The sequence below is a fragment of the uncultured Stenotrophomonas sp. genome, from assembly GCF_913778665.1.
Lineage (GTDB): Bacteria > Pseudomonadota > Gammaproteobacteria > Xanthomonadales > Xanthomonadaceae > Stenotrophomonas.
Window position 1 is genome coordinate 397,494 of sequence record NZ_CAJYVQ010000008.1, and the last position, 56,937, is coordinate 454,430.

Here is a 56,937-nt window from a genome sequence, read left to right on the forward strand (position 1 = left end):
GGACGCATGGCGACGTTGGCCTGGATGCAATGAAGCCGGTTGACGGTCCAAGCCAGACGGCGGTGATCGTCTTCGACGGCGTCTGTGCGTTGTGCAGCCGCTGGGTGCGCTTCCTGCTGCGCTTCGACCGGCAGGGGCGTTACCGCTTCGCGGCGATGCAGGGCGCGCAGGGCAGTGCGTTGCTGCGCGCCCACGGCCTGGACCCCAACGACCCGCTGTCGTTCCTGCTGGTGGATGCGCAGGGCGCGTGGACCGATACCGATGCGATCCTGCGCGTGCTGGCGGGACTGGGCGGTGCCTGGCGCCTGACCGGCGTGCTGCGGTCAGTGCCGCGCGGCTGGCGGGATGCCGCGTATCGCGTGCTGGCGCGCAACCGCTACCGCTGGTTTGGCAGGCATGATGCGTGCCACCTGCCGGCGCCGGAACACCTCGCGCGGTTCCTGGATTGATCACCTGTCTTCTGTAGCGTCGAGCAAGCTCGACGCTACAGGGGCGGCCTCGTCAGCCCTCCAGCACGTCCAGATAGCTGCGCCGCCAGTGGTTGATGTCGTAGGTGCGCAGGTGCTCCATCATTGCGTGCCAGCGTTCCTTGCGCCTGTGCAGCGACATCGTTGCGGCCGTGGCGATGGCGTCGGCCACGCCGTCCAGATCGTGCGGGTTCACCAGCAGCGCCTGCTTCAGTTCGTCGGCGGCGCCGGCCAGCAGCGACAGCACCAGCACGCCGGGATCGTCCGGGTCCTGCGAGGCCACGTATTCCTTGGCCACCAGGTTCATGCCATCGCGCAGCGGGGTGACCAGGCCCACCGCCGCCGCCCGGTAGAAGCCGGTGAGGGTGGCATGGGTGAAGTTCTGGTTGACGTAGCGCAGCGGCGTCCAGTCCGGCTCGGCGTGGCCGCCGTTGATGTGGCCGGCGATCTGCTCCAGCTGGCTGCGCAGCTGACGGTACTCGGTGACATCACCGCGCGAGACCGGGGCAATCTGCAGGTAGGTCAGCGAACCGCGCTGGTCCGGGTGGCGCTCCAGGTAGCGCTCGAAGCCGAGGAATCTTTCGGGCAGGCCCTTTGAATAGTCCAGGCGGTCGACGCCGATCGCCAGTTGGCGGTCGCGCAGGCTGGCGCGCAGGTTCTTCACTGCCGCCTTGGCCGCGGCGGTACCAGCCTGCCGCGCGATCAGCTCGGTGTCGATGCCGATCGGGAAGGCTGCTGCACGGAAGCGACGTCCGCCCGGCGCTTCCAGCTCGCCGTTGTCGAGCACGCGACCACCGCCGAACAGGCGCAGGTAGGTCTGGAAGCGATCAGCATCGCGCTGGGTCTGGAAGCCAACCAGATCGTAGGCATACAGCGCCGAAAACAGCCGCAGGTGATCGGGCATCGCCTGCAGCAGGTCGGCCGAGGGCATCGGGATATGCAGGAAGAAGCCGATGCGGCAGCCGATGCCACGCTCGCGCAGCAGCGCGCCAAGCGGGATCAGGTGGTAGTCGTGGATCCAGACGATGTCGTCTTCGCGCAGCAACGGTGCGAGCTTGTCGGCGAACAGCGCGTTGACCTTGTGGTAGGTCTCGCGGGTACCGCGGTCGTAGTCGACCAGGTCGAGGCGGAAGTGCAGCAGCGGCCACAAGGTGCGGTTGGCGAAGCCATTGTAGTAGCCATCCACCTCGCGCTTGCTCAGGTCCAGGGTGACGAATTCGATGTCGCCGTCCTTCTGCGTGTGCAGCGTGCCACTGCCATCGCGCACGCTCTTGCCGCTCCAGCCGAACCACATCCCGCCGCGTTCCTTCAGCGCGGCAAGCAGGCCGACCGCCAGGCCGCCGGCACGGTTTTCGCCGGGCACGGCTACACGGTTTGAAACCACAACCAGACGGCTCACGACGCCTCCTGCCAGGATCGCGACAGGCGCATCGCGGCGGTGATCAGGCCGACGTGCGAATAGGTCTGCGGGAAATTGCCCCAGGCCTCGCCGCTGTCGAAGGCCAAGTCCTCCGACAGCAGGCCCAGGTGGTTGCGCTGCTTCAGCAACGTCTCGAACATCTCGCGTGCCTCATCCAGACGCCCGATCGCGGCCAGCGCATCGATGTACCAGAACGTGCAGATGGTGAAGCTGGTTTCCGGTTCGCCGAAGTCATCCGGTGCCACATAGCGGTACAGCGAGTTGCCATGCTTGAGGTCGCGTCCGATGGCTTCGACGGTCGCGATGAAACGGGCGTCCAGTGCATCGATGAAGCCGATATCGGCCAGCAGCAGCAGCGAGGCGTCCAGGCGATGGCCACCGAAGGTATCGGTGAAGTGCCCCAGTTCTTCACTCCACGACTCGGCCATGATGCGCGCGTGGATGGTGTCGGCACGCTCGCGCCAGTGGTGGGCACGGTCGTCGCGCTTCAGGCGCACGGCGATCTTGCACAGGCGGTCGCAGGCGGCCCAGCACATTGCGCTGGTATAGGTATGCACCTCGGTACGGCCGCGGAACTCCCACAGGCCGGCATCGGGTACATCGTGCAGCGCGAAGGCCTGCTCGCCGAGGGGTTCAAGGCGGGCGAAGGTGTGTGCGTCACCCGGGTCCTGCAGGCGGCGGTCGAAGAACAGCTGGGTGGAGGCCAACACCACGCTGCCGTACACATCGTGCTGGCGCTGCACCCAGGCCAGGTTGCCACGGCGCACCGGGCCCATGCCGCGGTAGCCGGACAGCGTGGGCACCTCGTCCTCGTCCAGCTTGGCCTCGAAGCCGATGCCATACAACGGCTGCAGCGTGCCGTCGGTGGTAGCCAGGTTGAAGATGTAGCCGAGGAACTGCTCCATCGTGCGCGTGGCGCCAAGACGGTTCAGTGCACGCACCACGAAGGCGGCATCGCGCAGCCAGCAGTACCGGTAATCCCAGTTGCGCACGCTGCCGGGCGCTTCCGGAATGGAAGTGGTCATCGCCGCGATGATCGCGCCGCTGTCTTCGTACTGGCACAGCTTGAGCGTGATCGCGCTGCGGATCACCGCATCCTGCCATTCCAGCGGAATCGACAGGTAGCGCACCCATTCGCGCCAGTAGTCGCGGGTGCGCTGGAAGGCTTCCTGCACGTAGCCGCTGATCGATCGGTTCAGCGATTCATCCACACCCAGGATCAGGTGGATGGGGTGGTTGAGCACGAACGGCAGGCCCTCGCGCACGAAGCGCACGGGGACGTCGGTGGTCAGCCGCAGCACGTGCTCGGGCAGGATCCAGCGTACGTGGTTGCTGCCCCACGTGGACTCGGGAACGCGCGCGCCCCAGTCGGCCAGCGGACGTGCACGCACAGTGATGCGTGGGCTGCCGGCCAAGGGGCGCACCTGCCGGATCAGGCTGACCGGCCGGTAGAAGCGGTCGTTCTGGCGCCAGCGCGGGGCGAAATCGAGGATCTCCAGCGCGCCGCCATGCGTGTCACGCAGCACGGTACGCAGGATCGCGGTGTTGGTGAGGTACTCCTGCTCGCTGTCGGCAAAGTCCTCCAGCTCGATGGCGAAGTCGCCGCCGGTCTGCTGGTTGGGGCCGAGCAGGGCGCAGAAGGTGGGGTCGCCGTCGAAGGTGGGCAGGCAGCTCCAGACAACGCGGGCATGTTTGTCGACCAGGGCGCCGAAGCTGCCGTTGCCGACCACGCCCAGATCAAGATCGGGTTGGGTCATCACGCGGTACATCTCGGTTGCGGCCGTGGGGGTTGGCCGGGTCAATAGGCATTCTCACGCAGCCAGGCGTGCACGCTGCGTATGTCGGGCAGTGCGAACACCGCTGCGCTGGGTTCACGTTCACCGACCAGCACGCTCCAGCCATGCTGGCTGTTGGCAGCATCGAAGCCGAATTCATCGGTGAGATCATCGCCCATGAACACGGGCAGGCGGCCGCGGAACGGCATGTACTGCATCATCCTCCGCACTGCACGGCCCTTGTCGGTGCCGACCGGCACGAACTCGACCACGTGGTCGCCGGGTTGCAGGCGGTAGCCGGCGCGGCCGCGCACGTGGCGGTCGGCGAATGCGCGGACCTCGCTGGCGGCATGCGGTGCGCCGCGCCAGTGCAGGGCCAGGCCAGCGCCCTTGTCTTCGATCAGTACGCCGGGATGGCCGTGGGCAAAGCGCATTGCCTGCTGGTGCAGCGCGTGCAGCCATTCGGCGGTGTCATCGTCGTGCTCATCGCGCAGCACGCGGCCGTCCTGGCCACGCAGCTCGTGGCCATGCAGGCCGGCGGCCGGAAGTTGCAGGGGAGCGAACAGCTGGTCCAGCTGTTCAAGCGGACGACCGCTGACCAGTGCCACGGCACCTTCCAGGCGGTCGCTGATGCGACCGATGGCTTCACGCACATCGGGCAGCAGCTGCACGGCATCCGGGCGTGCAGCGAATTCAATCAGGGTGCCATCGACATCGAGGAACAACGCACAGGCGTCGTCCAGCAAGGGCGGTGGCGGACGCAGGGGGAGCGGTTCAGCCATGGCCCTCACCTTGCCAGCGTGGGCGTGTAGGGCAGGTCGAGGCAGGGCGACAGTTCACTGACCTGCCGGCCCTGGACCCGGCGACGGGGTAGCGTCGACTGCTCTTCGCGCAGATCGCGAAAATCCCGCGCTGCGCGCGATAGTCGACTAACAGACGACTCTACCCCGTCGATTCTGCGAATCAGAACGTATAGCGGACGCGGCCGTAGTAGTACGCGCCGTTGCTGCCGATCGGCGACAACACGTCGTACGGCAGGTTGCCGAAGTAATGGATATCGCTGTTGGATCGATCCGGGTAGTTGTCGGTCAGGTTCTGGCCGCCGATGGCGACGCTCCACTGCGCGGTGATGCGGTATTCAACTTCCGCATCCAGCTGCCATTCGGCCTGGTAGGTCTGGCGCGGGATGTAGCCATCACCGAAGTTGAACACGCGGGTGGCGCTGCCATAGCGGTTCACGCGCGTGCTCAGCGACCAGCGGTCGTTGCTCCATGCCGCCGAGAAGCTGCCACGGGTACGCGGCGTGGCATCCGTGAGCGTGTTGGTTTCTTCGATGCCGAACAGCGCATAGTCCGGATCCAGCGCCTGCAGCTGCGCCGGCGTCGCCAGCACATTCTTCAGCGTGGTCCTGGTGTAGGCATAGGTGCCGGTCAGCAGCAGCTGGCCATCGCCCAGCGACTGGCGCCAGTTGCTCACCAGCTCGGCGCCGCGGGTACGGGTGTCGGCGGCATTGACGAAGAAGCTGGCGCTCTGCAGGCCGGTGACGCCGTAGTTGGCGGCCACGTAGTCGGTCAGCGCATCGCCGGTGATGCTCTCCGAGAGCGCGATGCGGTCGTCGATGTCGATCTGGAAGAAGTCCAGCGACAGGTCGAAGTGCTCGCCGATGCGGCTGGTGAAGCCCAGCGAGGTGTTGAGCGACTTCTCCGGCTTCAGGTCACGTGCGCCGAGGCCGCGCGCGATCGGGTTGTTGACCGAGAGCAGGCGGCCCTGCACCAGCTGGCCGCCGGCGTTGTAGCCGGTAGAGGTGGATTCGTAGCCGATCTGCGCCAACGACGGCGCACGGAAGTTGTTGGAGATGGCACCACGCAGCGCGAACGCCGGGGTGAACGCGTAGCGCAGGCCGAGCTTGCCGGTCAGTTCGCCACCGAAGTCATCGTTATGCTCGTAGCGTGCAGCCAGATCGGTGGAGAACTTGTCGCCGAACTGGCTGGACAGGCTGGCATAGGCACTGGCGACATCGCGCGACAGGCGCGCTGCATCCTGCGGGGTCAGGCCGCCACCGGCCTGCGAGCCGGTCGGGCGATCGATGTACGGGCCGGCGGCGTAGCTGGCCGGGTCACCCGGACGGGTCTGGTAACGCTCGTGGCGCCCTTCCACGCCCAGGCCCAGCGTGTGGCTGATGCTGTCGCTCTGGGTGAACACGCGGCTCAGGTCGAGGTTGCCCACGGCCTGCGCGTACGCGTAGTCGGCGGTCTTGAAACGGGTCGGGCTGGTCGGGCCCAGTGAGGCGTTGAGCGAATCGCGCAGGCGGTAGGTGAAGTCGTTCTGGCCGTAATCCAGGCTGCCGTCATAGCTCCATTCGCCCCACTGGCCGCGCACGCCGGCCACGGCCTGCACGTCGCGGTTTTCGCCTTCGGATACCGGCCGGTAACCGTCCGGATAGACCTGCTTCCAGTTGGCGTCGCTGTCGGGGTAGCGGAAGTAGTTCGCGCCTTCGGTATCACGCTGGTTGAAGGTGCCGAATGCATAGAAGGTGGACGTCTGGCCGACCGGGATTTCGGTATTCAGCCACAGGTTGATGTCCTTGCTCCTGCCATCGCCCAGCACGTAGTTGCGCTTGCCCTGCAACGCCAGGTTGTCCGGAGTCTGGTCCCACGGCGGAATCTGGTCGAAGCCGGCGCGGTTGGTGCCGTTGCGGTGTTTGTACTCCAAACCGACGCGCAGGAAGCCGCCGTCCTCGCCCAGCGAGGTGCCCACCTTGGCGCTGATGTTGCCGGTCTGGCCATCGGTGAGGGTGCGGCCGATGGGTTTCAGGTCGGTGTGGTTGGCGCCGTAGCTGGCCTCGATCTCACCACCGTCGCCGCCGTTGTCGAGGATCACGTTGATCACGCCGGCCACCGCATCGGAGCCGTACAGCGCACCGGCGCCATCGCGCAGCACTTCAATGCGCTTGATCGCGCTGACCGGAATCGAGTTGAAATCGACCGGGGTGGTGCCCTTGCCGATCTTGCTGTCGGTGTTGACCAGCGCGGTGTGGTGGCGGCGCTTGCCGTTGACCAGCACCAGCACCTGGTCCGGCGACAGGCCTCGCAGCTGAGCGGCGCGCACGTGGTCGGCGCCACCGGAGTTGGACTGGCGCGGGAAGTTGAACGACGGCAGCAGCGCCTGCAGTGCGCTGCCCAGCTCACCGTTGACCACGCCGGCCTTGCGGATGTCCTCGGCGGTGAGCACGTCCACCGGCGAGGTGGATTCGAGCACGGTGCGGTCGGCGGCGCGGGTGCCGGTGACGATCACCGTGTCCAGGTTGGTGGCGTCCTGGGCCAGGGCCGGGACGGCGGCGGAGGAAAGCGCGAGGGCGATGGCGACGCCGAGCGGCGACGCGGACGGACGGGTGGACATGGGGGCTCCAGCAACAACGACGACGGGGAAGGGTGAGATAGTTTCACTTACATCCATCCGGATGAAGCGATATATTATCTTCGCGTGATGGCCGGTGCCGATGCAAGCCCCTGCCGGTCCGGCATGAGCTGATGCCCTGTTGGCATCAGCACGCCGGGCCAGTGGCGCTGTACGCTGCCGGCTCGCCCTGTCCCCCTTCCCCGGAGCTGTAACGATGAAACACCTTGGCCTCGTCTTCGCTGTGCTGCTGGCCACCAGCGGCTGCGCCAGCCTGTCCTCGCAGGCGCCCAGCGCCTATGCCTCGGCCACCACCGCCGACCTGAAGGGCGATGCCGCGCGCCCGTCCGATGGCCATGGCTGGGTACGCAGCGAGCTGTACTTCGGCGTGGGCGAGGAACAGGGCGCGGGCAACCGTCCGCAGGCCGACACCATCAGCGAGGCGCAGTGGCGCGCCTTTCTGGACAAGCAGGTGACCCCGCGCTTCCCGGATGGCCTGACCGTGTTCGATGCCTATGGCCAGTGGCTGTTCCGTGGCGATGCCTCGCCCAACCGCCTGCGCACCAAGGTACTGGTGGTGCTGCACGAGGACACTCCGCAACGTCGCGCTGACATCGAAGCGATCCGCCTGGCGTGGAAGCAGCAGACCCAGCATCAGTCGGTGCTGTGGTCGCGGCAGCCGGTCGAGGTATCGTTCTGAGTTGAAGGTGCCGCTGCGGTGCCGCAGGAAGCGATGATGAACTACAGGGAATGCGTGCTGGGCCTGGTGCTGGCAGGACTGCTGGCACCGTCGGCGCAGGCACATGGCGACGACGGCGAAACGCTGCGCTTCCAGGTGGCCGCTCACGTGCAGGCGCACGCTGACCCCCAGCGGGATGGCAGCATCGCCGTGCAGTTGTCGCCGTCGGGCAAGCGCCAGGTGCTGGCTGGCGCGGAAGATGCCGACGGCAATTCGCGGTGGTCGCTCGAAGACGTCGATTTCGATGGCTACCCGGAACTGGTTGCACGCGCTTCGGTGGGGATGGTCAACGAAGCGTTGGCGGTGTACCGGTTCGACCCGGCCAGCCTCTCGTATCGCGCACTGCAGGCCGAAACGCACGGCAACGACAGCTGCGGTGATCTGATGGGGCTGAGCGTCGAGGCAAAGACCCGCACGCTGACCAGCAGCTGCCGCAGCGGCCCGATGTGGTACACCGACCAGTATCGGTTTGCGGGCGCAAAACTCTATCTGTACCGCAGCGAGCGCCTCCTGATGCTGGGCGATACGCTGAACGCGGCCCTGCATTGGGGGCAGACCGACGACCAGGGGCCGTTGGCCGTCTGGCGGACCTATGCTGCCGATGGACGCGTGCTGGAAGCGGCCATCGCCGATGGCCTCGGCGCGCCACCGGAGGGGCCACTGCGTGGCCAGCAGGCCTCCGTTCTGGCGGCCCGCGTGTTCCTGTTCGATCGCCCCGGTGCATCGAGCACGAAGCGTTACCTGGTGCAGGGCGATCGCGTTGAGATGCTCGATGAACAGGACGGTTGGATGAAGCTGCGCTACCGCAACCCGAAGCAGGGCGTGGTGGAGGGCTGGATCAACGTCAATGATTGACGAGACGTCTACCCGCAGTTTGCATATCGAGGCGATGCGCAACTTGCCCACGGAGGCATCACTTCATCGGGTCTAGCCTCGGGCATTCCCCCGTTCGAGGATGTATCCGATGAGCAAGCGCGTGGCCGAAATCGTGGTGGATGCCCTGCAGCAGGCTGGCGTTCGACGTTGCTACGGCATCGTCGGCGATACGCTCAACCACGTGACCGATGCGATGCATGGCAGCGATATCGCGTGGGTGCACGTACGCCACGAGGAAGTGGCCGCCTTCGCTGCCGGCGCCGATTCGCTGGTCAGTGGTGAGCTGACCGCCTGTGCCGGGTCCTGCGGGCCCGGCAGCCTGCACTTCATCAATGGCGTGTTCGAAAGCAACCGCAACCGCGCGCCGATGGTGCTGATCGCCAGTCAGGTGGTGACCAGCGAGCTGGGCATGGAATTCCCCCAGGAAGTGGACTTCAAGGCGGTGTACGCCAGCTGTTCGGTGTTCTGCGAGCAGGTGCACAGTGCCGAGCAGGCGCGGCGTGTGGTGACCCTGGCCTGCCAGGCAGCGATCAGCCGCCGCGGCGTGGCAGTGGTGATCCTGCCGGCCGACATCAGCCAGGCCGAGGTGAAGCACGATGTGCCGTTCTCGGTGCACTACACCCAGCCCGTACTGCGCCCTTCAGACGCAGAACTGCAACGCATCACCGAACTGCTGGGGCAGGGCAAGCGCATCGGCATCTATGCCGGCGCCGGCTGCCAGGGTGCGCACGCGCAGTTGCTGGAGCTGGCACGACGCCTGCAGGCGCCGGTCGCGCACACCTCGCGCGCCAAGGATTTCGTCGAGCCGGACAACCCGTACAACATGGGCATGACCGGTATTTTCGGCATCGAGTCCGGCTTCCACACGCTGATGGAATGCGACACGCTGTTGCTGCTCGGCGCCGACTTCGCGTGGGGCCAGTTCTATCCGGACAAGGCGACGATCATCCAGGTCGACCGCGACGGCAGCCACCTTGGCCGTCGCCACCCGGTGAGTCTGGGCGTGGTCGGTGATATCGCACCGACGCTGGACGCGCTGCTGCCGATGCTGCCGCCGCGCGAGGACAGCACGTTCCTCGATGAGTGCATCGTGCGCCGCGACAAGGCCCTGAAGAAGCGCGAGCAGGAAGAACAGCCGGGCGAGGGTGAGCTGATCCATCCGCAGCACCTGACTGCGCTGCTGTCGAAGTACGCCGCAGACGACGCGCTGTTCACCGCCGACGGCGGCTCGCCGATGGTGTGGGTACTGCGGCATATCCGTGTCAATGGTCGCCGCCGGACGCTGACCAGCCTGCTTCACGGCACGATGGCCAACGCGATGCCGCAGGCACTGGGCCTGCAGAAAGCGTTCCCGGGCCGGCAGGTGATCTCGCTGTCCGGCGATGGTGGCCTGGCGATGCTGCTCGGTGATCTGCTGACCGCGGTGCAGGAAAACCTGCCGATCAAGGTGGTGGTGTTCAACAACGGCTCGCTGAACTTCGTCGAGCTGGAACAGAAGGTGGAAGGCCTGCTGGACAACTACACCGATCTGAAGAACCCGGATTTCGGCCGCCTGGCCGAAGTGATCGGCTTCCACGGCCGCACCGTGACCCGCAGTGAGGATCTGGAGGAAGCGGTGCAGGATTTCCTCGCGCAACGCGGCCCGGCGTTGCTGGACGTGCACACCAGCCGCGCAGAGCTGGTGATGCCGCCGCAGATCGAAGCCAAGCAGGTGGCCGGTACCGCGTTGTATGCCGCCAAGGCGGTGTTGAATGGCCGCTTCGACGACGTGAAGCATCTGCTGGTGGACAACTTCCTGAAGAAGTGAGGGTTGGGGCTGGATGCTGGGCTGCGCCCTGCACCCGCAGAGGCCAAGGCAACAGCCGAAGCAACAGCAACAGCGGGCATTCCGTGGGATGGCGGGGTGGGTCCGGTTGCGGGGGACGCTGCAAGTACGTCCTTGTAAGCTCGATCGCGCCATTCATGGCGCTCACGCCCCCGCAACCGGACCCACCCCGCCCTCGGCAATCTTCCGCTGCTGTTGGTGGGTGTCGATCTTGCTCGACACGGTAGATCCACGCCGTGCGTGGATGAACGAACGAATGATCGGAATGATCTTCTGTAGAGCCGAGCCATGCTCGGCTCAGAAGCCTCGCGTATATCAGCCGAGCATGGGTTCGGCGCAACAACGAGAGCCTGCCTTTGCTTTTGATCTTTTGATTCTCTTCCGTGGCTGGCACACGCAGGGAACTGTCAGAGGCCGGGCGGGTGGGCGTCGCGGGGGTGTCCGCGGCATGGATGCTGCGGCCAAGCCCCGAGGATGGGTTCACGGCGTCCCCCGCGACGCCCACCCGCCCCGGGCCAGCCCGGAAACTTGCGATTCGCGCCCAGGCACGAGGGGCCCCGCCGTTGGCTGGAACCCATCATTCCACCGTGGAATTGGCGCCCGGGCCCCGCTGGGCCTACCATCGGCGGTCCCCACCCCCACCGCCCCTTCCATGTCCGCTCCCGCTTCCGCCGCACCGCGTCGCTGGTTCGTCTCCGGCGACTTCAACGGCTTCTTCGGCCTGGTCGTCGACAACCTGTCCATCCTCGGCTTCATTGCCATGGCCCTGGTCGGGATCTTCCAGTTCCCCGCCGACGTGGTGTTCGGTCGCATGTTCCCCGGCACCGCCTTCGGCGTGCTGGTCGGCAATCTGCTGTACACGCTGATGGCACGGCGCCTGGCCGCGCGCACCGGCCGCGACGATGTCACCGCCATGCCGCTGGGCCTGGACGCGCCGACCAGCATTGGCATGGCCCTGCTGGTGCTTGGCCCGGCCTTCATCGCCTTCAAGCAGCAGGGCCTGGACCCGCACGCGGCAGGCATCGCCACCTGGCAGCTGGGCATGGCCGCGCTGGTCATCATGGGCGTGCTCAAGTTCGTGCTGTCGTTCTTCGGCGAAGCGGTCACCCGCGCGCTGCCACGCGCGGCGCTGCTGGGCTCCATTGCCGGCATCGCGCTGGTGCTGATGGGCCTGCTGCCACTGCTGGAAACGCTGCGCTCGCCGCTGGTCGGCTTCACCACGCTGGGCCTGCTGCTGTATGTGCTGATCGCCAAGGGCAAGCTGCCGGTGCGTGGCCCCGGCGTGCTGCTGGCCTTCGTGTTCGGCACCGTGCTGTATTACGGCCTGGGCGTGGCCGGACTGGGTGCACCGGGCTTCCATGTGCCGGAATGGGTGCCACCGCAGGTGGTGCTGCCGCTGCCGACGCTGGGCTTCCTTGAAGGCCTGCCCACGGCGATGACCTACCTGCCGTTGCTGCTGCCGTTCGGCCTGCTGATGGTGGTCGGTGGCATCAACGTCTCCGAGAGCGCACGTGCGGCCGGCGATGACTATCGCACCCGTGACATCCTGCTGGTGGAAGCGGTGGCGACGCTGGTGGCCGGTGTCTGCGGCGGCGTTGCGCAGACCACACCGTACATCGGCCAGCCGGCGTACAAGCACATGGGCGCACGCAGCGGCTATACGCTGCTCACCGGCCTGTTCGTCGGCATCGGCGGCATGCTCGGCATCATCTCCGGGCTGGTGCAGTGGCTGCCGCTGGCGGTACTGGCGCCGATCATCGTGTACGTGGCGATTGACATCACCACCCAGGCGTTCCAGGCCACGCCGCGCCACCATACCGGTGCGATGGTGTTCGGTTTCCTGCCGTCGGTGGCCTACCTGCTGGCGATCAAGGCGCCGGGCTGGATCGCACCGGACCAACTGCCGCAGCTGCTGACCAAGCTCGACGGCCACGGCCTGCCGGAACTGGCGGTGATCTTCACCCTCGGCAACGGCTTCATCATCACGTCAATGCTGTGGATCTCGGCGGTGGCGGCGATGGTGGATGGCCGCCTGCGCCGCGCCTGCTGCTTCCTGCTGGTGGCGGCGCTGCTGACCCTGTTCGGCCTGATCCATTCGGTGGACCCGCGCGGCGGCATCTACCTGCCGTGGGATCTGGAAGGCCTGGCGCGCATCATCAGCTGGCAGTTCGCGGGCGCCTACGTGGCACTGGCGGTGCTGCTGGGATTGTTGTCGCTGCAGAAGCAACCGGTGAAACCGCTGGGTGACGGCACCGATCATTGACCGGGGACGCCGCGCATGGCCCGGCGATACTGTCCGGAATCCAGCTCCGGGTAATGGCGGAAGATGCCGTTGGTGTTGAACGGCACCCTTCGTTCCGAGGCCAGGTAGGCGGCGATGTTCGGCCGCTTCGCCACCCGCTCCTGCAGCGCACGCAGCAGGGGCAGGGTGGGGCCGAGGGCCTGCATGCGGCGCGGGAACATGTAGTCCAGCCCGCTCAGCAGCTGGAACAGCGACAGATCCACATAGGAATGCTCACGCAGTGCGTGGCGGCCGCCGTTGGCGGCCAGTACCTGTTCGAAGTAACCAAGGAACTTCGGCAGGCGTTCATCGCGTAGCGAGACCGCCCGCGCCTTGGCTTCGGTCTTCTGTTCTTCGTAGTACTTCGAGGCCGCGATGGGGTGGTGGGTGTCGTGCACCTCGGCCACCAGGTCGGCAATGGTCAGCTGCACTTGCAGCGCTTGCATCCGCCGCGAGGCCGCCTGCGGCACCAGGTCCAGCGTTGGGCCGAGGAAATCGAGGATGGCCGCGACCTGAGCGATCACCTGCCGGCCGGCCTTCAGGAACGGCGGCGCGAACGGTTGCATGCCTTCGCTTCCACCATCCAGAAACGGGTGCATTACCGCATCGCCGTGTACCCGCGCCATGTCGATGTAATCGGCCCCCGCGTCTTCCAGTGCCAGGCGCACGAATTCACCGCGGCCCTGGATGCCGGTCCAGTAGTACAGCGCGTACTGCATGGGAGTGCCTCCTCAGGACAGGACGCATAGCGTCGCGCTACCCACGCAAAGCGCGCGTGAGTGCGATGCCTGCCTGGTATTGGGCATTGGACGGCGGAGTGTTCAGTCCGATGGCACGATGGTGATGATGTCGTGCTCATTGACGCTGCCAGCCAGCGTGTAGCGATATCCCTTGGCCAGGACCTCAACGTAGCTGTCATGTGCGGCAAGGATGAAAAGCTGCAGGTCGTGGACATTGCGAGGATCGTAGTGCGCGAGCAGCGCTGCAAGGCCAGGATCGTCGATGACCCGGTAGAGGCCGGGGAACGGGCAAAGACCGGTTCGCCGCCAATATGCGGTTTCATCGGCTGGTGCGGCTCCCTCGACGATCTCGCCGTGGCGCATCTCATGAAGATTGCCGCCCCGGCAGCGCGCTTCATGGACAAGTTCGAAATCCACCTGCAACGAGCGGTAGCGCATCTCCGGTTGCGCTGCATAGTCCTCCAACGTCTGTGCCTCCACGTTCACCTGTGCGCTCGCGTTCTGCTCGCGATACACCAGCGTCAGGTCCAGCGTGCTGATGCGGAAAGGCACGGGTTCCGGGCGAAGCTCCATAGGTCGTTCGTCGAGGGGGCAGGACTGTTCATTGGGCCGTCCGCCGCACGGCGCTGTCAACGCGTTTTCCGAACCGCACCGCAACGGGTGGGGAACCCTCGGAAATCAGCCGGGTCACACCCTGTCCATGCAGGTGAAACGATGAGGTGATGCGTCATGCAGAGCGGAAAGGCGGTATGGCCCTGGGTGTTGGGCGTGGTGGTGATCGGTGGCGCGGGTGGCTGGCTGTTCCGCGATCAACTGAAAAGCCTGGCAGACGGTGTCCCGGTGCCGGTGCAATCGACTCCTGACGCCACCCGCGCACCGCCGCAACCGACGGCCGCTGCGGAACCCGCGCCGGCGTCAGCCCCGATCAAACATCCGCTGGATACCGAGGCCGCCGCCGACCCGGCGCTGCCGAAGCTGGCCGATAGCGATGCCGCAGCCTGGGGCGCGCTCAGCCAGCTGTTCCAGGGCGAGGGGCCGCTGACCCTGCTGCTGCGCGATCACCTGATCCAGCGCCTGGTCACCCAGGTCGACAATCTGGACAAGCCCAGTGTGCCGCCCACCGCGCTGGCCGCACGGCCGCTGCCGGGCAGTCTGCAGGTCGAGTCCGCTGAGGACGGCGAGCGGATCGCTGCCAGCAACGGGGCACGCTACACGCCCTATGTGCAGGCATTCACCGCGATGGATCCGGCGGCGACGGCTACCGCGTACAAGCGCTTCTATCCGCTGATCCAGCAGGCCTATGTGGACCTGGGGCGGCCTGAGGGTTACTTCAACGACCGCCTGGTCGCGGTGATCGATCACCTGCTGGAGACCCCGGACCTGGCGCAGGCGCCGCTGGTGCAGCGCGATGAGCGGGGCCGCTACCGCTTCGTCGATGCGACCCTGCAGTCGCGATCGATCGGCCAGAAGGCGCTGCTGCGCATGGATCCGGCGCAGGCGCGGGCGGTCAAGCAGCAGTTGCAGGCGATCCGCAGTGCGATCACGCGTGGTTGAGCCGGCGGCCGTCAAAGGGCCTGCAGGAAGGCTTCGATGTCCTGCAGATCCTGCCTGCTGAGCCCGCGGGGACGCAGCAACGGGTCGGGTTCCGGGAAGGGTGCGGCGTTGGCCGGCAGGTCGGCCGGCGCACGTGGCCGGGCGCCGCCGACGTTGTAGAACGCCAGTACCCCGGACAACCTCGGGATCATGCCGTTGTGCATGTACGGTGCAGTAGCTGCAACACCGCGCAGCGAGGGGGTACGGAAGCGGCCGCTGTCGGCGGGATCGCCGGTCACCGCGTAACGCCCCAGGTCCTGCCGTGCGCGCCCATGGAAATGCAGGCCCAGGTTGTGGAAGCCGTTGTCGGTGAGCGCCGCCCCGCTATGGCAGTTCATGCAGCCGGCCTGGGTGCGGAACAGGTGCAGGCCACGCAACTGGGCATCGTCCAGCACACGCGCATTGCCACGCAGGAAGCGATCAAAGCGGCTGTTGCGCGGGGACAGGCTGCGCTCGAAGGCGGCGATGGCCTGGCCAAGCTGGGCGGCATCGATGCGTGGCTGCGCAAACACTTCGTTGAACGCGTAGCGGTAGGACGCATCACCGCGCAGGCGGCGCACCGCGCCCTGCGTGGTGAATCCCATCTCGATCGGATCGGCGATGGGGCGCAGGGCCTGCTGCTCCAGCGTGGTGGCGCGGCCATCCCAGAACAGCGGCGCAATGTGCGCACTAGCCGCGACGCTCGGTGCATTGCGGCGACCGGGGCGACGGTCGTGCCCGAATGACACACGGCGGCCATCGGCCCAGCCCAGGTCCGGGTCGTGGCAGCTGGCGCAGGCGAGTTGCCGCGACTTCGACAGGATCGGGTCGAAAAACAGCCGACGACCCAGCGCCACCTTGGCTGGCGTAGCGGGGTTGTCCTCGGGGTCCACCGCCGATGGCAGCGGGGCCAGCTCCTGCCAGACCACGCCGGGCTCCACGTCGGGCGCGGGCCAGCTTGCGCTGGGCCCGCTGTACAGGGCGCGCAGGCAGGCGCCTTCCGGCCGCGCAGGCAGCACGTCGGGGCACGGCATATCACGCGCGGGCGCAGGCATGCCCGCGCCGCCCAGCAAGAGGGCGGCGACGGGCAGGACCAGCCACAAGCGCCGATGGGCGCGCATGCCGAGGGGCGGTACAGCGGTCATCGGCACGACGCGGTCAGTAGCGGTAACCCACTTCCAGCCAGAACTGACGGCCGATGTCATACAGCGGTGCATTGCCAACGGCGGAAGATGCGCCGTGGACGTTGCGGCGGTTCAGCAGGTTGGTGATGTCCACGTTGGCGTAGACCGTTCCCCGCTGTGCAGACAGTTCACGTTGCCAGCCCAGCCGGGCGTTCCAGGTGAGCGATGGGGAGTACTGTCGCTCTTCCCACACGTCGATGCGCTCGCCCTGGTACATCTCGGTCTGCAGTGTCCTGGCGATCCTTCGATAGCCGGCCGAATAGACCAGCATGTTGGTCACGGTCAGTTCCAGCGGCGCGATGCGGGTAATGGTGTTCATGCGCGCCGTCCATGGACGGGTGTAGTTATTGGCCGGTTTCTGCTGGTAGCGCACGTAGCGGCCGTCGTAGCGGATCCATGGGTTCAGGTAGAACAGGTCAGCGCTGTCGTCGTAAAACGGCACCGCCTTGCGCACGTCGGTCCAGTCCAGCGAGAACAGCGCTTGAGTATGCGTGGCCCCGGCAGACCAGCCGTGCAGCGGCTGCGCGGTCAACGAGTAGATGTTGCTCAGGCCGCTGCCGGTGCTGGACCAGGTGCTGTAGTTGCTGGCCAGCGCGGGATCGTCCGGCGTGATGCCGGTGATGCGCCCGCTCACGTTGATGACCTGGTCGCGCAGCCGACGGTTGACCGCCTTCAGGTTGAAGCGCCAGCCCGCCCAGTCCTGCCGCCACGCCAGCATCAGTTCATCTGCGTAACCCACCTTGCCGATGTTGAAGTAGGTGTCATTGCCGGCCCGCGTGCCCGTGGTCCATGGGCTGTTGAGGCTGGTCCGGCGTTCGTTGTTGTAGCGCAGCTGGTTGACGCCGTCGCGAAGCTTCCAGGTGGCCATGTTGCGGCCGTAGTAGCGGTTGGCGCCCAGGGTCAGCAGGGTGCCGTCGCGCGGCTCCCAGCTCAGCGCAAAGCGAGGAGCCACCGTGGTCTGGCCGATGTAACTGTCGCGCTCGATGCGCAGACCCGGTCGGATCGAGACAGCGCCGTAACGCATGTCGTCGTCGATGTGCGCAGCGAAGCTCTCCACGTTGAAGCCGATGTGGCCGGTGGCGTAGCGGGTGCGGCGGGTGAAGTACTGACCGGGCCAGCCCGCCAGCGTGGTCAGGCCCATGTTGCAGGCAGTATCGATCTCGCCTGTGTTCAGCGTGCAGGTCGTGGTACGCGCTGGCGTGGTGTAGGTGCTGTTCTCGGTCAGGCGGCGATAGTCGAACCGTTGCCGGGTCAGCTCCACGCCGGTGGTCAGCTGATGGACGCCATCGCCAAGATCGAAGGCGTGGGTCTGTGCCTGCGCACTGTAGGTGAGGCGTCGCTGCCGTTGTTCGATGTCACCGAACTCGCCTTCCAGTGTGGATGCGTTGGTGCCCCAGTCCTTGCTGGTCGAGCGCAGCCAGGTGAAGTGGTCATCGCTCTGGGCATCACGTGACTGCTCGGTGCTGCTCCAGCTCAGACGTTGGTTGATCGTGCCCCAGTCCGCCTGCCAGGTGCCTCCCAGGTTGATCATCGTGCCGCCGCTGTCGATGCGCACGCCGGCGCCGCGGATGTTCGACCGGAACAGCTGGTTTTCCGATGGCGCGTGCGTGAAGGACGCATCGACGGTCAACCGATCGCTGGCCTCCCAGACCGTTTTCACCATCGCCTGGTCCGAGCGCTGGCGCTGCACTTCGCGCTCCGATCCGTAGCTGTCGACCAGGTGAGCGGAATAGAAGTAGGTGGGAATCGTGGAGCGCTTGCGGGTCAAGTTGGCCAGCACGCCCAGCGTATCGGTCACCTTGCCTTCCAGCGTGGCACGCCAGGTTTCCTTGGTGAACTCGGGTTGGCCATCGCCCCACGAGGACGCATTGGCATAGTCCTCGCGCATGCTTTCATCCAGCAGGTAGCGGGTCCAGGACGAGCGCGTGGTCTGGTAGGAAACGCTGCCGGAGAAGGCGTCCTTAGGCGTGCGGACGTTGGCTTCAATGACGCCACCGCTGAAACCGCCGTAGGCGGCCGGGACGTTGCTGTCCAGCACCGTCAGGTCGGCCAGCAGGTCGGTGTCCAGGGCGAAGGCCTGGCTGTTGCCCGGGGCGGTCGCAAGGCGGTAAGGGGACGGGTCGCCACCGGGATCGATGTCGTTGTTGAAGTTCATGCCATCGACCACGAAGGCATTCTGGTAAAACGGCGCACCGTTGATGCTGACATTGGCCGGAGAGATGTCGCCGGGGGTGAAGCTGCTCGATTGGGCGTTGTCGAACTGGACGGCGGGGTTGATCCGCAGCAGGCGCCCGATGTCACCGTTGCCGGTGGTCTGGGCATGCATGTAGTCCTGGTCCAGGCGCAGGCCTTCGGCATAGCGGAACGGCTGGACCTCACCACTCACGCGCAGCGGCAAGGTCTTCCGTGCTGCTGCCATCGGCACTGCGTTGCCCGCTGCCTGCAGCGTGTAGCTGCCGCCTGCGCCAGGCTGCAGGCGCAGGCCGGTACCCGCCAGCAGCCGAGCAAAGCCCTGTTCGGTGCTGAAGGTGCCCGACAGTGCCGGCGCCATGCGTCCGGCGGCCAGCGCCGGGTCGAAGGACAGGGCGATGCCACGCTGGGCGGCGAAGGTGCTCAGGGCCAGGCCGAGCGGGCTGGCGGCCTGTGCGGTAGCGGCAACGGCCTGCATCGGAGCCTCATGGGCGAACACGGGCGTGGTCGTCAGGGCAATGGCCAGCAGGCTGAGCCGGAAGGGTCGGGTCATCGAGGGCATGGAGGGCACGCAAGGAAAGGATTCACTCCCTTTGCCACCCGAGCGTGGAAAAAGTGTCACTGCTGGCGATGCGGGCCGGTCAGCGTGGCGTTCCGGCGCGCAGCCGGGTCCACAGTCCGGCCGGTCCGCGCTGTATGTCCAAGCCGTAGAGGGCGGCCAGCATGGCTACGCTGCGGGCCGGGTCATCCACCGGAAACGCGCCGGACACCTGCTGGGATGCGATCGCATCGTCACAGCCCAGCCAGCCGGATTGATAGCGCCCCAACTGTTCAAGCACGCGGCGCAGGGGCTGTGCATCGACCACCAGCATGCCGTGGCGCCAGGCGTCGACGGCCGGTGCGATGGCATGCACCGGCGCGAAGGCATCCGCGTGGAAGGCCACCTGCCGCCCAGCCTCGATGACGCGTTGCTGCTGCGTCTCCGCCAGCACGACCCGTACCGCCCCTTCCAGCACCGCCAACACGGTGGCCGCGCCGGTCTGCTGCACATTGAAGCGCGTGCCCAGGGCCTGCATGCGCCCTGCCGGACTGGCAAGCACGAACGGCCGGGCAGGCTGCTGCGGGTCGGGCACGGTCTTAATCAGCACTTGGCCATGTCGCAGCCGCAGCAGGCGCTGCTGGCCATCGAAGGCGATGTCCACGGCGGTGTCGGTGTCCAGCTGCAGCACGCTGCCATCGTCCAGCATGTGGCGGCGGCGTTCGCCGATGGCGGTGCGCACGCTGGCATTCCAGGCGGCATCGTCGTACAGGCGCCAGGCCAGCCAGCCTCCCAGCGGAGCAACCAGCAGTGCGGCGACACCACGCAGCAGCGCACGGCGGCCGGGCGAGGGCGCGCGCTGCAGTGCGCTGTGGGCCAGTGGCGATGGAACCTGCCCGCTCAACGCCAGCAAGCGTTCCGCGCGCTGCCACGCGCGTGCATGGTCGGGATCGGCATCGTGCCAGTGCTGCCACCGTGCGCGCTGCACCGCGCTGCCGTCTTCGTGCAGGCGCATCAGCCAGTCGGCAGCCTGTTCCAGTGCGCGTGGCGGAAGGGCCGGTGCGGTGGCGGTCTCAGCCGGCATGCGCAAGGCAGCCCATCAGCGCCCGTTTCATGTGCCGCTTCACCGTGGACAGCGACAGCCCCAGCTGATCGCTGATGGCCTCATAGCGAAGCCCGTCGAACTGCGCCAGCAGGAACACCCGGCGCGCCATTGCCGGCAACCCGTCCAGCATCGCATCGATCTGCTGCAGGGCCTCACGCACCAGCGCCTGTTCTTCCAGCGAGGGCTGCACCGGCTCCGGCACCTGTGCCAGGTATTCCAGGTAGGCGCGTTCCAGCGCCTGGCGGCGGAACCAGTTGGCGGCCAGCCCGCGCGCGACCGTGGTCAGGAACGCACGCGGCTCACGCAGGGCTGCGAGATCGCGCCCGTGCAACAGCCGCGCGAAGGTGTCCTGGGTGAGATCGTCGGCCACGTCGCGATTGCCCACGCGTCCGCTCAGCCAGCCGTGCAGCCAGACACGATGGTCGCGGTACAGCATGCCCAGTTGTTCGTGTCGGGGGCCCATGAAAGAGGATGTGTGGCCTTGATAGAAATGAGAATGATTCGCAAGTATCGCACCCGCGATGCTCGGATTCCAGTGCCAGGCGCGCAGTGGCTTGCGCTGGATCAACGCGGCGGCAACATGCGGTGCGGCATGCTGGCCACTGGCTGACTGGCCTCGGGGTGCAGTCGCAGCCACCCTTGAAACAGGGTGGGGCAACCGCATCTTTCCAGCATTGCCGGCGCGGGCCGGCCCTGATGACCGATGAGGATTCGCAATGCGGATGGACAAGCTCACCTCGCGTTTCCAGCAGGCGCTGGCAGACGCACAGTCGCTGGCCGTGGGCCGCGACAACAGCATCATCGAACCGGTTCACCTGTTCAGTGCGCTGTTGGACCAGCAGGGCGGCAGCACGCGCCCGCTGCTGGCCCAGGCCGGCGTGAACGTACCGGTCCTGCGCGAGCGCCTGACCGAAGCACTGGACGCGCTGCCGAAGGTGTCCGGCCAGGCCGGCAATGTCTCGATGGGCAACGACCTGGGGCGCCTGCTGAACCAGACCGACAAGCTGGCCCAGCAGCACGGTGATGCCTTCATTGCCAGCGAGTGGTTCGTGCTGGCGGCGCTGGACGATGGCGGCACGCTGGGCATGGCACTGCGTGCCGCCGGTGCGGACAAGACCCGCCTGCAGGCCGCGATCGACAAGCTGCGTGGCGGCGAGAACGTGCAGTCGGAGAATGCCGAGGAACAGCGGCAGGCGCTGGAGAAGTACACCATCGACCTGACCGCGCGTGCCGAGAGCGGCAAGCTCGATCCGGTGATCGGCCGTGACGAGGAAATCCGCCGCACCATCCAGGTGCTGCAGCGCCGGACCAAGAACAACCCGGTACTGATTGGCGAGCCCGGCGTGGGCAAGACTGCCATTGTCGAAGGGCTGGCCCAGCGCATCATCAATGACGAAGTTCCCGAAGGCCTGCGCGGCAAGCGCGTGCTGTCGCTGGACATGGGCGCGCTGATCGCCGGTGCCAAGTTCCGCGGTGAGTTCGAAGAACGCCTGAAGGGCGTGCTCAACGATCTGGCCAAGAACGAAGGCCAGATCATCCTGTTCATCGACGAACTGCACACCATGGTCGGCGCCGGCAAGGCCGATGGCGCGATGGATGCCGGCAACATGCTGAAGCCGGCGCTGGCGCGTGGCGAGCTGCACTGCATTGGTGCCACCACGCTGGACGAATACCGCAAGTACATCGAGAAGGACGCTGCACTGGAGCGCCGCTTCCAGAAGGTCTTCGTCGGTGAGCCGTCGGTGGAGGACACCATCGCGATCCTGCGCGGGCTGAAGGAAAAGTACGCGGTGCACCACGGCGTTGAGATCACTGACCCGGCCATCGTGGCGGCTGCGACGCTGTCCAACCGCTACATCACCGACCGCCAGCTGCCGGACAAGGCCATCGACCTGATGGACGAGGCCGCCTCGCGCCTGCGCATGGAGATCGACTCCAAGCCGGAGGAGCTGGATCGGCTGGAACGCCGGGTGATCCAGCTGAAGATCCAGCGCGAGATGCTGAAGAAGGAGAAGGACGAGGCCTCGCGGCAGCGCCTGGCCGATCTCGAGAACGACATCGACGGGCTGGAGCGCGAGTTCTCCGACCTCAATGAAATCTGGAAGTCGGAGAAGGCCGCGCTGCAGGGCGCCACCAAGATCAAGGAACAGGTCGAGCAGGCCAAGCTGGAGCTGGAGGCTGCGCAGCGCCGCCAGGATTTCGCCAAGATGAGCGAGATCCAGTACGGCCTGTTGCCGCAGCTGGAAAAGCAGCTGGCCGCGGCGCAGGAAGCCGAGCACAAGGACTTCAAGCTGGTGCAGGACCGGGTCACCGACGAGGAGATCGCCGAAGTCGTGTCGCGCTGGACCGGCATCCCGGTCAACAAGATGCTCGAAGGTGAGCGCGACAAGCTGCTGCGCATGGAAGAGGTGCTGCACAACCGTGTGGTCGGCCAGGAGGAAGCGATCAAGGTCGTCTCCGATGCCGTGCGCCGCTCGCGTGCCGGCCTGTCCGACCCGAACCGTCCGGCCGGCTCGTTCCTGTTCCTCGGCCCGACCGGCGTCGGCAAGACCGAACTGTGCAAGTCGCTGGCCGAGTTCCTGTTCGACAGTGCCGACGCGATGATCCGCATCGACATGAGCGAATTCATGGAGAAGCACAGCGTCGCCCGCCTGATCGGTGCGCCCCCGGGCTACGTCGGCTACGAGGAAGGTGGCTACCTGACCGAGGCCGTGCGCCGTCGCCCATACTCGCTGATCCTCCTGGACGAAGTGGAGAAGGCGCATCCGGATGTGTTCAACATCCTGCTGCAGGTGCTCGACGATGGCCGCCTGACCGATGGCCAGGGCCGTACCGTGGACTTCCGCAACACCGTCATCGTGATGACCTCGAACCTGGGCTCGCACCAGATCCAGGACATGAGCGCCGACGACAGCCCGGAGGCCTACACGCAGATGAAGGCGGCGGTGATGGGCGTGGTGCAGGCGCACTTCCGCCCGGAGTTCATCAACCGCCTGGACGACATCGTGGTGTTCCACCCGCTGGACAAGCAGCAGATCAAGCAGATCGCGCGCATCCAGATGCGTGGCCTGGAGAAGCGCCTGGCCGAGCGCGGGCTGAAGCTGGCAGTGTCCGATGCGGCGTTCGACCTGCTCGGCAACGTCGGCTTCGATCCGGTGTACGGCGCGCGCCCGTTGAAGCGTGCGATCCAGTCGCAGCTGGAAAACCCGCTGGCGCAGCAGATCCTGTCCGGCGCCTTCGTCAACGGCGACACCATCGAAGTCGGCAACGACGGCGGTAACCTGGTGTTCGCCAAGGCGTGAATCATGCGGGGCGCTGCCTGATCGCAGCGCCCCGTTTCCTGCGAAGTACGCCGGGCCATGCCCGGCGCTCACTCAGAAGCGGTGCGTATAACCGCTCATCAAGCCGAACTGGTTCGCCTTCTGCACGATCGGGCTGTCGGCGGCATCGCCAAGCAGGCGCGTGCCTTCGGCCGAGATGTACCAGTTGCCGTTGCGGCCCACGCGGTGGCTCCACTTCAGGCCGATACCGGCACTGACCAGGCCGGCCTTTGGCTTGTGCTGGGCAAAGCCGCTACGCGCCGCCTGTTCCGGGCTGACGCCGTACCAGGTCTCCATGTAACCGCGGTTGCCGTAGTCGGTGGAGACACTGCCGCTGACCACGCCACCGGCCAGGTCGAACAGGGGCATGGTCAGGTTCAAGTGCACCTGCTGGGTGGCCAGGCCGTTCTCGGCCTTGTCCTCATCCTTGCGGGTGAACTGCCAGGAACCGCTCAGCACGGCTTCGCCCAGCGTAAAACCAGCCGAGACGCCGACCAGGGGACGGGTATCGATATCACCCATGCCGCGCAGGAAGTCGGAACCACCGAGCAGGGAGTCCTTTTCCTTGCGGATGCCGCTGGCGCCGACGTAGGCCCGCACGCGGGTGTGCTCGCCGATGGAGGTGCCCCAGCCGATGCCGCTGGTGCCCAGAAACCAGCCTCCCGGCGAGGTGACATCAAAGGACAGCGAAGGCGTCGCACGATACTCCTCGCTGCCGCTGTAGCGCGGCGCCACGCCACCGCCGGCAGCGACCTCGAAGGTCCAGTGGTCATCCTTGGCGTGGGCGATCGGGGCGGCGAACAGCGGCAACAGGGCCAGGCAGAACAGGGCGGGGGAACGGCGAAGCAGGGACATGGAAACTCTCGACAATGGGAGGAAAGCAGCGCGCGCATCCGGCGAGTGCTGCAGGGTCGCTAGCGTGGCGATACGCCGGCGACCGATCCGTCCGCAGTTGTGCGGGAGTTGTAAGCAACTGTAATCGTGCCCGTGGGCGTTCAGCTGGCAGCCAGCGGCCAGTGCATTTCCAGGCGCGCGCCGCCCAGCGTGGCGCGGCTGATGCGCAGCTCGCCGCCGTGTCGGGCGGCGATGCGGTTGACGATGGCCAGGCCCAGGCCGAAGCCGCCGGTATCGCGGCTGCGGCTGTCGTCCAGGCGGGTGAATGGACGCATCACCTTCTCACGATCGGCTTCGGCGATGCCGGGGCCGTCGTCATCCACACGCAGGCAGGCCCGGCCGCCGACGCCGACCAGCGAGACTTCCACCTGCGAATGCGTGTGGCGCAGCGCATTGCCCACCAGATTGCTCAGTGCCAGCTGCAGCAGGCGCGGCTCGGCATCCACCCGTGGCAACGCACTGGGCTGCACGCGCAGGACCACGCCGCCGCGTTCGGCATCACGGCGTGCATCGGCCAGACAGGCCTGCAGCCAGTCGTCGGCTTCGATGCGCTGCATCGGCTCGCCTTCGCTGGGATGCTCCAGACGCTCATAGGCCAGCAGTTCGCTGACCAGCCGGTTGAGTTCGGCCAGATCGCCATGCAGCCCCTGTGCCAGCCGTGCACGGCGTTCGCGATCATCACTGTCCTGCATCAGGTCCAGGCCGAATGCCACGCGCGCGATCGGCGTGCGCAGTTCGTGCGAGATCGCATGGGTCAGGTCGCGCTGGCGCTGCACCAGTTCGGCCACGCGTGCGGCCATGCGGTTGGAATGGTCGACGATGACCCGGATCTGAGAGCGCGGCGAGACCTGGGCGCGTGCCTGCAGATCGCCGGCGCCGATGCGGTCGGCGTGCAGGCGCAGCGCTTCCAGGTCGCGCCAGAGCAGGCGTACCCACGCATACAGGCTGGCACCGACCAGCAGCAGGATGCTGAGGTAGGCGGCAATGGTCATGTACGTTGTCATCTGCACCGCGCCAGGCAGGCGCAGGTGCAACCAGCGCCCATGGATGCCCTCGATGGGCAGCAGCACCTGCTGGTACTGATCGCGCACGATGAAGCCATCGGCCTTTACGGCTGCCTGTTCCTGCGCGTCGAGCGCGGGAGGCGTGGCGAGCAGGGTCAGGGCGATGCCATAGTGGGGCTGCCACTGCTGCAGGCGCTCGCGCTGCTGGCCGGCGTCCAGGCCCGCCAGGCCGCTGCGCAGGGCGTATACCTGTCCGCGCACTTGCTCGACGAACACGCGATCCTGCACGGGCGTGTAGATGCCGTCCAGGATGTGGTTGAGGAAAAACACCGACACCAGGAAGCAGGCACCGGTGACAAACCACAACCACAGGAACAGCCGCTTCATGCGGTCCAGGCCGACGGGTTGAACTGGTAGCCGCGGCCCCACACGGTCTTGATCCGCCGCGGTTCGCGCGCGTCATCGCCCAGCTTGCGGCGCAGCTTGCCGATGCTGACATCGACACTACGGTCCAGGCCGTCGAAGCCGATGCCGCGCACCGCCTGCAGGATCTGGTCGCGCGACAGGATCTGCCCCGGCTGGCTGGCCAGCAGCCACAGGATCTCGAATTCGGTGGTGCCCATGTCTACCGGCTGGCCATGCAGATGCACCTCGCGCTGCATGCGGTCGATCAGCAGTTCACCATGCATCAGTCGGCAGGGCGTGCCGGTGTTGCTGCTGCCGTGGCGGCGGCGCAGCAGCGCGCGCAGGCGCGCCAGCAGCAGGCGTGGTTCGATCGGCTTGTGCACGTAATCGTCGGCGCCCGATTCCAGGCCCAGTACCTGCTCGATATCGTCCTCGCAGGCGGTCAGCATCAGGATCGGCACATCGGAGAAGCTGCGGATCTGTCGGCATACGTCGATGCCGCCGAGGCCGGGCAGCATCAGGTCCAGCACCACCAGCTCCGGCGCATGCTGGCGGCAGGCCGCGCCAGCCAGGTCGCCACGAGCGATGTGCTGCACGGCAAATCCATGCTCGTGCAGGTAGTCGCTGACCAGTTCGGCCAGGCGACGATCATCTTCCACCAGCAGGACCTGGGTGGGTGTGCCGCTGGCGGCGGGTGTCCAAGGGGATGGCTGCATGCGCGTTGGGCCTCCGTGCCCGGGCAGGAGCGCCCGGCGGCGAAGCCTAGCAACGGCCCATGACCGCTGCCTGAATCGCGGCCAACCTGATAACCGGCGGTACGGACGTCATCGCCAGCGGCTCTCAGTGCCACGCCCCGGCTGGCCTATGGTGGCGGTTTCCCCGGATGGAGCCTGGCGCAATGAGCGACCCGCAGTGGCAACTGGAAACCCTGGCCGTGCACGGCGGCTACCGTCCCGACCCGACCACCCGCGCGGTGGCGGTGCCGATCTACCAGACGGTTGCGTACGCCTTCGATGACACCCAGCACGGGGCCGACCTGTTCGACCTGAAGGTGCCAGGCAATATCTACACCCGCATCATGAACCCCACCACCGACGTGCTGGAGCAGCGCCTGGCCGCCCTGGAAGGTGGCATCGGCGCACTCGCGCTGGCCTCGGGACAGGCCGCGATCACCTATGCCATCCAGACCATTGCCGAAGCCGGTGACAACATCGTCGCCTCCAGCGCGCTGTACGGCGGCAGCCTCAACCTGCTGGCGCACACGCTGCCGCAGTACGGTATCCAGGCGCGTTTCGCCGATCCTGCCGATCCAGCTGCGTTCGCTGCGCTGATCGACGACCGCACCAAGGCGGTGTTCGTCGAATCGATCGGCAACCCGCGCGGCAACGTCACCGACATCGCCACCATCGCCGAGGTCGCGCATGCCGCCGGCGTGCCGCTGATCGTCGACAACACAGTGGCCACACCGTTCCTGCTGCGCCCGTTCGAGCACGGCGCCGACATCGTGGTGCATTCATTGACCAAGTACCTGGGCGGCCACGGCAACAGCCTGGGCGGTGCAATCATCGACTCGGGGCGTTTCGACTGGGCCGCGCAGCCAAAGCGTTTTGCCCGCCTCAACCAGCCCGATCCCAGCTACCACGGCGTGGTTTACACCGAAGCACTGGGCCCTGCCGCCTACATCGGCCGCGCGCGGGTGGTGCCACTGCGGAATACCGGTGCGGCGCTGTCGCCGTTCAATGCGTTCCTGATCCTGCAGGGCATCGAGACCCTGGCCCTGCGCATGGAACGCATCAACGCCAACGCACTGGCCGTCGCGCAGTACCTGCAGGCGCATGACAAGGTTGCCTGGGTGCGATACGCCGGGTTGGCCGACGATCCGGAACATGCTGCCGCACAGCGCTACCTTGGCGGGCACGGCTCGGGCGTGTTGACCTTCGGCCTGCCCGGCGGCCGCGAGGCAGGCGCACGTTTCCTCGATGCGCTGAAGCTGTTCACCCGGCTGGTGAACCTGGGTGACGCCAAATCGCTGGCGACCCATCCAGCGTCCACCACCCATCGCCAGCTGGATGCCGCTGAACTGGCCAAAGCGGGTGTGAGCGAGGACACCGTGCGGCTGTCGATCGGCATCGAACACATCGGCGACCTGCGCGCGGACCTGGAGCAGGCGCTGGCGGGCGCCTGATAGCCGCGCGCTTGGTGCATATCGCCACAGGCGATCACCACCGGTGCCGCGATGCGCTACGGTGGAACTGCCTCTCCAAGGCGTGGCAACGTGGCGATCCAGATCCCCGGTCGATGCGGGTCGACCGGGGATTTTTTTGTTTCCGGGGTCAGATCCGTTTTCCTGTGGAAAACGGATCTGAGCCTTGCGCCGACGTGTCGACCCAGGTCGGCACCTGCCAAGGCAGAACGCCGTTCCGACAGATCGCAGGAATCTGTCGAAGGCGGGGTGGGTCCGGTTGCAGGGGCGTGAGCGCCATGGATGGCGCGACCGAGCCTCCATGGACGGATTCACGGCGTCCCCTGCAACCGGACCCGCCCCGCCATCCCACGGATAGTCAGCTTTTGCTTTTGCCGTTGCCTTGGCAGGTGCAGGGCTGCAAGCCCTGCCGCACCCACACCCCTCACACCACCGGAATGCTGTGCTGCCCCAGATTCCGGTACGGCGGCGTGGACATGATCATCTCCGCCAGCGAATAGGCCAGCTCGCGCTCGGCCATCACCGTGCCATCGGCGCCGTGTTCCAGCAGATGCTTCACTTCGGCATCGCTGTGCGCGCGTGCCAGCAGGGTCAGGTCCGGGTTGATCGCGCGCAGCTTGGCCAGCGCCTCACCGGCTTCCAGCGGCTGCGGAATCGCCAGCACCGCGATCTTGGCGCGCTCCGGATGGGCCTCGGCCAGCACCCGGTCGGCGGCGGCACTGCCGCGGATCGCCGCCAGGCCCTTGGCATGCGCCTGTTCGACATGTTCCTTGTTGTCATCGATCACCAGCACCGGCACGCCGCGATCACGCAGCACCTGCGCCAGCTCGCTGCCGACGCGGCCGTAACCGATCACGATGGCGTGGCCATGCAGGTCGCGGGACGGGCCGATGGCCTCCGGCGGCTCCGGTGCCTGCGGTTGCTGCTCCTGCTTGGCCTGCCAGCGGTCGAGCAGGCCGAACACCAGCGGGTTGAGCATGATCGACACCAGCGCACCGGCCAGCACCAGCGACTGGCCTTCCTTCGGCAGGATCTGCAGAGCCACGCCGAGGCCGGCGATGATGAAGGCGAACTCGCCGATCTGCGCCAGGCTGGCCGAGATGGTCAGCGCGGTGCTGGTCGGGTGGCCGAATGCACGCACGATGAAGAAGGCGGCGGCCGACTTGCCGAACATGATGATCAGCACCGTGGCCAGCACCTGCCACGGATGCTGGATGAGGATGTTGGGGTCGAACAGCATGCCGACCGACACAAAGAACAGCACCGCAAATGCGTCGCGCAGCGGCAGCGAATCGGTCGCGGCCTTGTGGCTCAATTCCGATTCGTTGAGCAGCATGCCGGCGAAGAACGCGCCCAGCGCGAACGAGACACCGAACAGCATGGCCGAGCCGAACGCTACGCCCAGCGCGATCGCCAGCACCGACAGGGTGAACAGTTCGCGCGAACCGGTACCGGCGATGCGTTCGAGGATCCACGGGATGACCCGGCGGCCGACCACCAGCATCACCGCCACGAACAGGCCCAGCTGCACGAACGTCCAGCCGATGTCGGCCAGCACGCTGCCCAGCGAGTGCGATTCCTTGGCCGCATCGGGACCGAACACGCCGGCCATCACCGGCATCATCACCAGCGCCAGTACGCAGGCCAGGTCTTCCACGATCAGCCAGCCGACCGCGATCTTGCCGCGCATGGTTTCCAGCAGGCGGCGTTCCTCCATCGCCCGCAGCAGCACCACGGTACTGGCGGTGGCCAGCGAGAAACCGAAGATGACGCCATGGATGGCCGGCCAGCCCATCAGCGAGGCCACACCCCAGCCGAGCAGGGTGGCGACTGCGATCTGGCCGATGGCACCGGGGATGGCGATGGCCTTGACCGCCATCAGGTCCTTCAGCGAGAAATGCAGGCCGACGCCGAACATCAGCAGCATCACACCCAGCTCGGCCAGCTGATTGGCCAGCGCCTGGTCAGCGACGAAGCCGGGGGTGAACGGGCCTACACAGATGCCAGCAACCAGGTAACCGACCAGGGGAGACAAGCGGAGCTTGTTGGCCAGCGCGCCAAAGATGAAGGCGAGCCCCAGGCCAACGGCCACGATGTTGATCAGGTCGGTGTCATGGTGCATCGGCACTCGCAGAAATCGGGGGGATGCCCCGATTTTCACCGATGAGGCCAGATACGGCAAACCCGCCGGCCACGTGCCGTGGCCGGCGGGTTTGCCCACGCATTTCTACCCCCGCCTTCTACTGGATATGCGGCGAGGGTATTCCGGCCAGCGGCCGGCACTGCCGCTTACCAAGTGTACTTGATCCGCCCGTACACATACGCGCCGTTGAAGCCGAACGGCGAGTAGTTGCTGTACGGCAGCATGCCGAAGGTGGAATTCTGCAGGTCTTCGGTGCGGTCCGGGTATTTGTCCAGCAGGTTGTCGGCGCCCACGGTCAGGGTCCAGTTGCTGCTCGGCTTGTAGCTGGCCGAGGCATCCACGACCCAGGCATCGCCGTAGGTCTGGTCGCGCAGCGCGGTGGCCGAGTTGCGCACGGTGAACTTGCCGTAGCGGGTCGCCGCCAAGCCCAGTTCCCAGTGGTCCGAACGCCAGGTGCTGCTCAGGATCGCCTTGTCGCGCGGGTAGCTGTCCTCGATGCGGCCGATCTCATCACGGCCGATCAGCGACTGGGTCAGGCCCAGCGTGCCAAACACCGCCGGGGTGCCGCTGACGCGGCGCACTTCGGTGTCGTTGTAGCTGTAGGCGGCGGTCAGTTCCAGGCTGCTGGCACTGAACGGCACCGTGTAGCTGGACACGAAGTCGACGCCGCGGGTGCGCGTATCCAGGCCGTTGGTGAAGTACGAGAACGCGGTCACCTGCGGCAGGCCGAGGGTGCCCAGCAGCGCGCTGGTGGCGGCGTTGGTGGTGATGCTGGACGACAGCGCGATGCGGTCATCGATGTCGATCTGGTAGGCATCGACGGTGATGTACAGGCGGTCCACCGGCTGCAGCACCAGGCCCAGGCTGTAGGAGGTGGAGGTCTCGGCCTTCAGCGGCGAGGCGCCCAGCGCCTGCGCGGCCGGGCTGGTGGTCGGGAAGGTGCCGCGTTCAACGAACACGCCATTGAGGAACTGGCTGGTGACGGCCTGGTAACCCTGCTGCGCCAGCGACGGTGCACGGAAGCCACTGGACGCGGTAGCGCGCAGCGCGACCTTGTCGGTGAACGCGTAGCGCGCCGACAGCTTGCCGGAGAAGCGGTCGCCGAAGTCCGAGTAGTCCTCGTAGCGGCCGGTGATGCCCGCCGAGAACTTCTCGGTCAGGTCCGCTTCCAGGCCTGCATAGACCGCGTAGTTGTGGCGGTCGGCATGCACTTCATTGGTCGGGGTGAAGCCCGCGAAGCCCTGCGCGCCGCTCCCGGTGTACGAGTTCAGCTCGCCCGGCTTCTGGTCCCATTTCTCCTTGCGGTACTCACCACCGAAGGACAGCGTGACCGGGTAGGCCAGGCCCCAGTCCAGCGACTTGGTCAGGTCGGCGTTGAAGATGTCCTGCTGGTACTTCAGCGTGCCGTCGTAGAACGAGCGCGGACTGGTCGCACCGAGGCTGTAGTTGATGCTGTTGCGGGTGTGGAAATCGAGGGTGTTCTCGCCATGGTTCAGGCTCAGGTCCCAGGTCCAGCCGTTGTCGGTGTTGCCCTTGACCCCGGCCACCAGCGAACGGTCCTTGGAATACTGGTTGATCTCCGGCACGTAGCCATCCGGGTAGGTCTGCGCCAGCAGCGCGCTCTGCCCGCTGTGGTTGCGCGAGCGGTAGAACGCGAACGAGGTGATGTCGCGGTTGCTGAGCAGCGCGCTGGCGTAGCCGGTCACGTGGTCGCTGAAGTCGAAGCTGGCGTTGGCCGAGGCGGCGGTGGCATCCACGCGCGGGTCGCCGACGATGAAGGTCTTCTGGCCGATGCTCGGGAAGTTGCCGGTATTCGGCGTGGTGCCGCGGTACGGGCCGGCGCGGTTGCTCTCGTCCTGCTGGCTGATCTGGCCGGCCACGTGCACACGGCCACGGCCGTTGCCGAACTCGACGCCGGTATCGCCGGACAGCTGGTACTTGTTGCCGTCGCCGGCCGAGTACTGGCCGTAGTCCACCGCCAGGCTGCCGCCACGGCCACTGCCCTTGAGCACGATGTTGATGACGCCGGCGATGGCGTCCGAGCCGTACTGTGCCGACGCGCCGTCGCGCAGCACTTCCACGCGCTCGATGGCAGCGATCGGGATCGCGTTGATGTCCACCGCCGACGAGCCACGGCCGATGCTGCCGTTGACGTTGATCATCGCCGAGGTGTGGCGGCGCTTGCCGTTGACCAGCACCAGCACCTGGTCCGGCGACAGGCCGCGCAGCTGCGCCGGGCGCACGCCGCTGGTGCCGTCGGTCAGGGCCGGGCGCGGGAAGTTCAGCGAGGGCAGCGCGCGCGACAGCGCCGTGGCCAGTTCGCTGGTGCCGGTGGACTGCAGTGTTTCGGGGGTAATGATGTCGATCGGCGACTGCGATTCGGCCACAGTGCGGTCGGCCACGCGGGTGCCGGTGACGATCACTGTGTCCAGGGTGTTGGCGGCGGTGCCGGCCTGCTGGGCAGCGGCGACGAACGGAGAGCCACCGAGTGCGACAGCGACGGCGGCGGCGATCAGGCTGGTCTTGCGGGTCATCGGGATGGGGCTCCGGTTGGCAGGGGCGGCACCGGAATCGACATCACGGGGGTGAGGCGGACGGCGGTTGTTGCGGTGCGCAATACAGCAATTAACGGGATATTCAGTGCGTGTCAAATGCCGGGCGTCAGAAAAAACGTTGCAGCAGCAACCATTTAGCGACAGCTGGCAGTGGCGCGGCGTGGGGGTCCGGGACTGCGCGGGGCCGACGAGGGAGAGAGTTGGCCTGCCGCCGCGCATCCCGGGACGCGTCAAGTATTCGTTAACGCTAGAATTGCGTCGCAGGAACAGTGCTCACCAGCACATTCCATCCGGTTATATGGACCCCTCCCCCGATGATCTCCCTTCGTAATTTCGCCTTGCGCCGCGGCGAGCGGCTGCTGTTGTCCAATGTCGACCTGACCCTGCACGCCGGTTACCGGGTAGGTGTGGTCGGCCGCAACGGTGCTGGCAAGTCCAGCCTGTTCGCGGCGGTGAAGGGCGAGCTGGAGGCCGACAAGGGTGACGTCGACCTGCCCGGCAAGGTCCGTATCGCCAGCGTGGCCCAGGAAACTCCGTCGCTGCCGGACCCGGCGCTGAGCTTCGTGCTGGGCGGCGATACCGAGGTGGCCGCGGTGCTGGCCGAAGAGGCCGAGGCAACCGCCCGCGAAGACTGGGAGGCGGTGGCCAACGCACACACGAAGATGGCCGAGATGGGCGCCTACGACGCCGAAGCGCGCGCCGGCAAGCTGCTGCACGGCCTGGGCTTCCCCGCCGAGACGCACCACCGCGCGGTGTCCTCGTTCTCCGGTGGCTGGCGCGTGCGCCTGAACCTGGCCCGCGCGCTGATGATGCCCAGCGACCTGCTGCTGCTCGACGAACCGACCAACCACTTGGATCTGGACGCGGTGTACTGGCTGGAGCAGTGGCTGCTGAAGTACCCGGGTACCCTGCTGCTGATCTCGCATGACCGCGAGTTCCTCGACAACGTCGCCACCCACACCCTGCACCTGCACGGTGGCGGCGCCAAGCTCTACCCGGGCGGCTATACCGATTTCGAGCGCCAGCGCGCCGAACAGCTGCGCCAGCAGCAGATCGCGCACGAGAAGGAACAGGCCGAGCGCGCGCACCTGCAGAGCTTCATCGACCGTTTCAAGGCGCAGGCCAGCAAGGCCGCGCAGGCGCAGAGCCGCATGAAGCGCCTGGCCAAGCTGGCCGGCACCGAAGCGGTGCGTGCCGAGCGCGAGTTCCGCATCGAGTTCGCGCCGCCGGCCAAACTGCCGTTCTCGCTGATCCGCCTGAACCACGTCGAGGCCGGCTACGGCAAGGACGCGGTAATCCTGCACAACGTCGGCTTCGGCCTGGAAGCGGGCCAGCGCATCGGCCTGCTCGGCCCGAACGGTGCGGGCAAGACCACGCTGGTGAAGACCCTGGTGGGCGAGCTGGCGCCGATCGTCGGCGAGCGCATGGCGCACCCGGACCTGAAGATCGGCTACTTCGCCCAGCACACGGTGGAGTCGCTGCACGAAGGCCAGTCGCCGATGGAGCACTTCCGCGAGATCGCCCCGGACGCACCCAACCAGTCGTTCCGCGATTTCCTCGGCAAGTGGAATTTCCCGGGTGACCGCGCGTTCGAGCCGGTCGATGGCTTCTCCGGTGGCGAACGTGCCCGCCTGGCACTGGCGCTGATCGCTTGGCAGCAGCCGAACGTACTGCTGCTGGACGAACCGACCAACCACCTCGACCTGGAAATGCGCGAGGCGCTGGCCGAAGCACTGGCCACCTTCGAGGGCGCGATCGTGATGGTCTCGCATGACCGCCACCTGATCGGCCTGGTCTGCGATACCTACTGGCGTGTGGCCGATGGCGTGGTCGAGCCGTTCGACGGCGATCTGGATGCCTACGCCGCCTGGCTGCGTACCCGCCCTCAGGCACAGGGTACCAAGGCGCGCATGGAGCAGGTGGAAGAGCCGGTGGTGGTCAAGACCGCGCCGGTGGCGCAGGTGGTGCAGAAGAAGCCGGTGAACCCGCACAAGCTGGCCGCTGCCGAAGCCAGGGTGGCCGAGCTGGAAGGGGTACTGGCCGAACTGGACCGGCAGCTGGCCGACCCGGCCAACTACGCCGATGCCACCCGCATGGCCGTGCTTGGCCGCGATCGGGAAACCGCCGCCGCGCAGCTGGAAAAGGCTGAAGCGGCGTGGATGGAGCTGCTGGAGTCCTGACCGGTCGTGCCGGCCAGCGGCCGACTGGCTCTTCTGTAGAGCCGAGCCACGCTCGGCTTTCGCACGCAGCGCGGCATTGGACACAGAGCAGCCGGGCGCGGGCTCGGCGCTACATCATCCCTGCGCCTGCAGCCACTCGCGGAAACGCTTTGCCGGCTCACGCTCGGCGCGAGAGCGCAGCCGGGTCAGCCAGTAGCGGCCCAGCTCCAGCGTGGTGCTGAACGGCTGCAGCAACCGGCCCTCGGCCAGCTCCTGCTCGAACATGCGCAACGGCAGCAGCGCCACGCCGGCACCGCCAGCCGCCGCCATCGCCACCGTCAACGACGAATCGAACACCGGCCCGCGTGCTTCCACGCCGTTGACACCCGCCGCCTGCAACCAGCGCGGCCATTCGTCGCTGCGGTAGGAGCGCAGCAGCGGCACCGAGCCCAGGTCGCGCGGCTGTTTCAGCCGACGTGCCAGGGCCGGTGCGCACAGTGGCGCGAATGGCGCGTCGAGGATTGCGGTGCAGGCCTGGCCCTGCCAGTCGCCGTCGCCGAAGCGGATCGCCAGGTCAAGGCCTTCGCCAGCCAGATCGATGCGATTGTTGTGGGTCTGCAGGCGCAGCTCGATGTCCGGGTGGGCGGCCTCGAACGCGGCCAGCCGCGGCAGCAGCCAGCCGGTGGCGAAGGTGCCGACCACACCGAGGGTCAGCACCTCACGCGCCGGCCCGCCGGTGTAGCGCGCGATGCTGGCCGAGATGCGTTCGAACGATTCGTTGAGCACCGGATACAGCGCGGCGCCTTCATCGGTGAGGGCGACACCGCGCGGCAGGCGGTGGAACAGGCGGATGCCGAGACGGTCCTCCAGGCCTCGGATCTGATGGCTCAGCGCCGCTTGGCTGACGCACAGCTCCAGTGCGGCACGGGTGAAGTTCTGATGGCGGGCGGCGGCTTCGAAGGCGCGCAGCGCGTTCAGCGGCAGGGTGGGGTGCAGCATGGCGCAGTCGTGAGCTGGAATGATGGCTGATCGTAACCCGTTATCTGTAAGTGCCGTCAATTAAGGGGTTGAATGCGCAACACATGAATTGAACTAATGTCTGGCGATGATTTTTTGCGCTGGTCGTCCTTGGAAGAGGGGGCCAATAATCCATTGGTCCCCAGGAGAACCCCGCATGCTTGCCCGTCGCCGATTCCTGCAGTTCAGTGGTGCCGCCGTTGCTTCCTCGCTCGCCCTGCCGTTGCTGGCACGCGCGGCAGGCGCGACCTCCACCGCCGGCCCGACCGATGCCGCCATCACCGCCGCCCGCGATTTCGCCGCGCTGGAAAAGGCCTGCGCCGGACGCCTCGGCGTCACCCTGCTCGACACCGCCAGTGGTCGCCGCGTCGGCCATCGCCAGGACGAGCGTTTCCCGATGTGCAGCACCTTCAAGAGCATGCTGGCCGCCACCGTGCTCAGCCACGCCGAACGCACTCCCGCCTTGCTGGACAAGCGCGTGCCGGTGCGCGAGGCCGACCTGCTCTCGCATGCGCCGGTGACCCGCCGCCATGTCGGCAAGGACATGACCGTGCGCGATCTCTGCCGGGCCACGGTCATCACCAGCGACAACACCGCCGCCAACCTGTTGTTCGGCGTGGTCGGCGGGCCGCCTGCGGTCACCGCGTTCCTGCGTGCCAGTGGCGATACGGTCAGCCGCAGCGACCGGTTGGAGCCGGAAATGAACAGCTTCGCCGAAGGCGATCCGCGCGACACCACCACGCCGGCGGCGATGGCTGGTTCGCTGCAGCGCGTGGTGCTGGGGCAGGTGTTGCAGCCGGCTTCGCGCCAGCAGCTGGCCGACTGGTTGATCGACAACGAAACCGGCGATGCCTGCCTGCGTGCGGGGCTGGGCCAGCGCTGGCGGGTGGGCGACAAGACCGGCAGCAATGGCGAGGACGCGCGCAACGACATCGCCGTGCTGTGGCCGCGCGCGGGCGGCGCACCGTGGCTGCTGACCGCCTATCTGCAGGCAGGCGCAATCAGCAACGAGCAGCGTGCGCTCGTGCTGGCCCAGGTGGGGCGGATCGCCGATCGGCTGATCGGATGAGGTAACCGGGGTCATTCAGACGCGGCTTGCCGGATCGGTTCGGCGCGCGCATCCTGCGCGCGTTCGAACCCCACGGAAGACCCCGATGAGCCATGAGTTGATCTACCTGCTGCTGATCTTCGCGCTGCTGGTGATCCCGCGCGCGCTGCAGCGCTTCAGCCTGCCCGCACCACTGACCTGCCTGCTGTTCGGCATCATCGGCATGCTGTGGCTGGGCGACCAGGCCCACGATGCTGTGATCGGCCTGCTGGCCACGCTGGGTATTTCCTCGCTGTTCCTGTTCGCGGGCCTGGAAGTGGACCTGCAGGCGCTGCGCCGTGGCATGTGGCCGCTGCTGGCGCACCTGGTGATCCGTAGCGCGACCTTGTTCGGCGTGGGCTGGCTGGCTTGGCGCTATGCGGGGCTTCCCTGGCAGGCCGCGGGCCTGTTGGCGCTGGCGCTGCTGACGCCCTCCACCGGTTTCATTATGGATTCGCTGTCGCGGCTGGGCTTGAGCGAGGACGAGCGGTTCTGGGTGACCAGCAAGGCCATTGCCGGCGAACTGCTGGCGCTGGCCGCATTGTTCATCGTGCTGCAGGCGGGCGATCCGGGCCACATGGCGCTGTCCAGCCTGGCCCTGCTGGCGATGATGGTCGGCCTGCCGCTGCTGTTCATTGCATTGGGACGCTGGGTGGCGCCGCACGCGCCCGGCTCGGAATTCTCGCTGCTGGTGATGGTGGGCATGGTGGCGGCCTACATCACCTACCTGTTGGGCGTGTACTACCTGGTCGGCGCGTTCATCGCCGGGCTGGTCGCGCGCCTGCTGCACCAGCGCATGCCGCTGCTGGCCTCGCACGAAAACCTGCACGCGCTGCGCCTGTTCGCCTCGTTCTTCGTGCCGTTCTACTTCTTCAACGCCGGCACCAAGGTGCCCAGCGAGGCGCTCAGCTTCGAGGCGCTCGGGCTGGGCATCGTGATTACCCTGGTGGTCCTGCCGCTGCGCATCGGCGTGGTCTGGCTGCAGCGCCGGGTGATGTTCGGCGAGAGCTTCCGCAGCAGCCTGCGGGTCTCGCTGGCGCTGGCGCCGACGCTGATCTTCACCCTGGTGCTGGCGGCGATCATGCGCGAGCGCTTCCAGATTCCGGCGGTACTGTTCGGCGCGCTGCTGCTGTATGCCGCGTTGACCACGCTGCTGCCATCGCTGGTGTTCCGCACCCCGTTCGATGTCGATCCGGTGGAACAGGAGCCGGCAGGCGAGGGCGAGGCGGCACCGGTTGCGGCGACCGAAGCGGTGGCGGCAGCACCGCACGCCAAACGCTGAGCAGGCGCGGCGTGCGGTTTGCGCCCATCGTTCATGGCCGTTAGGGTTGGGGCATGAGACTGCCCGCCGTTGCCACCGCCACCGTCCTCCTGCTCAGCCTCGCTGCGTGCACGCAGCGCACCGATACGGTCGCCCATGACCTCGCGACCGCACCGGCCGATGCGTTCTTGGCTGCGGTCGCCGCCCACTGCGGCCATGCCTATGCCGGCAAGGTGGTCGAAGACACGCCGGCCCCGACCGGCAAGGATCCGTTCGCCGGACAGCGCTTGGTGATGCATGTGCGTGGCTGCGCCGATCCAGCACATGAGCTGCGCATCCCGTTCCACGTGGGGGATGACCACTCACGGACCTGGGTGCTGACCCGCACGCCGAACGGGCTGCGCCTGAAGCACGATCACCGCCATGAAGACGGCAGCGCCGACGCGATCACCCTGTATGGTGGCGACAGCACGCCGCCGGGCACCGCCGGGCGCCAGCAGTTCCCGGCCGATGGCGATTCAGTGGCGATGTTCCGTCGGGCCGGCATGCTGGCGTCGACCTTCAACATCTGGGCGATGGAAATCGACCCCGACCAGACGTTCGTCTACGAACTGACCCGCCCGGACGGCCGACGGTTCCGCGTGCAGTTCGACCTGAGCAAGCCGGTCGACCTGCCACCGCCACCGTGGGGTGACGACAAAGCGCCCGCACCGTGATCGCGGTGTCGGATCCCTCCTGCGGAAGGCTCCGACCTGGGAAAGATGGCCGGTAGATCCACGCCATGCGTGGATGCGGGATCCCCGGCCGGAGCAGAGCCCTGGCCATCGGCCAGGGATGCGACCGCAGACTCAACGCACGCCGAAGCGCGCGCGGCAGCCGTTGCTTACCCACACCTGGCCGCGCGAATAGCCCCAGCTGCGGCCTTCCTGGCAGGCACTGCCGGACAGCTGCTGCTGCAGCACCGGTCGGCCCTGGCGTGCATCCCAGTCGCAGGTCTGCGTGCGGTTGTTGTTGCTGCTGCAGGTGACGGAGTAGTTGCGGTCACCGCCGCCCCAACCGCCGCCGCCGCCGCCGCCCCAGCCGCGGGCTTCGGCAAACTCGGCGCGACAGCCGCCGTTGACCCAGACTGCACCGTTGCGCACGCCCCAGGTACGCCCTTCCTGGCAGGGGCTGCCGGACAGCTGGCGGACCAGGCGGGCGTTGCGCCAGCCGACCGGGCAGCTGCGCTCGCGGTTGTTCTGGCTCTCGCAGCGGATGGTCTCGCCGGGGCGGCCGTTGTTGCCGCCCCAGCCGCCGCCATTGCCGCCGCCCCAGCCGCCACGCGACTCGACGAACTCGGCGCGGCAGCCGCCGGTGACCCAGATGGTGCCGTTGCGGCTGCCCCAGGTGCGGCCTTCCTCGCAGGGGCTGCCAGACAACTGGCGGACCAGCTGCGCGCCGCGCCAGCCGGTGTTGCAGACGCGTTCGCGATTGCTCTGGCTTTCGCAGCGGATCACCCCGTCCTGCGCAGAGGCGGACGGAGCGGGCAGGGCGAGGGTGCCCAATGCACCCAGGCTGAGGGTCACGGCCAGGCTGGCCAGGGACAGCGGTTTCATGGCGGCATCCCATACGGTGGCAGGTGTCCGACTATAGGGAGGGAGGCGATCAAGCCGGTGTGACTGGGCGGATTTGCCCCGGCCGGGGCCTCGGCCGCAGAATACGAGGCTTTCCGGCCCCCATCCGGTGCCGGCGTTCTCCAGCGGAGCTTCCCCCCATGCGTACCCACTTCTGCGGCCTGGTCGACGAGACCCTGATTGGCCAGACTGTCACCCTCGCCGGCTGGACCGACGTGGCCCGTAACCAGGGCGGCGTCTGCTTCATCGATCTCCGGGATCATGAGGGCATCGTGCAGGTGACCGTGGAGGTCGACAACGCCGAAGTGTTCGCCGTGGCCGCGTCGCTGGGCTACGAGGACGTGCTGCAGGTGGAAGGCGTGGTGCGCGCGCGCCACGCGGTCAACGACAAGATGCGTACCGGCAAGGTGGAAGTGATCGCCACTGCCATCACCGTGCTGAACAAGGCCGCGCCGCTGCCGTTCCACGCCCACGAGAACCCGGGCGAGGAAACCCGCCTGAAGTACCGATACCTGGACCTGCGCCGCCCGGAAATGCAGCGCATGCAGCGCACCCGCATCAAGCTGGTGCAGGCCCTGCGCCGTCACCTCGACGAAAAGGGCTTCCAGGACATCGAGACCCCGATCCTGACCAAGGCCACCCCGGAAGGCGCCCGCGACTTCCTGGTGCCGGCGCGCATGCATCCGGGCGAGTTCTACGCCCTGCCGCAGAGCCCGCAGCTGTTCAAGCAGATCCTGATGGTGGCCGGCTTCGACCGCTACTACCAGATTGCGCGCTGCTTCCGCGACGAGGCCCTGCGTGCTGACCGCCAGCTGGAATTCACCCAGCTGGACATGGAATTCGCCTTCGTGCGCGAGCGCGACGTGCAGGACTTCGTCGAAGACATGATCCGCGCCATCTTCAAGGAAGTGGTTGACGTCGAGCTGGACGCCAGCTTCCCGCGCATGACCTGGGCCGAGGCCATGCGCCGTTACGGTTCGGACAAGCCGGACCTGCGCATCGCGCTGGAGCTGGTCGACGTGGCCGATCTGGTCAAGGACAGCGAATTTGCCGTGTTCACCGGCCCGGCCAATGATGCCGAGGGCCGCGTTGCCGCGCTGCGCATCCCGGGTGGTGCGTCGCTGTCGCGCAAGCAGATCGACGAGTACGCCGCGCATGCCGCCAAGTACGGCGCCAAGGGCCTGGCCTACATCAAGATTGCCGACAACGGTGAAGTCAGCTCGCCGATCCAGAAGTTCTTCAGCGAGGAATCCTTCGCCGCGCTGGTGGCCCATGTCGGCGCTGGCAACGGCGACATCGTGTTCTTTGGCGCCGGCAGCTACAACAAGGTGTCCGACTTCATGGGCGCGCTGCGCCTGAAGGCGGGCAAGGACTTCGGCCTGGTCGCCGACGGCTGGTCGCCGCTGTGGGTCACTGACTTCCCGATGTTCGAGTGGGACGAGGAAGAACAGCGTTACGTCGCCCTGCATCACCCCTTCACCGCACCGGCCGTGGACGATATCGCCGACCTGCGCGCCAATGCCCGTACCGCCGTCTCGCGCGGCTACGACATGGTGCTCAACGGCAACGAAATCGGCGGCGGTTCGATCCGTATCCACCGTCCGGACATGCAGAGCGCGGTGTTCGAACTGCTCGGCATCGGCGCCGAAGAGGCCCGCGCCAAGTTCGGCTTCCTGCTTGACGCGCTGAACTACGGCGCCCCGCCGCACGGTGGCATCGCCTTCGGCATCGACCGCATCGCCGCGCTGATGGCCGGCACCGATTCGATCCGCGACGTCATCCCGTTCCCGAAGACCACCGGTGCACAGGATCTGATGACCGACGCGCCGTCGCCGATCGTCGACGCGCAGCTGGCCGAAGTGCACATCCAGGTTCGCCCCAAGACCAACTGATCAGGAGATCCAGGCAATGACCGAGTTTGCGTTTTCGCTGGAGTGGGAAAAGCTGGGCAATGAAGGCTCCGAGGCCAACCTGGTCACCGAGCGTGCACGTGTGTTCGGTGGTTGGCTGGTCCGTGTCGGTACCAACCCCTCGGCGATGGCCCTGACCTTCGTCGCCGACGGCGAAGGCCGCTGGGATGGTGAAGACTTCGGCGTCGAGGATTACGAAGACGACGAAGAGGAAGAGGAAGAGTACGACGAGGACGAAGACGAGGAAGGCGAGGAAGAGGACGAAGAAGAGGAATACGAGGACGAGGACGACGAAGCCGCCGAAGCACCGGAAAAGGCTTGACCCACCCTTCGCCCTGACGTCAACTTGCTGCATGTATTCGATCCGCCGCGCCACCGTGGACGACGCGCCGACCCTGTCGGCGCTGGCCGCCCGCACGTTCACCGAAACCTTCGGCCATCTGTATCCGCCGGAGCACCTGCAGGCCTTTCTCGATGAGGCCTACGCGGTCGAGCGCCAGCGCGTGATCCTGGCCCACCCCGATTACGCGGTGTGGCTGCTGGAGCTGGACGGGGAGGCGGTCGGCCATGCCGCCGCCGGCCCCTGTGGCCTGCCGCACCCGGAGGTGAAAGCAGGCGATGGCGAGCTCAAGCGCCTGTACCTGATCAAGACCCAGCAGAGCTGTGGCTGGGGCAGCCGCCTGCTGGAAACCGCGCTGGCCTGGCTGGAACACGACGGCCCGCGCACGCTGTGGCTGGGCGTGTGGTCGGAGAACTTTGGCGCGCAGCGCTTCTACGCCCGCTATGGCTTCGAGAAGGCCGGCGAATACCTGTTCCCGGTCGGCGACACCCAAGATCTTGAGTACATCCTGCGCCGCGCACCGCGCGCTGCCTGACGTTCACCGCCGCTTGCTGCGCGCGCGTGTTCAATCACCGTACGTTCCTGCCCCGCTCACTGCCAGGCTGTCTGCATGACTCCCCCCGTATTGCTGCTGCATGGCATCTGGAATGCCCGCGCCTGGGTCGGGCCACTGGCCTGGCGCCTGCGCGCACGTGGTTTCCAGGTGCACGCATTTGGCTATTCCTCGGTCTTCGGTGGCCCCGACGTGGCAGTGCCGCAGCTGCTGGAGCGGCTGGCCGATGCCGGCCCGCTGTCGCTGGTCGGCCACAGCCTCGGCGGGCTGCTGGCGCTGGAGGCGCTGCGCCGCAATCCGCAGTTGCCGGTGCAGCGCGTGGTCTGCCTGGGCTCGCCGCTGCGCGGCAGCGGCACGGCGCGTTCGTTGTCCGAGCACGGCTGGGGCCTGGCGCTGGGCCGCAGCAGCGAACTGCTGCTGGACGGCTTGCCGGACTGGCAGGGCACGGCCGAAGTCGGGCTGATTGCCGGCTCGGTGCCGCATGGTCTGGGCAGCCTGCTGGGCGCGATCGACGACGCCTCCGACGGCACCGTGGCGCTGGCCGAGACCCGCCTGCCGGGCCTGGCCGACCATTGCGTGGTGCGCACCAGCCACAGCGGCCTGGTGGTGTCGCCCGATGCCGCGCGGCAGACCGCGCATTTCCTGCGCCACGGCCAGTTCGATCACAGCCGCGACGCCGCCGCCGCATAGGGGGAGGGCGGGGGCGCCCTGCAGAGCCGAGCCCATGCTCGGCTGTATTCGCGTTGGGCCCATTGCGCCGAGCATTGGCTCGGCTCTACAACAATACGGCCCTAGACACGGTTGCCGCCCCCGATCAGGTAGAATCCGCGCCTTGATCCTGAAGCAGCCAGACGGTAGCACCCATGGGTAGAGGTCCCTCCATCGAAGCCCGCAAGAACGCGTCCGACGCGAAGCGTGGCAAGATTTTCACCAAGATCATCCGTGAGATCGGCGTTGCCGCGCGCGGCGGTGGAGGCGACCCCAACAACAACCCGCGCCTGCGCACGGCAATGGACAAGGGCCTGGCCGTGAACATGTCCAAGGACGTGATCGAGCGCGCCATCAAGAAGGCCACCGGTGAACTGGAAGGCGTCGATTACGAGGAAATCCGCTACGAGGGCTACGCCCCGGGTGGCGTGGCCGTGATCGTGGACTGCCTGACCGACAACCGCGTGCGCACCGTGGCCGACGTCCGCCATGCGTTCAGCAAGTGCGGCGGCAACATGGGCACCGAAGGCTCGGTGGCCTTCATGTTCAAGCGCTTGGGCGTGCTCAGCTTCGCTCCCGGCGCCGACGAGGATGCCATCACCGAAGCAGCCATCGAGGCCGGTGCCGATGACATCGTGGTCTATCCGGACGATGGCTCAATCGATGTGGTCACCAGCCCTGACGCGTTCAACGCGGTCAAGGACGCAATGACCGCTGCTGGCCATGTCGCCGATCACGCCGAGATCACCTTCCGCGCCGACAACGACATCAAGGTCGAGGGCGACGTCGCCCTGCAGGTCAAGAAGCTGCTGGACATGCTCGAAGACCTGGACGACGTGCAGGACGTGTATTCCAACGCCGAACTTGGCGCCGACGCCTACGCCTGAGCCGTCTTCGACGGCCTGGGCGCGGGCCGTTGAACGGTCACCGCGGACAGTCATGAGCCCATACGCCTGCCAGCGCACTCCGTTCCGCCCCGCCAGGAGCGCCGCATGACCCGCATCCTCGGCATCGACCCCGGTTCGCAGCGGACCGGGGTCGGCATCATCGATGTCGACGCCGCCGGCCGCGTCAGCTACGTGCACCACCAGCCGCTGGTGCTGCTGGGCGCCGACGACTTCCCGCAGCGCATGAAACTGCTGGTGCTGGGCCTGGCCGAGCTGTGCCGCGAGTACCAGCCGCACGAAGTGGCCATCGAAAAGGTGTTCATGGCCCGCAACCCGGACTCGGCGCTGAAGCTGGGCCAGGCCCGTGGCGCGGCGATCTCCGCCGTGGTGCTGCGCGACCTGCCGGTGCACGAATATGCCGCCAGCGAGATCAAGCTGGCCGTGGTCGGCCGCGGTGGCGCCGAAAAGCAACAGGTTCAACACATGGTCGGGCTCATGCTCAACCTGAAAACCAAGCTGCAGGCCGACGCGGCCGACGCGTTGGCGGTGGCGATCACCCATGCCCACGTAAGGGCAACGGCCAACCGCCTGGGGCTCAGTGCCCGCCAGGCGTGGGGCCGCAAATGAGGAGCTGCACGCAATGATCGGTCGACTGCGCGGCATCGTCGCCTACAAGGCGCCGCCGTGGCTGGTGGTGGACGTGAACGGAGTGGGCTACGAGCTGGAGGCGCCGATGAGCACCTTCTACGACCTGCCCGAGCTCGGTCGCGAGGTCACCCTGTATACCCATTACGCGCAGAAGGAAGACAGCGTCTCGCTGTACGGCTTCCTGCGCGAGGGCGAGCGGCGCCTGTTCCGCGACGTGCAGAAGGTCAGTGGCATCGGCGCGAAGATCGCGCTGGCCGTGCTGTCCGGCGTCACCGTCGAAGAATTTGCGCGCATGGTCCAGGCCGGTGACATCACCGCGCTGACCCGTATCCCGGGCATCGGCAAGAAGACCGCCGAGCGCATGGTGCTGGAGCTGCGCGACCGTGCGGCGCAGTTCGGTGCCGGCGGCGCGCTGCCCACCGGCAGTGGCCCGGCCCCGGCCGACCCGCTGTCCGATGCCACCGTGGCGCTGCAGCAGCTGGGCTACAAGCCGGCTGAAGCCGCCCGCATGGCCCGCGACGCTTTCAATGAAGGCGATGAAGTGGCCACCGTGATCCGCAAGGCGCTGCAGTCGGCGCTGCGCTGATCCGCCTTCCTTTCCTTCAACACACCGCCTGAGCTTCGCCAGGAGTCCCATGTCCAGCAGTCAAACCCCGCACGCAGCTGCCCCCGGCGGCCACGGTCACGCTCCTCCAGCCGGAGGCATGGCGCTGATCATCGGTGCGATCGGCGTGGTCTTCGGCGATATCGGTACCAGCCCGCTGTACACCCTGAAGGAGGCGTTCTCGCCGCACTACGGGCTCAACAGCGACCACGACACCGTGCTGGGCGTGCTGTCGCTGGCGTTCTGGGCGCTGAACATCGTGGTCACCCTGAAGTACGTGACCATCATCATGCGCGCCGACAATGATGGCGAGGGTGGCATCATGGCGCTGATGGCGCTGACCCAGCGCACGCTGCGCAACGGCTCGCGCTCGGCGTATGTGGTGGGCATTCTCGGCATCTTCGGCGCCTCGCTGTTCTTCGGCGACGGCGTGATCACCCCGGCCATTTCCGTGCTGGGCGCGGTTGAAGGCCTGGAGGTGGCGGCCCCCGGGCTGCATGCCTTCATCGTGCCGATCACCGTGGTGGTGCTGCTGATGGTGTTTGCCGCGCAGCGCTTCGGCACCGAGAAGATCGGCAAGGCGTTCGGCCCGATCACCTCGGTCTGGTTCATCTCGCTGGCAGCGATCGGCATCTACAACATCGTCGACGCGCCGGAAGTGCTGAAGGCGTTCAACCCCTGGTGGGCGATCCGCTTCTTCATGGAGCACAGCTGGCACGGCATCTTCATCCTCGGTGCGGTGGTGCTGGCGGTGACCGGTGGCGAAGCGCTGTACGCCGACATGGGCCATTTCGGCGCCAAGCCCATCCGCCACGCCTGGTACTTCTTCGTGCTGCCGTGCCTGGTGCTGAACTACCTGGGGCAGGGCGCGCTGGTGCTCAACCATCCGGAGGCGCTGAAGAACCCGTTCTTCGAAGCAGTGCCGTCGTGGGCGCTGTACCCGATGATCATCCTGGCCACGATGGCGGCGGTGATCGCCTCGCAGTCGGTCATCACCGGTGCGTTCTCGGTCTCGCGCCAGGCCATGCAGCTGGGCTACATCCCGCGCATGCGCATCAAGCACACCTCGCACGACACCATCGGCCAGATCTACATCCCGGGCATCAACTGGGGCATCGCAGTGATGGTGATCGGCCTGGTGCTGGCCTTCCGCAGCTCGTCCAACCTGGCCGTGGCCTACGGCATCTCGGTGTCGGCCACCATGCTGATCGACACCCTGCTGCTGGCCCTGGTCGCCCGCTCGCTGTGGCCCAAGGCGCGCGCCTGGATCCTGCCGCTGTGCGTGGTGTTCTTCATCATCGACCTTGGCTTCGTCATCGCCAACGGCGCCAAGCTGCTGCAGGGCGCCTGGTTCCCGGTGGTGCTGGGCATCTTCCTGTTCACCATGATGCGCACCTGGCGCCGCGGCCGCGAGCTGCTGCGCGATGAAATCCGCAAGGACGGCATCCGCCTGGATACCTTCCTGCCGGGCCTGATGCTGGCCCCGCCAGTGCGCGTGCCGGGCACCGCGGTGTTCCTCACCGCTGACCCGAGCGTGGCGCCGCATGCGCTGATGCACAACCTCAAGCACAACAAGGTGCTGCACGAGCGCAACGTGTTCCTGCACGTGGTGACCCTGCCCGTGCCGTATGCGCCGGAGGGGCAGCGGCTGAAGATCGAATCGGTCGGCGACGAGTTCTATCGCGTCTACGTGCGTTTCGGCTTCATGGAAACGCCGGACGTGCCGCTGGCGCTGATGCGCTCGTGCGACCACGGCGGCATCTACTTCGACCCGATGGACACCACCTTCTTCGCCAGCCGCGAGACCATCGTCGCCACCGCCAACCGCGGCATGCCGATCTGGCGCGACAAGCTGTTCGCGCTGATGCATCGGAATGCCGCGCCGGCCACGGGCTTCTTCCGGATTCCAGGCAACCGTTTGGTCGAGCTGGGCGCGCAGGTGGAGATTTAATCTCCACCTGCGCTACGCCCCACGATTTGCTACGCAAACCGCGGGCCCCGCGCGCATTCCACCTTATCCCCCCGCCTGTCGGCGCGCCCCCTTGAACAACAAGGGGGCTCCACTTGCGGAGATGCCGCGCGCCTGAGGCTGAGCCCACTCTCCTCCACTGTCCCATCCAGGCATGGCGTGGATCTACCGTGTCGACCAAGGTCGACACCCACCAACAGATCGCGGCGATCTGTCGAAGGCGGGATGGGTCCGGTTGAGGGGGTGTGAGCGGCATGGATGCCGCGACCAAGCCCCCAGGGATGGGTTCACGGCGTCCCCCTCAACCGGACCCACCCCGCCATTTCACGGAACGCCTGCCTTTGCTTCGGCCTTTGACGTTGCCGTTGCCTCTGCGGGTGCCGGGCGCAGCCCGGCCGAAACCCGTACTTTTGCCGCATAATCAGCACATGACCGACGACCGCATCATCGGCGCCGGCGCCACCCGCGAGGATGACGCCGCCGACGCCAGCATCCGCCCCAAGCGCCTTGCCGACTACCTTGGCCAGGCCCCGGTGCGCGAGCAGCTGGAGATCTACATCGAAGCGGCCAAGGCCCGTAGCGATGCGCTCGACCACGTGCTGATCTTCGGCCCGCCGGGCCTGGGCAAGACCACCCTCAGCCACGTCATCGCCAACGAGCTGGGCGTGGCGCTGCGGGTCACCTCCGGCCCGGTGATCGAGAAGGCCGGCGACCTGGCCGCGCTGCTGACCAACCTGCAGCCGCACGATGTGCTGTTCATCGACGAGATCCATCGCCTGTCGCCGGTGGTGGAAGAAGTGCTGTACCCGGCGATGGAAGACTTCCAGATCGACATCATGATCGGCGAGGGCCCCGCGGCGCGCTCGATCAAGATCGACCTGCCGCCGTTCACCCTGATCGGCGCCACCACCCGCGCAGGCCTGCTGACCGCGCCGCTGCGCGACCGCTTCGGCATCGTCCAGCGCCTGGAGTTCTACAGCGTCGAAGAGCTGACCCGGATCGTGCGCCGCTCTGCCGCCATCCTGGGCATCGACTGCACTGCCGATGGCGCCGGCGAGATCGCGCGCCGCGCGCGGGGTACCCCGCGTATCGCCAACCGCCTGCTGCGCCGCGTGCGCGACTACGCCCAGGTAAAGGCCGGTGGCCACATCGACGAGCCCGTGGCCCAGGCAGCCATGAAGATGCTCAAGGTCGACCCGGAAGGCTTCGACGAGCTCGACCGGCGTCTGCTGAAAACGATGGTGGACTACTTCGACGGTGGCCCGGTCGGTATCGAATCGCTGGCTGCGGCGCTGTCCGAAGAGCGCGGCACGCTGGAAGACGTGGTCGAGCCGTACCTGATCCAGCAGGGTTTCCTGGTGCGCACCGCGCGCGGCCGCATGGCCACCCACAAGGCCTACCGGCACATGGGCCTGAAGCCGAAGAACCCGCCGCAGGACCTGTTCGCGGAGGTTCCCGATGTCGGTTGAGCCGCGATTCAGTTGGCCGACACGCATTTACTGGGAAGATACCGACGCAGGTGGCGTGGTCTACCACGCCCGCTACGTGGCCTTCATGGAACGGGCCCGGACCGAATGGATGCGTGCGCTGGGCTACGGCCAGGAGCGCATGCGCGCCGAGCACGGGATGGTCTTCGCGGTGCGCTCGATGCAGATGGATTTCATCAGGCCGGCACGGCTGGATGACACCCTGCAGGTGAGCGCCCGCCTGGTCCAGCTGAAGAAGGCCAGCATGGTCTTCGACCAGCAGATCCTGCGCGACGGCGAGCTGCTGCTGTCGGCACAGGTCCGCATCGCCGCACTGGAAGCGGCCAGTTTCCGCCCGCGTGGCATGGACGACGCCGTCCTTGCCGTGCTGCAACCCCACCTCCACCCCGAATCCGAACTTTGAGGAACAACGGATGATCGCAACGCTCCTGGCCCTGCAGGCCACGGTCACCGAGGCACTGCCGGCCGATGTCAGCAACGCCGCGACCCAGACCCTTGCCCAGGCCACCACCGGCGGCGGGATCAACTACCTCGAACTGATGGCCAAGGCCAGCCTGCCGGTGAAGATCATCGTGCTGTTGCTGCTGGTCGGCTCGTTCGTCAGCTGGGTGATCATTTTCCGCAAGGCCCGCGTGTTCAAGCAGGCCACCCGTGAAGCCGACGAATTTGAAAACCGCTTCTGGTCCGGCGCCGACCTGGGCAAGCTGTACAGCTCGGCCACCGACCGCAGCCGCAATGTCGGCGGCCTGGAAGCGATCTTCGAAGCCGGTTTCCGCGAATACACCCGCCTGCGCGACAAGCGCCGTCTGGATGGTCGTGCGCAGCTGGAAGGCGCGCAGCGTGCCATGCGTACCACCTATACCCGCGAAGTGGACCAGCTGGAGCGCAATCTGGAACTGCTGGCCAACATCGGCTCGACCGCGCCGTACGTGGGCCTGGTCGGTACCGTGTTCGGCATCATGGTGACCATGCACGACATGATCAGCAGCGGTGCGCAGGCCGGTATCGCCGCCGTCGCCCCGGGCATCTCCGAAGCCCTGTTCGCCACCGCCATCGGCCTGTTCGTGGCGATTCCGGCGGTGTGGGCCTACAACCGCTTCACCACCCGCGTGGAGCGCATGTCGGTGCGGTTCGAGACCTTCGCCGAAGAGTTCAGCTCCATCCTGCAGCGCCAGAGCGCTGGCGACGAGTAAGCGCCTGACCCGGGAGTCCAAGCCATGTCCGCTGCCATCGGTCGCCGCAAGCGCCGCAAGCTGAAATCGGAAATCAACGTCGTTCCCTACATCGACGTCATGCTGGTGCTGCTGATCATCTTCATGGTCACCGCGCCGCTGCTCACCCTGAGTTTCGACGTCGATCTGCCGCAGTCCAACGCCAAGGCGCTGGAAAGCAAGCAGGATCCGGTGATCGTCTCGGTGCGCCAGGACGGCCAGCTGAGCCTGAAGCTGCCCGACGCCAAGGAACCGGCTGCGGTGTCGGCCGAGGAACTGGAAGGGCGCCTGGCCGGCATCGTCGCCCAGGACAAGGGCGTGCGCGTGATCGTCGCCGCCGACCGCGCCGTGGCCTATGACAAGGTCATCGCCGCCATGGATGTGATCAAGCGCGCCAAGGTAGACAAGGTAGGCCTGGCCACCGATGCACGCTGACGCCCTGCCACCCCCGCAGCAGCGCGAACCCGGCTGGGGCCTGCCCCTGGCGCTGGCGGTGCTGGTGCATCTGCTGGTCGCGCTGATCTTCATCGGCGCCTGGCTGTGGTCGCCCGAACGCAACACCGATGCCGCCGCCGGCGACCCGTCGGTCGAGGCCAGCCTGGCGCTGTCCGCGTCCGAGGCCGCCGCCGCACGCCAGGCGCTGCGCCAGTCGGAAAAGCTGGAAGACCTGCCGCCGCCGGTGGCCGAGCCGATCCCGGTGCCCGAAGACACCGTGCCGCCGCCGCAGCCGATTCCCGAACCGCGCCCGCAGGACGCGCCGACGCCGCAGCAGCAACAGGCGCAGGAGCGTGTGGCCCAGCCGGACACCAAGGACCAGGAAGCGGTCAACGCACTGGCCATCTCGCAGGAGAAGGCCAAGCAGGAACAGGAAGCCAAGCGCCGGCAGGAGCAGATCGACCTGACCGAACGCAAGCGCCAGGAAGAAGCCGAGCAGAAGCTGCGCCTGGCCAAGCAGCAGGAAGAAGACGCCAAGAAGAAGCTGGCCGAACAGGCGCGCCAGGCTGCGGACAAGGCCGAGGCCGAGAAGCAGAAGAAGATCGCCGAGATCCGTGCCAAGCGCGAGCAGGCCGAGAAGGAAGCCAAGCTGGCCGAGCAGAAGCTGCGCCAGGTGGCTGCCGCGCGCAATGCGGCGGGTACGGCCGCTGCCGGCGCCAGTGGTGCCGCGCAGCCAGCGGCCGGCGGCGGCGGCAACAGCGACGATCTTTCGGCCAAGTACGCCGCAGCGATCCAGGCCAAGGTGCTGTCGCAGTGGGTGCGTCCGGATACGGTGCCGCTGGGCCAGCGCTGCCAGATCACCATCACCCAGATCCCGGGTGGCACGGTGATGCAGGCCAAGGTCAGCCCGAGCTGCCCGTACGACGAGGCTGGCAAGCGCTCGATCGAGGCCGCCGTGCTCAACGCGCAGCCGCTGCCCTACCGCGGCTTCGAGTCGGTGTTCGCACGCACGCTCAACTTCACCTTTACCGCCCAGGATCGCTGAGGCAGGGCAGGGCAACCGTCCGGTCGCCCCTGCCCAAGCCACCCCAAGGTGGCCGCGACGTTAACGGTGCGTGACAACACGGGCTGGAACTGACCCGGAATTCACGTACCCTTGGTTCATGATTGCGAAGCGGTTCACTTCCGCTTTGCTATCCCTCGTTCCGGTTTCCCCCTATTGAGCGCTCCATGAAAAAGATGCCTCGCTGGCTTGCCGTGTTTGCGGCCCTGTTGCTGCCCTTTGCTGCCGTCGCGCAGCAGAAGGGGCTGGATATCGACATCATCGGCGGCAATGCCTCCGCGCTGCCGATCACCATCGTGCCGATGCCTTACCAAGGCTCGGCGGCCGCCCCGCAGACCGACGTTGCCGGTGTGGTGCGCGCCGACCTGGAGCGTTCAGGCCAGTTCCGCACGCTGCCCGAAGCGCAGATCGTCGAAAAGCCGGTGCGCGGCGGCGATATCCAGTTCGCCACCTGGCGTGCGCTGAAGCAGAACTACATCGTGGTCGGCCGTGTGCTCGACGCCGGTGCCGGCGCCTACCGCGTCGAGTACGAACTGTTCGACGTGCCCAAGGGCGAACGCCTGCTCGGCCTGGCGATGACCGCCCGTGGCAATGCCATGCGCGACGTCGCCCACCAGATGGCCGACGCCATCTACGAGAAGATCACCGGTGTCCGCGGCGCTTTCTGGACCCGTATCGCCTACGTGACCGCCAGCGGCAAGGGCGACGCCATGCGCTATGCGCTGATGGTGGCCGACTCCGATGGCTACAACCCGCAGACCATCGTGCGTTCGGCCGAGCCGCTGCTGTCGCCGTCGTGGAGCCCCGATGGCAGCAAGCTGGCCTATGTCAGCTTCGAGCGTGGCAACTCGGCCATCTACATCCAGAACATCGGCACCGGCGCGCGTGAGCTGGTCACCAGCTTCCGTGGCATCAACAGCGCCCCGGCGTTCTCGCCGGACGGTCGCAAGCTGGCCCTGACGCTGTCGCGCTCCGGCAATCCGGAAATCTACGTGATGGACCTGGGCAGCAAGCAGCTGACCCAGCTGACCAACCACTTCGCCATCGATACCGAGCCGACCTGGGCGCCGGACGGTAGCGCGGTGTACTTCACCTCCGACCGCGGCGGCCGTCCGCAGGTCTACAAGGTCGGTGCGGGCGGCGGCAGCGCCGAGCGCGTCACCTTCCAGGGCAACTACAACGCCAAGCCCTCGGTGTCCTACGACGGCAAGAAGATCGCCGTGGCGCAGGGCTCGGGCAACAGCTACAAGATCGCGGTGATGGACAGCTCGCTGGGCTCGCCGCGCTGGAGCACGCTGTCGCCGGGGTCGCTGGATGAATCGCCGAGCTTCGCGCCCAACGCAAGCATGGTGCTGTACGCCGCCCGCGAAGGTGGCCGTGGTGTGTTGTATGCCGTTTCGGCCGATGCGCGGGTTCGCCAGCGCCTGGTCCTGGCCGATGGTGATGTGCGCGAGCCGGCATGGTCCCCATACCGTACCCAGCGCTAAAAGAGTGTTAATATTTTCGTTGTCTTGAACCCCTCATCGGCCTAGGAGCCACAAAGGTATCGCCATGAACAAGTCCACCCGCGTTCTGCTTGTTTCCCTGCTGTCTGTGGCCGTCCTGGCCGGTTGCTCGAAGAAGGTGAAGGAAGAGCCGCAGGCTCCGGTCGACACCGGCACCTCGACCACCACCCCGACCGGTCCGTCCACCTCCGGCCTGTACGGCCCGGGCGACCTGGACACCGACGCCTGCCTGCGCCAGCGCGTTGTCTACTTCGACCTGGACAAGGAAGACGTGAAGCCGGAATTCCAGGCCATCATGGCGTGCCACGCCAAGTACCTGCGTGACCGTCCGTCCTCGCGCATCACCCTGCAGGGCCACACCGACGAGCGCGGTTCGCGCGCGTACAACCAGGCCCTGGGTGAGCGTCGTGGCAACGGCGTCAACTCGGCCCTGCAGGCCAACGGTGGCTCGGCTTCGCAGCTGACCGTCGTGTCCTACGGTGAAGAGCGTCCGGTCTGCACCGAGTCGAACGAGGCTTGCTGGTCGCAGAACCGTCGCGTCGAAATCGTCTACACCGCGCAGTAATCCATGCGCATTGGCATCACATTGATGCTGGTCGTTGCGGCAGCCCTCGCGGCTGCCGCACCGGCGCATGCACAGCGACAGAGCCTGGCCGATCGTGTCGGCGCGCTCGAGCAGCAGATGTACAACAACAGTGCCAACCAGGACCTGTTGAACCAGATCAACCAGCTGCGGCAGCAGGTGACGAGCCTGCAGGCCTCGATCGAGCAGTTGCAGCACGACAATGCCCAGCTCAAGCAGTCCGCCCAGGATCAGTACCTGGATCTGGACAGCCGCCTGAACCGGTTGGAAGGGGGCAATGCAGCCCCGGCCCTGCCGCCCGTTCCGGCGAGCGCGCCGAAGGCCGCCCCGGCCCCGGCAAAACCCGCAGCGGCGGCCACTTCCGAGCGGCCGCCTTCCGTCCATGGTGATGCCGGCAGCCTGGCCGCCACCGGCGACGAGCGCACCTCCTACAACGTCGCCTTCGATTCGCTGAAGGCTGGCAAGTACGATGATTCGGCGCAGCTGTTCCTGAGCTTCCTGCAGCTGTACCCGAACGGCGTCTACGCGCCGAACGCGCTGTACTGGCTGGGCGAGAGCTACTACGCCACCCGCAATTTCCCGATGGCCGAGACCCAGTTCCGCGAACTGCTCGCGCGCTATCCGACCCACGACAAGGCCGCTGGCGGCCTGCTCAAGATCGGCCTGTCGCAGTATGGCGAGGGCAAGATCGATCAGGCCCAGCAGACGCTGGAGACCGTCGTGGCGCAGTACCCGGGCTCGGACGCCGCGCGCACCGCCCAGGACCGCCTGCAGTCCATCCGCCTCGGCAGGCAGATCCGCTGATCCGCTGACCGGGCGTACAATGGGTGCCCTGTAGAGCCGAGCCCACGCTCGGCTGCTTTCGTTTCCGGAACGGCAAACCCGGCCGGATCCGGCAGCGCCGGGCCATGCCCGTCCAGTTGCTGTGTTGTAGAGCCGAGCCATGCTCAGCTGCGTTCGTTACCGGCCACGGTAGCCCACCCGCCACGTGTCCCACCAAGAAGTGCCCGCCATGACCGCCGTTACCCTGTCCAACGCCGTCGCCACCCCCAGCGACATCGTGCAGTCGCCGCTGCCGCGCCTGAAGATCACCGAGATCTTCACTTCGCTGCAGGGCGAGGCCGACACCGCCGGCTGGCCGACCGTGTTCGTGCGCCTGACCGGCTGCCCGCTGCGCTGCCAGTACTGCGACACCGCCTACGCCTTCCATGGTGGCACCTGGTGGGATATCGACGACATCGTGGCCGAGGTGCTGGCCCAGGGCGTGCGCCACGTCTGCGTCACCGGCGGCGAGCCGCTGGCGCAGAAGCGCTGCCTGGTGCTGCTGCAGAAGCTGTGCGATGCCGGCATGGAGGTCTCGCTGGAGACCTCCGGCGCGCTGGACGTCAGCGCGGTGGACCCGCGCGTATCGCGGGTGGTCGACATCAAGACCCCGGGTTCGGCCGAAGTGGCGCGCAACCGCTGGGACAACCTGCCGCTGCTGACCGCCCACGACCAGATCAAGTTCGTCATCTGCAGCCGCGAAGACTACGACTGGGCCAAGGCCCTGCTGGCCCAGCACGATCTGGTCAAGCGCTGCACCGTGTTCTTCTCGCCCAGCAAGGGCGAGATCACCGCGCGCCAGCTGGCCGACTGGATCGTCGAAGACCGCCTGCCGGTGCGCTTCCAGATGCAGTTGCATAAAATCCTGTGGAACGACGAGCCGGGCCGATGAGGCCGGGCAACGTTCCCTGATGTAACTCCGGCGCGGGACAGCGTGCTGGCTTTCCCCCTCCCAACCGGATGTTTTACCCATGAAGAAGGCAGTCGTGCTTCTCTCCGGCGGCATGGATTCAGCCGCCGTCATCGCCATGGCCCAGGAACAGGGCTTCGCCGTGCATGCCCTGAGCGTGCGCTACGGCCAGCGCCACACCTCCGAACTGGACGCCGCCGCCCGCGTGGCCAAGGCCCAGGGCGTGGTCGCGCACAAGACCGTGGACGTGGACCTGCGCAGCATCGGCGGCTCGGCACTGACTGACGACATCGACGTGCCCGAGGCCGGCGGTGCCGGCATCCCGGTCACCTACGTGCCGGCGCGCAACACCATCATGCTGTCGCTGGCCTTGGGCTGGGCCGAAGTGCTCGGCGCCAACGACATCTTCTGCGGCGTCAACGCCGTGGACTACTCCGGCTACCCGGACTGCCGTCCCGAGTTCGTAGCCGCGTTCCAGGCGCTGGCCAACCTGGCCACCAAGTCGGGCGTGGAAGGGGCGGGCATCAAGGTGCATGCCCCGCTGCAGTTCCTCAGCAAGGGCCAGATCGTCAGCGAAGGCGTGCGCCTGGGCGTGGACTTCGGCCTGACCGTGTCCTGCTACAACGCCGACGCCAACGGTGCCGCCTGCGGCCACTGCGACGCCTGCCGCCTGCGCGCGCAGGGCTTCGCCGAAGCCGGCGTGCCGGATCCGACGCTGTACGCCTGAGGTGATGGGGGGGCGATGTCCCCATGGTAGGTGCCAACCGTGGTTGGCACTGAGCGCCGGGCACGGCCCGGCGCTACCGTTGCCGCAACCACCCCGACGCTTCAATAAACACCCGCACCGCCTCGGCATCGTCATAGTCCAGCTCGATCATCCGCGCGATCCCCGCCTTCTCATCCGGCTGCTGCCGCATGTACTCCTGCGCGATGCGATACCCGGCGTAGTACCCCACATCACTCACCCCGAACGCATTGCCGGCGTTGTTGTACAGCCAGTTGTCGAGGTCGGCCCCGTCCATCTCGGCAATGAAGCGTGCGCGGATATCCGCCTCGTGCGCGGGCCCGTAGGTGTATAGCGGCAATGCCGGCCGACGCCCGCTCAGCCGCTCGGCCACATACTCGGCCACACCCTCGCGCACCGCATACTGGGCCAGGCTGCCGGTGGTCTCGCGCTGCTGCGTGTGCACGTATTCGTGCAGGTTGTTCTGCGCGTTGTTCGCACCTGGCCGGCTGTCGTAGAAGATCCGCAGGCGCCCGCGCATTCTCTCCGGCAGCTCGCTCACGTCCACGCGCGCGTCGCCCAGCGCCATCTCCGCCCCGATCAGTACCTTGTCGCCCAGCGTGGTGCCGCCGGTGCGCAGCACACCCACTGCGTAGGTGATGGTGGCCGGTCGCAGCGCCGGGTAAAGCGCACGGAAAGCGGCCAGATCGCGCTCCAGCGTGGCACTGGCCTGCTGTGCGTTGGCGGTCAGCGGCCGCACCGAGGTCCAGAAGCGCGGCCACGCCTGCATGGCCTCTGCGTACTCGCGG

General features: G+C 67.0%; 49 protein-coding genes (2 of these 49 running past the window's edge). 31 read left to right on the forward strand and 18 right to left on the reverse strand.

Annotated elements, in window-relative coordinates; genetic code table 11:
* Positions 1-33: the 3' end of a peptidoglycan editing factor PgeF gene (gene pgeF, locus QZ853_RS10505; RefSeq protein WP_295572780.1), read on the forward strand. The gene continues 735 nt to the left of window position 1, outside the view; only the last 33 of its 768 coding nucleotides appear in the window; its start codon lies beyond the left edge, outside the window; the stop codon is at positions 31-33.
* Positions 30-449, forward strand: coding sequence for a thiol-disulfide oxidoreductase DCC family protein (locus QZ853_RS10510; protein WP_295572782.1), 420 nt, complete (start codon positions 30-32; stop codon positions 447-449). Before pgeF ends, QZ853_RS10510 begins: the two co-directional genes overlap by 4 nt.
* 52 nt (positions 450-501) lie before the next feature.
* Here QZ853_RS10510 and otsA read toward each other — a convergent pair whose 3' ends face one another.
* From otsA to QZ853_RS10530, 4 genes are all read right to left on the reverse strand, one after another.
* Complete coding sequence (gene otsA, locus QZ853_RS10515; RefSeq protein ID WP_295566605.1) at positions 502-1,866, reverse strand: alpha,alpha-trehalose-phosphate synthase (UDP-forming); 1,365 nt, start codon at positions 1,864-1,866, stop codon at positions 502-504.
* Positions 1,863-3,644 (reverse strand): glycoside hydrolase family 15 protein, encoded by a 1,782-nt coding sequence (locus QZ853_RS10520; RefSeq protein WP_295572785.1) that lies wholly within the window; start codon positions 3,642-3,644, stop codon positions 1,863-1,865. Before QZ853_RS10520 ends, otsA begins: the two co-directional genes overlap by 4 nt.
* Positions 3,645-3,685: 41 nt before the next feature.
* Positions 3,686-4,444 carry a trehalose-phosphatase gene (otsB, locus tag QZ853_RS10525; RefSeq protein ID WP_295572787.1) on the reverse strand — a complete coding sequence of 253 codons (759 nt, stop codon included), beginning with the start codon at positions 4,442-4,444 and terminating at the stop codon, positions 3,686-3,688.
* A 181-nt stretch (positions 4,445-4,625) separates the two neighbouring features.
* Entirely contained in the window at positions 4,626-7,061 is a 2,436-nt protein-coding gene (locus QZ853_RS10530; RefSeq protein ID WP_295572789.1) for a TonB-dependent receptor, read from the reverse strand.
* A 214-nt stretch (positions 7,062-7,275) separates the two neighbouring features.
* On the opposite strand from QZ853_RS10530, the gene QZ853_RS10535 reads away from it, so the two are divergent.
* The 4 genes from QZ853_RS10535 (at position 7,276) to QZ853_RS10550 (ending at position 12,761) form a co-directional block, all read left to right on the forward strand.
* A complete protein-coding gene (locus QZ853_RS10535; protein ID WP_295572792.1) occupies positions 7,276-7,758 on the forward strand; it encodes a DUF3574 domain-containing protein in 483 nt (160 codons plus the stop codon).
* Positions 7,759-7,794: 36 nt separating this feature from the next.
* Positions 7,795-8,652, forward strand: coding sequence for an SH3 domain-containing protein (locus QZ853_RS10540; protein ID WP_295572794.1), 858 nt, complete (start codon positions 7,795-7,797; stop codon positions 8,650-8,652).
* Between the two features lie 109 nt (positions 8,653-8,761).
* Complete coding sequence (locus tag QZ853_RS10545; protein ID WP_295572796.1) at positions 8,762-10,480, forward strand: thiamine pyrophosphate-dependent enzyme; 1,719 nt, start codon at positions 8,762-8,764, stop codon at positions 10,478-10,480.
* A 670-nt stretch (positions 10,481-11,150) separates the two neighbouring features.
* Positions 11,151-12,761: a hypothetical protein gene (locus QZ853_RS10550; RefSeq protein WP_295572799.1), complete on the forward strand. Its 1,611-nt coding sequence runs from the start codon at positions 11,151-11,153 to the stop codon at positions 12,759-12,761.
* Here the strand turns inward: QZ853_RS10550 and QZ853_RS10555 are convergent.
* The gene (locus QZ853_RS10555; protein WP_295572802.1) at positions 12,755-13,498 is read right to left on the reverse strand and encodes a glutathione S-transferase; all 744 of its coding nucleotides are present in this window, start codon (positions 13,496-13,498) and stop codon (positions 12,755-12,757) included. The genes QZ853_RS10550 and QZ853_RS10555 overlap by 7 nt on opposite strands.
* A 102-nt stretch (positions 13,499-13,600) precedes the next feature.
* A complete protein-coding gene (locus QZ853_RS10560) occupies positions 13,601-14,071 on the reverse strand; it encodes a hypothetical protein (protein ID WP_295572804.1) in 471 nt (156 codons plus the stop codon).
* Between the two features lie 177 nt (positions 14,072-14,248).
* Between QZ853_RS10560 and QZ853_RS10565 the strand changes: the two genes are divergently transcribed.
* The gene (locus QZ853_RS10565) at positions 14,249-15,073 is read left to right on the forward strand and encodes a DUF3014 domain-containing protein (RefSeq protein ID WP_295572806.1); all 825 of its coding nucleotides are present in this window, start codon (positions 14,249-14,251) and stop codon (positions 15,071-15,073) included.
* Positions 15,074-15,084: 11 nt separating this feature from the next.
* Here the strand turns inward: QZ853_RS10565 and QZ853_RS10570 are convergent, their stop codons facing one another.
* From QZ853_RS10570 to QZ853_RS10585, 4 genes are all read right to left on the reverse strand, one after another.
* On the reverse strand, positions 15,085-16,125 hold the full coding sequence (locus tag QZ853_RS10570) for a cytochrome c peroxidase (RefSeq protein WP_295572808.1): 1,041 nt from the start codon (positions 16,123-16,125) through the stop codon (positions 15,085-15,087).
* A 124-nt stretch (positions 16,126-16,249) separates the two neighbouring features.
* On the reverse strand, positions 16,250-19,018 hold the full coding sequence (locus tag QZ853_RS10575) for a secretin and TonB N-terminal domain-containing protein (protein WP_295572810.1): 2,769 nt from the start codon (positions 19,016-19,018) through the stop codon (positions 16,250-16,252).
* Positions 19,019-19,106: 88 nt separating this feature from the next.
* Positions 19,107-20,087, reverse strand: coding sequence for a FecR domain-containing protein (locus QZ853_RS10580; RefSeq protein WP_295572812.1), 981 nt, complete (start codon positions 20,085-20,087; stop codon positions 19,107-19,109).
* Positions 20,077-20,571, reverse strand: a complete 495-nt coding sequence (locus QZ853_RS10585; RefSeq protein WP_295572815.1) for a sigma-70 family RNA polymerase sigma factor — start codon at positions 20,569-20,571, stop codon at positions 20,077-20,079. The genes QZ853_RS10580 and QZ853_RS10585 overlap by 11 nt, the downstream gene beginning before the upstream one ends.
* 253 nt (positions 20,572-20,824) lie before the next feature.
* Here QZ853_RS10585 and clpB point away from each other — a divergent pair, with 253 nt between their 5' ends.
* Entirely contained in the window at positions 20,825-23,410 is a 2,586-nt protein-coding gene (gene clpB, locus QZ853_RS10590) for an ATP-dependent chaperone ClpB (RefSeq protein WP_295572817.1), read from the forward strand.
* Between the two features lie 72 nt (positions 23,411-23,482).
* Here clpB and QZ853_RS10595 read toward each other — a convergent pair whose 3' ends face one another.
* From QZ853_RS10595 to QZ853_RS10605, 3 genes are all read right to left on the reverse strand, one after another.
* Positions 23,483-24,283 (reverse strand): MipA/OmpV family protein, encoded by an 801-nt coding sequence (locus QZ853_RS10595; protein ID WP_295572819.1) that lies wholly within the window; start codon positions 24,281-24,283, stop codon positions 23,483-23,485.
* Between the two features lie 140 nt (positions 24,284-24,423).
* Positions 24,424-25,713, reverse strand: coding sequence for an ATP-binding protein (locus QZ853_RS10600; protein ID WP_295572821.1), 1,290 nt, complete (start codon positions 25,711-25,713; stop codon positions 24,424-24,426).
* Complete coding sequence (locus QZ853_RS10605) at positions 25,710-26,447, reverse strand: response regulator transcription factor (RefSeq protein WP_295572824.1); 738 nt, start codon at positions 26,445-26,447, stop codon at positions 25,710-25,712. The genes QZ853_RS10600 and QZ853_RS10605 overlap by 4 nt, the downstream gene beginning before the upstream one ends.
* A 182-nt stretch (positions 26,448-26,629) precedes the next feature.
* Between QZ853_RS10605 and QZ853_RS10610 the strand changes: the two genes are divergently transcribed.
* The gene (locus tag QZ853_RS10610) at positions 26,630-27,916 is read left to right on the forward strand and encodes an aminotransferase class I/II-fold pyridoxal phosphate-dependent enzyme (protein WP_295572827.1); all 1,287 of its coding nucleotides are present in this window, start codon (positions 26,630-26,632) and stop codon (positions 27,914-27,916) included.
* 442 nt (positions 27,917-28,358) lie between these two features.
* Here the strand turns inward: QZ853_RS10610 and ybaL are convergent, their stop codons facing one another.
* Positions 28,359-30,056, reverse strand: a complete 1,698-nt coding sequence (gene ybaL / locus QZ853_RS10615; protein ID WP_295572829.1) for a YbaL family putative K(+) efflux transporter — start codon at positions 30,054-30,056, stop codon at positions 28,359-28,361.
* Positions 30,057-30,223: 167 nt separating this feature from the next.
* Positions 30,224-32,611 carry a TonB-dependent receptor gene (locus QZ853_RS10620; RefSeq protein WP_295572830.1) on the reverse strand — a complete coding sequence of 796 codons (2,388 nt, stop codon included), beginning with the start codon at positions 32,609-32,611 and terminating at the stop codon, positions 30,224-30,226.
* 335 nt (positions 32,612-32,946) lie between these two features.
* On the opposite strand from QZ853_RS10620, the gene QZ853_RS10625 reads away from it, so the two are divergent.
* Complete coding sequence (locus QZ853_RS10625; RefSeq protein ID WP_295572833.1) at positions 32,947-34,812, forward strand: ABC-F family ATP-binding cassette domain-containing protein; 1,866 nt, start codon at positions 32,947-32,949, stop codon at positions 34,810-34,812.
* Positions 34,813-34,926: 114 nt separating this feature from the next.
* Here QZ853_RS10625 and ampR read toward each other — a convergent pair whose 3' ends face one another.
* Positions 34,927-35,790 carry a LysR family transcriptional regulator AmpR gene (gene ampR, locus QZ853_RS10630; protein WP_295572835.1) on the reverse strand — a complete coding sequence of 288 codons (864 nt, stop codon included), beginning with the start codon at positions 35,788-35,790 and terminating at the stop codon, positions 34,927-34,929.
* A 175-nt stretch (positions 35,791-35,965) separates the two neighbouring features.
* Here ampR and blaL2 point away from each other — a divergent pair, with 175 nt between their 5' ends.
* The 3 genes from blaL2 to QZ853_RS10645 all read left to right on the forward strand — a co-directional run bounded on the left by blaL2 (position 35,966) and on the right by QZ853_RS10645 (position 38,872).
* Complete coding sequence (gene blaL2, locus QZ853_RS10635; protein WP_295572838.1) at positions 35,966-36,877, forward strand: L2 family extended-spectrum class A beta-lactamase; 912 nt, start codon at positions 35,966-35,968, stop codon at positions 36,875-36,877.
* Positions 36,878-36,962: 85 nt separating this feature from the next.
* A complete protein-coding gene (locus QZ853_RS10640) occupies positions 36,963-38,177 on the forward strand; it encodes a cation:proton antiporter (protein WP_295572841.1) in 1,215 nt (404 codons plus the stop codon).
* 53 nt (positions 38,178-38,230) lie between these two features.
* Positions 38,231-38,872, forward strand: a complete 642-nt coding sequence (locus QZ853_RS10645; RefSeq protein ID WP_295572844.1) for a hypothetical protein — start codon at positions 38,231-38,233, stop codon at positions 38,870-38,872.
* 132 nt (positions 38,873-39,004) lie between these two features.
* Here QZ853_RS10645 and QZ853_RS10650 read toward each other — a convergent pair whose 3' ends face one another.
* Positions 39,005-39,751 carry a DUF3011 domain-containing protein gene (locus QZ853_RS10650; RefSeq protein WP_295572847.1) on the reverse strand — a complete coding sequence of 249 codons (747 nt, stop codon included), beginning with the start codon at positions 39,749-39,751 and terminating at the stop codon, positions 39,005-39,007.
* A 158-nt stretch (positions 39,752-39,909) separates the two neighbouring features.
* Between QZ853_RS10650 and aspS the strand changes: the two genes are divergently transcribed.
* The 18 genes from aspS to queC all read left to right on the forward strand — a co-directional run bounded on the left by aspS (position 39,910) and on the right by queC (position 56,131).
* A complete protein-coding gene (gene aspS, locus QZ853_RS10655; RefSeq protein ID WP_295572850.1) occupies positions 39,910-41,661 on the forward strand; it encodes an aspartate--tRNA ligase in 1,752 nt (583 codons plus the stop codon).
* Positions 41,662-41,677: 16 nt separating this feature from the next.
* A complete protein-coding gene (locus tag QZ853_RS10660) occupies positions 41,678-42,001 on the forward strand; it encodes a DNA primase (protein WP_295572853.1) in 324 nt (107 codons plus the stop codon).
* A 31-nt stretch (positions 42,002-42,032) separates the two neighbouring features.
* Positions 42,033-42,554, forward strand: coding sequence for a GNAT family N-acetyltransferase (locus QZ853_RS10665; RefSeq protein WP_295572856.1), 522 nt, complete (start codon positions 42,033-42,035; stop codon positions 42,552-42,554).
* Positions 42,555-42,629: 75 nt separating this feature from the next.
* Positions 42,630-43,262 carry an alpha/beta hydrolase gene (locus tag QZ853_RS10670; RefSeq protein ID WP_295572858.1) on the forward strand — a complete coding sequence of 211 codons (633 nt, stop codon included), beginning with the start codon at positions 42,630-42,632 and terminating at the stop codon, positions 43,260-43,262.
* Positions 43,263-43,435: 173 nt separating this feature from the next.
* Positions 43,436-44,167, forward strand: a complete 732-nt coding sequence (locus tag QZ853_RS10675; protein WP_295572860.1) for a YebC/PmpR family DNA-binding transcriptional regulator — start codon at positions 43,436-43,438, stop codon at positions 44,165-44,167.
* Between the two features lie 105 nt (positions 44,168-44,272).
* Complete coding sequence (gene ruvC / locus QZ853_RS10680) at positions 44,273-44,794, forward strand: crossover junction endodeoxyribonuclease RuvC (protein ID WP_295572862.1); 522 nt, start codon at positions 44,273-44,275, stop codon at positions 44,792-44,794.
* 13 nt (positions 44,795-44,807) lie between these two features.
* On the forward strand, positions 44,808-45,401 hold the full coding sequence (gene ruvA / locus QZ853_RS10685) for a Holliday junction branch migration protein RuvA (protein ID WP_010481591.1): 594 nt from the start codon (positions 44,808-44,810) through the stop codon (positions 45,399-45,401).
* A gap of 118 nt (positions 45,402-45,519) precedes the next feature.
* On the forward strand, positions 45,520-47,370 hold the full coding sequence (locus QZ853_RS10690; protein ID WP_295572864.1) for a potassium transporter Kup: 1,851 nt from the start codon (positions 45,520-45,522) through the stop codon (positions 47,368-47,370).
* Between the two features lie 446 nt (positions 47,371-47,816).
* Positions 47,817-48,857 carry a Holliday junction branch migration DNA helicase RuvB gene (ruvB, locus tag QZ853_RS10695; protein ID WP_107231780.1) on the forward strand — a complete coding sequence of 347 codons (1,041 nt, stop codon included), beginning with the start codon at positions 47,817-47,819 and terminating at the stop codon, positions 48,855-48,857.
* A complete protein-coding gene (gene ybgC, locus QZ853_RS10700) occupies positions 48,847-49,278 on the forward strand; it encodes a tol-pal system-associated acyl-CoA thioesterase (protein ID WP_295572866.1) in 432 nt (143 codons plus the stop codon). The genes ruvB and ybgC overlap by 11 nt, the downstream gene beginning before the upstream one ends.
* Before the next feature lie 10 nt (positions 49,279-49,288).
* Complete coding sequence (tolQ, locus tag QZ853_RS10705) at positions 49,289-50,068, forward strand: protein TolQ (protein WP_006438802.1); 780 nt, start codon at positions 49,289-49,291, stop codon at positions 50,066-50,068.
* Positions 50,069-50,092: 24 nt separating this feature from the next.
* Positions 50,093-50,521, forward strand: coding sequence for a protein TolR (gene tolR / locus QZ853_RS10710; protein WP_008265776.1), 429 nt, complete (start codon positions 50,093-50,095; stop codon positions 50,519-50,521).
* Positions 50,511-51,566, forward strand: coding sequence for a cell envelope integrity protein TolA (gene tolA / locus QZ853_RS10715; protein ID WP_295572869.1), 1,056 nt, complete (start codon positions 50,511-50,513; stop codon positions 51,564-51,566). Before tolR ends, tolA begins: the two co-directional genes overlap by 11 nt.
* A gap of 185 nt (positions 51,567-51,751) precedes the next feature.
* Positions 51,752-53,071, forward strand: coding sequence for a Tol-Pal system beta propeller repeat protein TolB (gene tolB, locus QZ853_RS10720; RefSeq protein ID WP_295572871.1), 1,320 nt, complete (start codon positions 51,752-51,754; stop codon positions 53,069-53,071).
* Positions 53,072-53,135: 64 nt separating this feature from the next.
* On the forward strand, positions 53,136-53,654 hold the full coding sequence (pal, locus tag QZ853_RS10725; RefSeq protein WP_295572873.1) for a peptidoglycan-associated lipoprotein Pal: 519 nt from the start codon (positions 53,136-53,138) through the stop codon (positions 53,652-53,654).
* A gap of 3 nt (positions 53,655-53,657) precedes the next feature.
* Entirely contained in the window at positions 53,658-54,476 is an 819-nt protein-coding gene (gene ybgF, locus QZ853_RS10730) for a tol-pal system protein YbgF (protein ID WP_295572875.1), read from the forward strand.
* Positions 54,477-54,684: 208 nt separating this feature from the next.
* Positions 54,685-55,386 carry a 7-carboxy-7-deazaguanine synthase QueE gene (queE, locus tag QZ853_RS10735; RefSeq protein ID WP_295572877.1) on the forward strand — a complete coding sequence of 234 codons (702 nt, stop codon included), beginning with the start codon at positions 54,685-54,687 and terminating at the stop codon, positions 55,384-55,386.
* 79 nt (positions 55,387-55,465) lie between these two features.
* A complete protein-coding gene (gene queC / locus QZ853_RS10740) occupies positions 55,466-56,131 on the forward strand; it encodes a 7-cyano-7-deazaguanine synthase QueC (protein ID WP_005410745.1) in 666 nt (221 codons plus the stop codon).
* Between the two features lie 73 nt (positions 56,132-56,204).
* On the opposite strand, the gene QZ853_RS10745 is transcribed toward queC, so the two are convergent.
* Positions 56,205-56,937, reverse strand: the 3' portion of a protein-coding gene (locus tag QZ853_RS10745; RefSeq protein WP_295572880.1) for a DUF2268 domain-containing putative Zn-dependent protease. Its footprint extends 221 nt past the window's final position; the window shows 733 of its 954 coding nt (coding positions 222-954); its start codon lies beyond the right edge, outside the window — the gene reads right to left on this strand; the stop codon is at positions 56,205-56,207.

Excerpts from the sequence above, each read along its gene's own strand:
- ruvB (WP_107231780.1), top strand. The coding sequence starts at position 47,817 with ATGACCGACGACCGCATCATCGGCGCCGGCGCCACCCGCGAGGATGAC.
- QZ853_RS10595 (WP_295572819.1), bottom strand. The coding sequence starts at position 24,283 with ATGTCCCTGCTTCGCCGTTCCCCCGCCCTGTTCTGCCTGGCCCTGTTG.
- QZ853_RS10545 (WP_295572796.1), top strand. The coding sequence starts at position 8,762 with ATGAGCAAGCGCGTGGCCGAAATCGTGGTGGATGCCCTGCAGCAGGCT.
- QZ853_RS10585 (WP_295572815.1), bottom strand. The coding sequence starts at position 20,571 with ATGGGCCCCCGACACGAACAACTGGGCATGCTGTACCGCGACCATCGT.
- QZ853_RS10620 (WP_295572830.1), bottom strand. The coding sequence starts at position 32,611 with ATGACCCGCAAGACCAGCCTGATCGCCGCCGCCGTCGCTGTCGCACTC.
- QZ853_RS10690 (WP_295572864.1), top strand. The coding sequence starts at position 45,520 with ATGGCGCTGATCATCGGTGCGATCGGCGTGGTCTTCGGCGATATCGGT.
- ruvA (WP_010481591.1), top strand. The coding sequence starts at position 44,808 with ATGATCGGTCGACTGCGCGGCATCGTCGCCTACAAGGCGCCGCCGTGG.
- QZ853_RS10660 (WP_295572853.1), top strand. The coding sequence starts at position 41,678 with ATGACCGAGTTTGCGTTTTCGCTGGAGTGGGAAAAGCTGGGCAATGAA.
- ybaL (WP_295572829.1), bottom strand. The coding sequence starts at position 30,056 with ATGCACCATGACACCGACCTGATCAACATCGTGGCCGTTGGCCTGGGG.
- QZ853_RS10665 (WP_295572856.1), top strand. The coding sequence starts at position 42,033 with ATGTATTCGATCCGCCGCGCCACCGTGGACGACGCGCCGACCCTGTCG.
- aspS (WP_295572850.1), top strand. The coding sequence starts at position 39,910 with ATGCGTACCCACTTCTGCGGCCTGGTCGACGAGACCCTGATTGGCCAG.
- QZ853_RS10555 (WP_295572802.1), bottom strand. The coding sequence starts at position 13,498 with ATGCAGTACGCGCTGTACTACTGGACCGGCATCCAGGGCCGCGGTGAA.
- QZ853_RS10540 (WP_295572794.1), top strand. The coding sequence starts at position 7,795 with ATGAACTACAGGGAATGCGTGCTGGGCCTGGTGCTGGCAGGACTGCTG.
- queE (WP_295572877.1), top strand. The coding sequence starts at position 54,685 with ATGACCGCCGTTACCCTGTCCAACGCCGTCGCCACCCCCAGCGACATC.
- QZ853_RS10530 (WP_295572789.1), bottom strand. The coding sequence starts at position 7,061 with ATGTCCACCCGTCCGTCCGCGTCGCCGCTCGGCGTCGCCATCGCCCTC.
- pal (WP_295572873.1), top strand. The coding sequence starts at position 53,136 with ATGAACAAGTCCACCCGCGTTCTGCTTGTTTCCCTGCTGTCTGTGGCC.
- QZ853_RS10650 (WP_295572847.1), bottom strand. The coding sequence starts at position 39,751 with ATGAAACCGCTGTCCCTGGCCAGCCTGGCCGTGACCCTCAGCCTGGGT.
- tolA (WP_295572869.1), top strand. The coding sequence starts at position 50,511 with ATGCACGCTGACGCCCTGCCACCCCCGCAGCAGCGCGAACCCGGCTGG.
- QZ853_RS10675 (WP_295572860.1), top strand. The coding sequence starts at position 43,436 with ATGGGTAGAGGTCCCTCCATCGAAGCCCGCAAGAACGCGTCCGACGCG.
- ybgC (WP_295572866.1), top strand. The coding sequence starts at position 48,847 with ATGTCGGTTGAGCCGCGATTCAGTTGGCCGACACGCATTTACTGGGAA.
- QZ853_RS10520 (WP_295572785.1), bottom strand. The coding sequence starts at position 3,644 with ATGACCCAACCCGATCTTGATCTGGGCGTGGTCGGCAACGGCAGCTTC.
- QZ853_RS10645 (WP_295572844.1), top strand. The coding sequence starts at position 38,231 with ATGAGACTGCCCGCCGTTGCCACCGCCACCGTCCTCCTGCTCAGCCTC.
- queC (WP_005410745.1), top strand. The coding sequence starts at position 55,466 with ATGAAGAAGGCAGTCGTGCTTCTCTCCGGCGGCATGGATTCAGCCGCC.
- QZ853_RS10510 (WP_295572782.1), top strand. The coding sequence starts at position 30 with ATGAAGCCGGTTGACGGTCCAAGCCAGACGGCGGTGATCGTCTTCGAC.
- QZ853_RS10670 (WP_295572858.1), top strand. The coding sequence starts at position 42,630 with ATGACTCCCCCCGTATTGCTGCTGCATGGCATCTGGAATGCCCGCGCC.
- ruvC (WP_295572862.1), top strand. The coding sequence starts at position 44,273 with ATGACCCGCATCCTCGGCATCGACCCCGGTTCGCAGCGGACCGGGGTC.
- QZ853_RS10605 (WP_295572824.1), bottom strand. The coding sequence starts at position 26,447 with ATGCAGCCATCCCCTTGGACACCCGCCGCCAGCGGCACACCCACCCAG.
- otsB (WP_295572787.1), bottom strand. The coding sequence starts at position 4,444 with ATGGCTGAACCGCTCCCCCTGCGTCCGCCACCGCCCTTGCTGGACGAC.
- ybgF (WP_295572875.1), top strand. The coding sequence starts at position 53,658 with ATGCGCATTGGCATCACATTGATGCTGGTCGTTGCGGCAGCCCTCGCG.
- QZ853_RS10535 (WP_295572792.1), top strand. The coding sequence starts at position 7,276 with ATGAAACACCTTGGCCTCGTCTTCGCTGTGCTGCTGGCCACCAGCGGC.
- QZ853_RS10610 (WP_295572827.1), top strand. The coding sequence starts at position 26,630 with ATGAGCGACCCGCAGTGGCAACTGGAAACCCTGGCCGTGCACGGCGGC.
- clpB (WP_295572817.1), top strand. The coding sequence starts at position 20,825 with ATGCGGATGGACAAGCTCACCTCGCGTTTCCAGCAGGCGCTGGCAGAC.
- tolQ (WP_006438802.1), top strand. The coding sequence starts at position 49,289 with ATGATCGCAACGCTCCTGGCCCTGCAGGCCACGGTCACCGAGGCACTG.
- QZ853_RS10575 (WP_295572810.1), bottom strand. The coding sequence starts at position 19,018 with ATGACCCGACCCTTCCGGCTCAGCCTGCTGGCCATTGCCCTGACGACC.
- blaL2 (WP_295572838.1), top strand. The coding sequence starts at position 35,966 with ATGCTTGCCCGTCGCCGATTCCTGCAGTTCAGTGGTGCCGCCGTTGCT.
- ampR (WP_295572835.1), bottom strand. The coding sequence starts at position 35,790 with ATGCTGCACCCCACCCTGCCGCTGAACGCGCTGCGCGCCTTCGAAGCC.
- tolR (WP_008265776.1), top strand. The coding sequence starts at position 50,093 with ATGTCCGCTGCCATCGGTCGCCGCAAGCGCCGCAAGCTGAAATCGGAA.
- QZ853_RS10600 (WP_295572821.1), bottom strand. The coding sequence starts at position 25,713 with ATGAAGCGGCTGTTCCTGTGGTTGTGGTTTGTCACCGGTGCCTGCTTC.
- QZ853_RS10565 (WP_295572806.1), top strand. The coding sequence starts at position 14,249 with ATGCAGAGCGGAAAGGCGGTATGGCCCTGGGTGTTGGGCGTGGTGGTG.
- QZ853_RS10550 (WP_295572799.1), top strand. The coding sequence starts at position 11,151 with ATGTCCGCTCCCGCTTCCGCCGCACCGCGTCGCTGGTTCGTCTCCGGC.
- QZ853_RS10640 (WP_295572841.1), top strand. The coding sequence starts at position 36,963 with ATGAGCCATGAGTTGATCTACCTGCTGCTGATCTTCGCGCTGCTGGTG.
- QZ853_RS10570 (WP_295572808.1), bottom strand. The coding sequence starts at position 16,125 with ATGCCGTGCCCCGACGTGCTGCCTGCGCGGCCGGAAGGCGCCTGCCTG.
- QZ853_RS10625 (WP_295572833.1), top strand. The coding sequence starts at position 32,947 with ATGATCTCCCTTCGTAATTTCGCCTTGCGCCGCGGCGAGCGGCTGCTG.
- QZ853_RS10580 (WP_295572812.1), bottom strand. The coding sequence starts at position 20,087 with ATGCCGGCTGAGACCGCCACCGCACCGGCCCTTCCGCCACGCGCACTG.
- tolB (WP_295572871.1), top strand. The coding sequence starts at position 51,752 with ATGAAAAAGATGCCTCGCTGGCTTGCCGTGTTTGCGGCCCTGTTGCTG.